The 41,336-nt window shown below is 70.9% G+C and carries 41 protein-coding genes, 1 tRNA gene and 1 pseudogene; 23 read left to right on the top strand and 20 right to left on the bottom strand.

Annotated features, from left to right (window positions below):
* Positions 1 to 505: 505 nt before the first annotated feature.
* From ABZ806_RS34675 to ABZ806_RS34665, 3 genes are all read left to right on the top strand, one after another.
* Entirely contained in the window at positions 506 to 1,843 is a 1,338-nt protein-coding gene (locus tag ABZ806_RS34675) for a hypothetical protein (RefSeq protein ID WP_500221700.1), read from the top strand.
* 205 nt (positions 1,844 to 2,048) lie between these two features.
* The gene (locus tag ABZ806_RS34670) at positions 2,049 to 2,807 is read left to right on the top strand and encodes a Fic family protein (RefSeq protein WP_500221699.1); all 759 of its coding nucleotides are present in this window, start codon (positions 2,049 to 2,051) and stop codon (positions 2,805 to 2,807) included.
* Positions 2,808 to 3,473: 666 nt separating this feature from the next.
* Positions 3,474 to 4,049: a GNAT family N-acetyltransferase gene (locus tag ABZ806_RS34665; protein ID WP_500221698.1), complete on the top strand. Its 576-nt coding sequence runs from the start codon at positions 3,474 to 3,476 to the stop codon at positions 4,047 to 4,049.
* A gap of 190 nt (positions 4,050 to 4,239) precedes the next feature.
* On the opposite strand, the gene ABZ806_RS34660 is transcribed toward ABZ806_RS34665, so the two are convergent.
* Entirely contained in the window at positions 4,240 to 4,431 is a 192-nt protein-coding gene (locus tag ABZ806_RS34660; RefSeq protein WP_500221697.1) for a DUF397 domain-containing protein, read from the bottom strand.
* Positions 4,428 to 5,312, bottom strand: a complete 885-nt coding sequence (locus tag ABZ806_RS34655; RefSeq protein WP_500221696.1) for a helix-turn-helix domain-containing protein — start codon at positions 5,310 to 5,312, stop codon at positions 4,428 to 4,430. Before ABZ806_RS34655 ends, ABZ806_RS34660 begins: the two co-directional genes overlap by 4 nt.
* Positions 5,313 to 5,483: 171 nt before the next feature.
* Here ABZ806_RS34655 and ABZ806_RS34650 point away from each other — a divergent pair, with 171 nt between their 5' ends.
* Positions 5,484 to 5,927: an ATP-binding protein gene (locus ABZ806_RS34650; RefSeq protein WP_500221695.1), complete on the top strand. Its 444-nt coding sequence runs from the start codon at positions 5,484 to 5,486 to the stop codon at positions 5,925 to 5,927.
* Here the strand turns inward: ABZ806_RS34650 and ABZ806_RS34645 are convergent.
* A complete protein-coding gene (locus tag ABZ806_RS34645; RefSeq protein ID WP_500221703.1) occupies positions 5,914 to 6,255 on the bottom strand; it encodes a winged helix-turn-helix transcriptional regulator in 342 nt (113 codons plus the stop codon). The genes ABZ806_RS34650 and ABZ806_RS34645 overlap by 14 nt on opposite strands.
* 97 nt (positions 6,256 to 6,352) lie before the next feature.
* Between ABZ806_RS34645 and ABZ806_RS34640 the strand changes: the two genes are divergently transcribed.
* Positions 6,353 to 7,219, top strand: coding sequence for an NAD(P)-dependent oxidoreductase (locus ABZ806_RS34640; RefSeq protein ID WP_500221694.1), 867 nt, complete (start codon positions 6,353 to 6,355; stop codon positions 7,217 to 7,219).
* A 19-nt stretch (positions 7,220 to 7,238) separates the two neighbouring features.
* On the opposite strand, the gene ABZ806_RS34635 is transcribed toward ABZ806_RS34640, so the two are convergent.
* On the bottom strand, positions 7,239 to 7,772 hold the full coding sequence (locus tag ABZ806_RS34635) for a GNAT family N-acetyltransferase (protein WP_500221693.1): 534 nt from the start codon (positions 7,770 to 7,772) through the stop codon (positions 7,239 to 7,241).
* A 197-nt stretch (positions 7,773 to 7,969) separates the two neighbouring features.
* On the opposite strand from ABZ806_RS34635, the gene ABZ806_RS34630 reads away from it, so the two are divergent.
* The gene (locus ABZ806_RS34630; RefSeq protein WP_500221692.1) at positions 7,970 to 8,452 is read left to right on the top strand and encodes a GNAT family N-acetyltransferase; all 483 of its coding nucleotides are present in this window, start codon (positions 7,970 to 7,972) and stop codon (positions 8,450 to 8,452) included.
* 90 nt (positions 8,453 to 8,542) lie between these two features.
* On the opposite strand, the gene ABZ806_RS34625 is transcribed toward ABZ806_RS34630, so the two are convergent.
* From ABZ806_RS34625 to ABZ806_RS34615, 3 genes are all read right to left on the bottom strand, one after another.
* Positions 8,543 to 9,349, bottom strand: coding sequence for an SDR family NAD(P)-dependent oxidoreductase (locus ABZ806_RS34625; protein ID WP_500221691.1), 807 nt, complete (start codon positions 9,347 to 9,349; stop codon positions 8,543 to 8,545).
* Between the two features lie 87 nt (positions 9,350 to 9,436).
* Positions 9,437 to 10,393, bottom strand: a complete 957-nt coding sequence (locus ABZ806_RS34620; RefSeq protein WP_500221690.1) for a hypothetical protein — start codon at positions 10,391 to 10,393, stop codon at positions 9,437 to 9,439.
* 368 nt (positions 10,394 to 10,761) lie between these two features.
* The gene (locus ABZ806_RS34615; RefSeq protein WP_500221689.1) at positions 10,762 to 11,211 is read right to left on the bottom strand and encodes a hypothetical protein; all 450 of its coding nucleotides are present in this window, start codon (positions 11,209 to 11,211) and stop codon (positions 10,762 to 10,764) included.
* A gap of 167 nt (positions 11,212 to 11,378) precedes the next feature.
* Between ABZ806_RS34615 and ABZ806_RS34610 the strand changes: the two genes are divergently transcribed.
* Positions 11,379 to 12,572 (top strand): site-2 protease family protein, encoded by a 1,194-nt coding sequence (locus ABZ806_RS34610; protein WP_500221688.1) that lies wholly within the window; start codon positions 11,379 to 11,381, stop codon positions 12,570 to 12,572.
* A 39-nt stretch (positions 12,573 to 12,611) separates the two neighbouring features.
* On the opposite strand, the gene ABZ806_RS34605 is transcribed toward ABZ806_RS34610, so the two are convergent.
* Positions 12,612 to 14,072, bottom strand: coding sequence for an MFS transporter (locus ABZ806_RS34605; RefSeq protein WP_500221687.1), 1,461 nt, complete (start codon positions 14,070 to 14,072; stop codon positions 12,612 to 12,614).
* Between the two features lie 202 nt (positions 14,073 to 14,274).
* Here ABZ806_RS34605 and ABZ806_RS34600 point away from each other — a divergent pair, with 202 nt between their 5' ends.
* Positions 14,275 to 14,790, top strand: a complete 516-nt coding sequence (locus tag ABZ806_RS34600) for a MarR family winged helix-turn-helix transcriptional regulator (RefSeq protein WP_500221686.1) — start codon at positions 14,275 to 14,277, stop codon at positions 14,788 to 14,790.
* A gap of 28 nt (positions 14,791 to 14,818) precedes the next feature.
* Here ABZ806_RS34600 and ABZ806_RS34595 read toward each other — a convergent pair whose 3' ends face one another.
* Positions 14,819 to 15,577 carry a helix-turn-helix domain-containing protein gene (locus ABZ806_RS34595; protein ID WP_500221685.1) on the bottom strand — a complete coding sequence of 253 codons (759 nt, stop codon included), beginning with the start codon at positions 15,575 to 15,577 and terminating at the stop codon, positions 14,819 to 14,821.
* Between the two features lie 227 nt (positions 15,578 to 15,804).
* On the opposite strand from ABZ806_RS34595, the gene ABZ806_RS34590 reads away from it, so the two are divergent.
* From ABZ806_RS34590 to ABZ806_RS34580, 3 genes are read left to right on the top strand one after another with little or no spacing between them, the layout of a single operon-like run.
* On the top strand, positions 15,805 to 16,467 hold the full coding sequence (locus ABZ806_RS34590; RefSeq protein WP_500221684.1) for a DUF4097 family beta strand repeat-containing protein: 663 nt from the start codon (positions 15,805 to 15,807) through the stop codon (positions 16,465 to 16,467).
* 40 nt (positions 16,468 to 16,507) lie between these two features.
* Positions 16,508 to 17,458 carry an ATP-binding cassette domain-containing protein gene (locus ABZ806_RS34585; RefSeq protein ID WP_500221683.1) on the top strand — a complete coding sequence of 317 codons (951 nt, stop codon included), beginning with the start codon at positions 16,508 to 16,510 and terminating at the stop codon, positions 17,456 to 17,458.
* On the top strand, positions 17,455 to 18,228 hold the full coding sequence (locus ABZ806_RS34580) for an ABC transporter permease (RefSeq protein ID WP_500221682.1): 774 nt from the start codon (positions 17,455 to 17,457) through the stop codon (positions 18,226 to 18,228). Before ABZ806_RS34585 ends, ABZ806_RS34580 begins: the two co-directional genes overlap by 4 nt.
* 70 nt (positions 18,229 to 18,298) lie before the next feature.
* Here ABZ806_RS34580 and ABZ806_RS34575 read toward each other — a convergent pair whose 3' ends face one another.
* The 3 genes from ABZ806_RS34575 to ABZ806_RS34565 all read right to left on the bottom strand — a co-directional run bounded on the left by ABZ806_RS34575 (position 18,299) and on the right by ABZ806_RS34565 (position 24,870).
* Positions 18,299 to 19,066 carry an SDR family NAD(P)-dependent oxidoreductase gene (locus ABZ806_RS34575; RefSeq protein ID WP_500221681.1) on the bottom strand — a complete coding sequence of 256 codons (768 nt, stop codon included), beginning with the start codon at positions 19,064 to 19,066 and terminating at the stop codon, positions 18,299 to 18,301.
* A 183-nt stretch (positions 19,067 to 19,249) separates the two neighbouring features.
* A complete protein-coding gene (locus ABZ806_RS34570; RefSeq protein ID WP_500221680.1) occupies positions 19,250 to 22,027 on the bottom strand; it encodes a helix-turn-helix transcriptional regulator in 2,778 nt (925 codons plus the stop codon).
* A 53-nt stretch (positions 22,028 to 22,080) separates the two neighbouring features.
* Positions 22,081 to 24,870: an AAA family ATPase gene (locus ABZ806_RS34565; RefSeq protein ID WP_500221679.1), complete on the bottom strand. Its 2,790-nt coding sequence runs from the start codon at positions 24,868 to 24,870 to the stop codon at positions 22,081 to 22,083.
* Positions 24,871 to 25,058: 188 nt separating this feature from the next.
* Between ABZ806_RS34565 and ABZ806_RS34560 the strand changes: the two genes are divergently transcribed.
* On the top strand, positions 25,059 to 25,205 hold the full coding sequence (locus tag ABZ806_RS34560; protein ID WP_500221678.1) for a hypothetical protein: 147 nt from the start codon (positions 25,059 to 25,061) through the stop codon (positions 25,203 to 25,205).
* On the opposite strand, the gene ABZ806_RS34555 is transcribed toward ABZ806_RS34560, so the two are convergent.
* The 3 genes and pseudogenes from ABZ806_RS34555 to ABZ806_RS34545 form a co-directional block, all read right to left on the bottom strand.
* Positions 25,190 to 25,543, bottom strand: coding sequence for a MazG C-terminal domain-containing protein (locus ABZ806_RS34555; protein WP_500221702.1), 354 nt, complete (start codon positions 25,541 to 25,543; stop codon positions 25,190 to 25,192). The genes ABZ806_RS34560 and ABZ806_RS34555 overlap by 16 nt on opposite strands.
* Positions 25,512 to 25,718, bottom strand: a pseudogene (locus ABZ806_RS34550) (MazG C-terminal domain-containing protein); the annotation flags it as partial. The gene ABZ806_RS34555 and the pseudogene ABZ806_RS34550, both read right to left, overlap by 32 nt.
* A gap of 8 nt (positions 25,719 to 25,726) precedes the next feature.
* Complete coding sequence (locus ABZ806_RS34545) at positions 25,727 to 26,725, bottom strand: helix-turn-helix transcriptional regulator (RefSeq protein ID WP_500221677.1); 999 nt, start codon at positions 26,723 to 26,725, stop codon at positions 25,727 to 25,729.
* A 94-nt stretch (positions 26,726 to 26,819) separates the two neighbouring features.
* On the opposite strand from ABZ806_RS34545, the gene ABZ806_RS34540 reads away from it, so the two are divergent.
* A complete protein-coding gene (locus ABZ806_RS34540; RefSeq protein ID WP_500221676.1) occupies positions 26,820 to 27,353 on the top strand; it encodes a VOC family protein in 534 nt (177 codons plus the stop codon).
* Positions 27,354 to 27,614: 261 nt separating this feature from the next.
* Here the strand turns inward: ABZ806_RS34540 and ABZ806_RS34535 are convergent, their stop codons facing one another.
* On the bottom strand, positions 27,615 to 28,247 hold the full coding sequence (locus ABZ806_RS34535; protein ID WP_500221701.1) for a CGNR zinc finger domain-containing protein: 633 nt from the start codon (positions 28,245 to 28,247) through the stop codon (positions 27,615 to 27,617).
* An 87-nt stretch (positions 28,248 to 28,334) separates the two neighbouring features.
* Between ABZ806_RS34535 and ABZ806_RS34530 the strand changes: the two genes are divergently transcribed.
* Complete coding sequence (locus tag ABZ806_RS34530; protein ID WP_500221675.1) at positions 28,335 to 28,670, top strand: VOC family protein; 336 nt, start codon at positions 28,335 to 28,337, stop codon at positions 28,668 to 28,670.
* A gap of 52 nt (positions 28,671 to 28,722) precedes the next feature.
* Complete coding sequence (locus ABZ806_RS34525) at positions 28,723 to 29,139, top strand: SRPBCC family protein (RefSeq protein WP_500221674.1); 417 nt, start codon at positions 28,723 to 28,725, stop codon at positions 29,137 to 29,139.
* Positions 29,140 to 29,430: 291 nt separating this feature from the next.
* Here ABZ806_RS34525 and ABZ806_RS34520 read toward each other — a convergent pair.
* Positions 29,431 to 29,513, bottom strand: a tRNA-Leu gene (locus ABZ806_RS34520).
* A gap of 128 nt (positions 29,514 to 29,641) precedes the next feature.
* Between ABZ806_RS34520 and ABZ806_RS34515 the strand changes: the two genes are divergently transcribed.
* From ABZ806_RS34515 to pknB, 7 genes are read left to right on the top strand one after another with little or no spacing between them, the layout of a single operon-like run.
* On the top strand, positions 29,642 to 30,397 hold the full coding sequence (locus ABZ806_RS34515) for an FHA domain-containing protein (RefSeq protein ID WP_067627928.1): 756 nt from the start codon (positions 29,642 to 29,644) through the stop codon (positions 30,395 to 30,397).
* A gap of 11 nt (positions 30,398 to 30,408) precedes the next feature.
* Positions 30,409 to 30,903 carry an FHA domain-containing protein FhaB/FipA gene (locus ABZ806_RS34510; RefSeq protein WP_500221673.1) on the top strand — a complete coding sequence of 165 codons (495 nt, stop codon included), beginning with the start codon at positions 30,409 to 30,411 and terminating at the stop codon, positions 30,901 to 30,903.
* Positions 30,900 to 32,468, top strand: coding sequence for a PP2C family protein-serine/threonine phosphatase (locus tag ABZ806_RS34505; protein ID WP_500221672.1), 1,569 nt, complete (start codon positions 30,900 to 30,902; stop codon positions 32,466 to 32,468). Before ABZ806_RS34510 ends, ABZ806_RS34505 begins: the two co-directional genes overlap by 4 nt.
* Positions 32,469 to 34,055 (top strand): FtsW/RodA/SpoVE family cell cycle protein, encoded by a 1,587-nt coding sequence (locus ABZ806_RS34500; RefSeq protein ID WP_500221671.1) that lies wholly within the window; start codon positions 32,469 to 32,471, stop codon positions 34,053 to 34,055.
* A 16-nt stretch (positions 34,056 to 34,071) separates the two neighbouring features.
* Positions 34,072 to 35,547 (top strand): peptidoglycan D,D-transpeptidase FtsI family protein, encoded by a 1,476-nt coding sequence (locus tag ABZ806_RS34495; protein WP_500221670.1) that lies wholly within the window; start codon positions 34,072 to 34,074, stop codon positions 35,545 to 35,547.
* Positions 35,544 to 37,049: a serine/threonine-protein kinase gene (locus ABZ806_RS34490; RefSeq protein ID WP_500221669.1), complete on the top strand. Its 1,506-nt coding sequence runs from the start codon at positions 35,544 to 35,546 to the stop codon at positions 37,047 to 37,049. The genes ABZ806_RS34495 and ABZ806_RS34490 overlap by 4 nt, the downstream gene beginning before the upstream one ends.
* A gap of 22 nt (positions 37,050 to 37,071) precedes the next feature.
* On the top strand, positions 37,072 to 38,892 hold the full coding sequence (gene pknB / locus ABZ806_RS34485; protein ID WP_500221668.1) for a Stk1 family PASTA domain-containing Ser/Thr kinase: 1,821 nt from the start codon (positions 37,072 to 37,074) through the stop codon (positions 38,890 to 38,892).
* A 264-nt stretch (positions 38,893 to 39,156) separates the two neighbouring features.
* Here the strand turns inward: pknB and ABZ806_RS34480 are convergent, their stop codons facing one another.
* The 3 genes from ABZ806_RS34480 to ABZ806_RS34470 are packed head-to-tail and all read right to left on the bottom strand — an operon-like array spanning position 39,157 to position 40,796.
* Positions 39,157 to 39,345, bottom strand: a complete 189-nt coding sequence (locus ABZ806_RS34480; RefSeq protein ID WP_500221667.1) for a hypothetical protein — start codon at positions 39,343 to 39,345, stop codon at positions 39,157 to 39,159.
* 8 nt (positions 39,346 to 39,353) lie between these two features.
* Entirely contained in the window at positions 39,354 to 40,019 is a 666-nt protein-coding gene (locus ABZ806_RS34475; protein ID WP_500221666.1) for a class E sortase, read from the bottom strand.
* A gap of 30 nt (positions 40,020 to 40,049) precedes the next feature.
* Positions 40,050 to 40,796 (bottom strand): DUF881 domain-containing protein, encoded by a 747-nt coding sequence (locus ABZ806_RS34470; RefSeq protein ID WP_500221665.1) that lies wholly within the window; start codon positions 40,794 to 40,796, stop codon positions 40,050 to 40,052.
* A 95-nt stretch (positions 40,797 to 40,891) separates the two neighbouring features.
* Here ABZ806_RS34470 and ABZ806_RS34465 point away from each other — a divergent pair, with 95 nt between their 5' ends.
* Positions 40,892 to 41,149, top strand: a complete 258-nt coding sequence (locus tag ABZ806_RS34465; RefSeq protein ID WP_500221664.1) for a cell division protein CrgA — start codon at positions 40,892 to 40,894, stop codon at positions 41,147 to 41,149.
* The last annotated feature ends 187 nt before the right edge of the window (positions 41,150 to 41,336 follow it).

The raw sequence follows: 41,336 nt of genomic DNA, 5'->3' as shown, positions 1-41,336 counted from the left end.
CAGGGCGCTCCGCCGGCCCCGGCGCGGCCGCCCCCCCCAGCCCCCCTCCCCCCCACCTTTACTCCCGCCGTGTGTTCAAATACGCCCCCCACAAAAACAACAACACGCCGCAGATCAACGCACCCGGTGAACCCTGGTGGACAGCCGCACTCGCCCACCCGATCGGCCGCTCCCCAGCCGACGCCTGGACCTCTTCATAGGGCACCGCGAAATCCGCGGCTACTCCCACTGGGTGTGATCGAGCGGGCGACGAGCCACTTCGTCGGACGTGCCGGCCCGTGCTTCACCGTCTTGGAGGCCAACGAGGTCATCTCAGCAATCCGTGGAAACACCCGCTCCATCGCAGTAGCCGAACGAATCGGCCACCGCCCCAGCCCTCATCTACGGCCAACAAAAACCCACCTCTTGACGCCGTCCCACGGCCCAAGGCGACAGCCGCCGCTCCAAAACACAGCTCGAACGAGCTATATCCAGCGAGGCTTTCCATCTCGTACGCTGGCCGACCATGGCAATCTTTCTCCTCGGCGACCCCACACCCCCGCCCAAAGGGTGGGTCAAGGGGCTCTCCGACAATCCTGCCGCCCCCGATGACGTTGTTCTGCGGCTGTTGTCCATCGGTGCCATCGCCTTCTACACCAGGAAGGAATGGAGCGGAAAAGTCAGCGAAGCGGCGTTACATCACGCCGACCCCACGGTCCGGCGCAACTTTGCGGCTCACGGCGGGGACCAGCGGTTCCAGCTCGTCAGGGATCCGGATATGACGGTTCGCCGGTCGCTCGTAAGCTGCTGGATATACGGGAGACGACTGCCGGAGGAGGTCTTGGAGATCCTTGCGGACGACCCGGACGATGGCGTCCGATGTGAGGTCGTGTTCCACGCGAACGTGCCGCGGCAGACCCTGATCAAGCTCCTGTCAGATCCCATGGACGATATCCGAGGTGAGGCCCAAGAACGCCTGGCGAAAGCGCTTGGGGGCCCACCCGGCGGCTGGGTACCGATGACCGGTGAGGAAGCTGACGTGCTGGTCACATCCGAGGACGCCGCAGAGCGAAAAGAAGTGGCCCAGAATCCGCTGCTGCCCGCCGACGCGGTGCGGAAGTTGGCGCGCGATCCGGAGCCCGGGGTGCGGCTGGCGGCGTCGTCCCATCCGGCGCTCACGGAGGACGAACGCGCAGCGATCGACATAGAGATCGACCCGGCGATCAGGCACCGTCTGCCCGCGTGGACGCTGCTGCTCCCGCTCGATCCCGCCGAGTTGCGCCGCCATGCGACGTCCGCGCACGTGTTGATCCGGCGCGGGCTGGCCAGACGCAAGGACCTGCCGGAGGACGTGAAGGCGCGGCTCGCCGCCGACGAGGACTTCGCGGTGCGTTTGCTCTTCGCCGAGAACAACGACGACGCGCCCGTCGAACTGCTCTTGGAGATCTGGCGCGAGTGGGAAGGGCTGTCGCAGTGGGACATCAGGGCCCGCATCCCGCACGCAGGACTGCGTCGGTTCGCCGACGATCCGCACCCCCGGATGCGGGCGCTGGCCTTGGACGATCCGCAGACACCGGCGGAACTCGTCGACAAGCTGAGCCGCGACGAAGAGCCGTGGGTGCGGTGGTGTGCCTTGCACGATGCTCGGCTCACACCCGAACGGGTCGTCGAGCTGCTCGAAGACGACAATCCGAATCTGCACCGAGATGCGGCGGCCGACCCCAGACTGCCGCTGTCGCTTCTGCTGAAGTCGTTGGAGGAGACACGACTGGCACCTGCAGCCGCGCGCAATCCGTCACTTCCCGCGCACGTCATGCACGAGTTGCTAGACCGAGCAGGGGTAATCGGTCGGCCCGACAGCTGAACCAACTCCTCCCCGACCAGCCTCCAGTTCTGTGAATCAGCATGGGTGACAGGCCCGAGGTACCGCTCAGGGCGCTCCAGGAGACACCTCGTGGGCGGACGACATCCGGGCTCCTAGCTGCGGCGATACCCCGCGTCGATATGAGGCGCCCCACGTGCTGTGCTAGTACAGTGTACTAGCGTGCTGATCATGTGAGGGAGTCGCTGTGAAGGGTCCGCTGGGCTTCACTTGGGATCACGAGGTCATCTCCGATTCGCTCGACGCGATCCCGGCGCACTCGATCGAGCGAGCCGTGTGGCGGTACCGCAGGGCACTGCCCGAGTTCGTGTGGGACGCCGCACAACTCGAGGGCAACCCGTTCACCTATCCAGAAGTACAGACGCTCATGGAAGGCGTGACGGTCGGAGGACGCAAGGTCAGCGACGAACAACAGGTCCTGGCTCTGGCGGACTCCTCCCGAGAACTCCTGGATCTCGTCACCACCGGCGACTTCGTCCTGAACAAGGCAACCTCAGACCGTCTACACGCGATCATCGCTCGCGGCGAGGCACTGGAGTCCGGCACGTTCCGGGGGGAGGGAACGGTCATGCTGACTCCGGGCGTCAGTCTTGGCGAACACGGCCGGTATCTGCCCCCGGAGACCGAGCCTGGTGGAGGCAACCTGCGCACGCTCCACGCCGAGGGGGTGGCCTGGCTTACGGAAGAACTCACAGATGTGACCGAACAGGCCCTGGCCTACTTCCTCTTCGCTGCTCTCCAGCAGTTCTACTTCGATGGGAACAAGCGGACCGGGCGAGCGATGATGAACGGTCGTCTGATGATGCACGGCATCGATGCGATCAGTGTTCCGGCGGCGCGGCGGCAGGAATTCAACTCGGAGATGGTCCACTTCTATCTGGAACGTGACGCGACTCGGATGCTCGCCTTCCTCCTGTCGTGCCATCCCGAGAACGCCGGATACTGAGATGCCGCCCGGCGGGCGCCGCAGGGACGTCGACGGCCGACCCGTCGACAGTCTCGGCCGACACAGGTATCCCATCGCCGTCGACAGTGAGCGGGAGTATCTCCCGGCGATGGAACGCGCCCAGCGGGAGCGGGTGACGATGCAGTGGGTAGTGCAGTCCCTCGCCCGCGCGTATGGAGCGGGGCTGGTGGACTTGGGACCACCTGCGTCAGGGCCGCCCGGTCGAGCAGGCCGGCCGTTCGCCCAGACCCGCCAGTTCTGGCTGCACCGAGAGACCGAGTACGCCGCTGCGAAGCGCCGCGCGTCCGACCACGATGGCGTGGGGTTCAGCACAGCTGTACGGCAACTGATGCGGGCCTACGGCGAGGGTCTTATCGACCTGCACGTCCTCGTAGTGGACAAACGCCCTGAGCGGTCCGCTTGAGGATGTTGGCTCTATTTCGCAGGTAGCGTTGTTCTACTTGGTTTGCGGTCAGGTCGGCCGCCTGGCGGTAGAGGGCGGCTGGGTGTGTGGTGTCGCCGGTCAGCTGGAGCAGGTGGGCGCCGACGGTGTGCTTGCGTTGCTTGGTGAGCGGGGGTGCTGGTCCGGGCGATGACGCTGGTTGAGGGACGTCGCCCGCAGTAATCCGTTTTGTGTGGCATCACGGCCCTGTCAGCATGAAGCCCATGCGTAACCCTCTTGACACGCTGGACTGGCCGATTTCCACCGACCGACTGCTGCTGCGCCGTGCTACCCCCGACGACCTGGACGCGACCTGGACCTTCCGGCGACTGCCGGAGACTCACGAATGGGTCCTGGCCGCACCGGCGACGTACGACGACTACCGCGAGCGTTTTCTCCGCGAGGACCGGCTCGCGGACCTGCTCCTCGTCGAGCTGAACGGCCGGGTGATCGGCGATCTGATGCTGCAGGTCCAGGACGCTTGGGCTCAGGAGGAGGTCGCCGACCAGGCGAAGGGCGTCCAAGGAGAGCTCGGGTGGACGTTGGACCCCGCCTACGGCGGCAAGGGCTACGCCACCGAAGCGGTACGCGCCCTCATCGACATCTCCTTCGGGAGTCTCGGCCTGCGCCGTCTGCACGCGGACTGTTTCTACGACAACGAACCTTCGTGGCGGCTGATGGAGCGGGTTGGGATGCGCCGCGAACAGCACACGGTGCGAGACTCTCTCCACCGCACCAAGGGATGGCTCGACGGTCTCACCTACGCGCTCCTGGCCGAGGAATGGCCTGCTCCCAAGTGACGGACCTCCCGCTGTCCGGTCTCAGCAGAGTCGGCACAGTCTCACCGGCCTGACGCACCGCGGGCCGGGCGGCAACGCCCGGCCCTTGCCGCGGTTCTCTTGCGGCGCCAGCGGACGACGCCAGTGGCGTAGGTCAGGTTCTGGCGCGGCAACGGCGGCACCGAGTCATCTACTGCTCCTCTCGGCCACCTCAGACTGGGCACTCCTTGAGCCGGTCAAGCAGTGCACTCCATCCCGCCCGGCTCAGGACGAGGCGCGGCCCATCTGGGTCGGTCGAATCACGAACACCGACCACACCATCCCGCCCCAATGGCAGAGGCGCGCACTCCACGCACGTCTCGGGGTAGCTGCCACTGTGACTGCTCTTCCGCCAGTGAGTCACCTGCTGGTCCTCTCAGCCGTGCCGGGTTGCAGGTCCCGGACGGCCTGTTCAATCCGTTCGCGAGTCTCAGTCGGGGGGAGAGCGACCCTGCTCAGTTCCGCTTGGATCGCTCGGTAGGCCGAGACACCTTCATCCTCATCGAGGAAGATCCGTCGCATGAAGCCGTCCACGACCACGATCGGGAAGTTCCCTGATTCAACGTGCAGGATGGTGAAGGATCCGTCAACACCAGGGTTCGTGGTGGCGGTGAACGGGAGAATCCGAACATCGATGTTCGGCCACTCGGTGAGTTCGAGCAGGTACCGGAGCTGCGCAAGCATCACCCCTCTGCCGCCCATCCATTGACGGACCGACGCCTCGCCGATCACGGCATTGATCGCCAGCGGATCAGCCCTCGTCAGCGCCTCCTTGCGCGCCATGCGGTACGCCACGAGTTGGTCGATGTTGCCAGAACTGCCACTGGGAACGGACGTCATGACGGCGTGTGCGTACGCCGGGGTCTGGAGGAGGCCGGGGATGAGGTCGGTGTGGTACGTGAAGAGCTCCGAGGAGTCCTGTTCAAGCATCACGTATTCGCCGTAGTTCGGACCTTTACCTGGGAGTTTGTGTCGGCGGATCCAGTCGCGGGAGGGGCCGCCGGTGGCGAGGCCGATCAGTGCGGTTCTGAGGTCGTCGTCCTCCTCGAAGCCGTACATCATCAGGATGTAGTTGATCTCGTGGACGCGGGCCACGATCTGGGCGTTCTCCATCCGGCTGAGGGCGGATTTGGAGATCTTGAGGAAGGCCGCGGCCTCGTCGAGGGTGAGGCCGCGGTCTTCGCGGATCTTGCGTAGCTGGACGCCGAGTCGCCTGCGGCGAACGGTTGGGGGTCGTGTCGCCATGGCACTGATTGTCACTGAAGAAACACAGTCTGTCATGCATCTTTTCAAAAACGGGAAATCCCGCTTTCCGCATGTCCCGCTGGGCCGCCCTCCCCCTCTCCATGAAGCGGTTGTGGCGCTCTCACCTGGGCATTCATGCTTGCGGGCGTCGTTTACCGAAGGGAGTGAGGCATGACGCCGTGTGAGGCGGAAGAGCCCGGAGACATGCGGTTGCTCGGGACGATCACGATGCCCGGCGTGCCGAGGTCCGCGCAGGTCGCGCGGGCCTTCGTGAGCGTGGTCGCGACGCATGTGGACGACGAGGCGCTGTCCGACGTCGTCCTCTGCGTGGACGAGCTGGTCGCCAACGCGTGCGAGCACACCGTGTCCGGCACAGGCGGGCAGGTCACCGTCGTGGTGAGCGCCCGCGAGGACGTGCTGCGCGTGACCGTCCTCGACCAGGGCGGTGCTCAGAAGCAGCCGCGCGTCCGCACCGATCCGTTCGCGGAGGACGGCCGTGGGCTGTTCCTCGTCGATGCGCTCTCCAAAAGCTGGGGATCGCATCCATCGTTGAACGGCACCGCCGTATGGGCGGAGTTCCTCGCGGTGCCGGCCGAGAACGTCAGCGGTGGGTGATGTCGGCGAGGACGTTCTTCCGTCCCCAAGCGCCGAGCGGGGCCAGGGCCTCGTTGAGCGAGACGCCGCGCGGTGTCAGCGAGTACTCGACGCGGGGCGGAACCTCGTCGTACGCCTCGCGGTGGACGATCCCGTCCTGCTCAAGCTCGCGCAGTTGGGCGGCGAGCACCTTCTCGGTCACACCGGGCAGTTCCCTGCGCAGCTCGCCGAAGCGGTGGGGCCGCTCGTCCAGCGCCCAGAGGATCAGCCCCTTCCACTTGCCGCTGATCACGTCCATCGCGGCGTCGATCCCGCAGATGTACGACCCCGGTCGCTGTGCCGTCCGCATCGTTCCGCCCCCTGACCTCGTCACTGAGGCCAGGGTAACCACGCACTTCGAAGTGCGTACTTGATCATCCGCGTGGCCGGGGCCGAGCCTGGACGGCATGGGACATGACTCTGAGCAGATCAGCGTGCTCGGCCTCGGCGCGATGGGCAGTGCGATCGTTCGCGCGTGGCTGGCCGCCGGATACGAGACCACCGTGTGGAACCGGACGGCGAGCCGCGCCGAGCCGCTCGTCGCCAAGGGCGCGAACGCGGCGGCGACGGCCGCCGAGGCGGTCGCCGCGAGCGGGCTTGTGATCGTCTGCCTGCTCGATGACGCGTCGGTCGGGGAAGCTCTCGCGGACGCCGATCTGGTGGGCAAGGACCTGGTCAACATCACCACCGGGACGCCTGGCGAGGCCCGTGATCGCGCAGGATGGGCGGTCGAACGCGGGGCCCGGTACCTGGACGGCGGGATCATGGCCGTGCCGCCGGTGATCGGCGTCCCCGACTCGGGCGCCTACGTCTTCTACAGCGGGTCGGCGGAGCTGTTCGCTGACCGGCGCGAGGCGCTGGGCGTCCCGGCGGGCGCCAGGTATGTCGGGGAGGACGCCGGTTCGGCGGCCCTGCACGACGTGGCGCTGCTGAGCGCGATGACCGGCATGTTCGCCGGGATGGCGCACGCGTTCGCCCTGACGCGCGGGACGTCCCCGAAGGAGTTCGCGCCGCTGCTCATCGAATGGCTCACCGCCATGGCCGGCGCGGCCAGCGGGATGGCGGCGCACCTGGAGACGGGCGACTACACCTTGGGCGTGACGTCCAACCTCGCGATGATGGTGCAGGGCAACAGGACACTGCTGCGCACGGCGGAGGAGGTAAGCGTCAGCCCCGAACTCCTCGCTCCGTTCATGGCCCTGATGGAACGCCGCCTCACAGACGGCCACGGCGACGAGGGCACCACCGGCGTAGTCGACCTGCTCATCGAATAGGGGCGAGGGGCAGGGGTGTCTATGCGGTGGGCGTCCAAAAGCGGAGTTTGCCGCCGCGCTCGTCCTCAAGCACACCGCCGTTGGCCTCGATCACCTTGCGGGACGCGACATTGTCCACGTCGCAGGTGATCAGCGCTTGCTCGATGCCGAGCGAGCGCGCGACGGGGAGTGCCTCCTTGAGCATGTAGGTGGCATGACCGCGGCGGCGGGCGGACTTGCGGACGTCGTAGCCGATGTGACCGCCGATTTCACGGAGGAAGTCATTGAGCCGATGGCGGATCGCGATGCGGCCAAGGTATTCCTCGCCTTCGACCAGCCAAAGGGTCGTGGCCATCACGAAGCCCTCGCGGCGAGGGGTCCACTGCTCATCGAGCAGCATTTTCACGTAGCGGGCGAAGACTTCGGGGGCGCGCCAAGTGCCGCCGAATTCGCGGAGTTCCCGCGCGACCAGGCTGTTGTCACCGGCGTCCGCTCGGCCTTCAGCACGGAACTCCTCCATCGCGTCCAGGAAGGACCCATGGACGGCGATGGTCGGTAGCACGAGCGCGGGCATGCCCCAATCTGTAGCGCGAAGGGCGCCCGAGCAGCAACGCAATATCCGCAGGCACAGCGACCTGGGGGCTGCGTCAAAGCTCGGGCGTCGGTTAGCCTGCGTGGCTGTAATTCAGGTGGCCGGGTGGGATGGGTGTCACCGGCGTGGTCGACCTGCTGCTCCGCGAAAGGTATGGGCGCCTCAGGAAAGGGACGACGATGATCGTGAGACCGGCCGAACCCACCGATCTGCCGACGCTCGCGCCGCTGTGGCGGGCGGCCTGGCTCGACGGCCACGACGGTCACGTCCCCGCCGAACTGATGGACGCTCGCGGCCCCGACCACTTCGCCGTCCACGCCCAGAAGTACATCGGCTCCACTCTCGTCGCCACCGAGGAGGACGGCCGGATCCTCGGACTGATCATCCTCGGTGACGACGACGGCGAGGTGATCCAGCTGGCCGTCGACGGCTCCGCCCGGGGGAAAGGCGTCGGCGGCACGCTGCTGCGCAGCGCGGAGGAACGGTTCCGGGGACGGCATCGCGAAGCATGGCTCGCGGTCGTCCCCGGCAACACCCGGGCCCGGCGCATGTACGAGTTCCACGGCTGGCGCGACACCGGCCCGATCACCTACCGGGCTCCTACCGCGACCGGCACGGTCGACGTCCCCGTCCACCGCTACGTCAAGGACCTGGCCGCATGATGGCTCCCGGGGGACCGGGCGATCGCTCGAGTCGAGAATGCGATCGCCCGGCCGCCCGTGGCGGGACGCGCCGGGGCGCGGCGGTCAGAGTCAGAGTTCCTTGAGGAAGCCGGAGTCGACCGCGTAGTCGGCGCCGGTGGTGCTCGCCGCGCGGGGGGACGCCAGGTGGACGATCACGTCCGCGACCTCCTGCGGGTCGGCGAGGCGGCCGGTCGTGAGGGCCATCATCTCGGCAGCGCCGCCGTCCAGCACCGCGGCGCGGTCGGAGCCGGTCGCGCCGGCGATGACGTCGGCGGCGCCGCCCTCGTCCGTCCACCACGGGGTCAGGACCGGGCCCGGCGAGACCGCGTTGACCCGGATGCCCTGCGGCGCGTACTCCTCCGACAGCCCCAGCGTCAGGTTGGCCAGCGACGCCTTCGCCGCGTTGTAGTCGTAGTTCATCGGCCCGGGGCGCCGCCCGTTCCCCGACGAGACGTTCACGATCGACGCCGCGTCACTGCGCAGCAGGTGCGGGATCGCCGCCCGCACTGCCCGCACCACCGCGAACAGGTTGAACTCGAACATGTCGCGCCAGTCGTCGTCCGACGGGGTGAGGAAGCCGAACCGGGGCAGCGTTGCCCCGGGCGGCGGGCCGCCCGCGTTGTTGACCAGGACGTCGAGGCCGCCGAACGCCTCCACCGCCCGCTCCACGGCCATCGCCGGGGCGGACGGGTCCATGAGGTCGGCCGCCACGTGCAGCAGGTTCGGCCCGGCGAGCGCGTCCAGTTCCGGCCCCGCCTTGCGCGACACCGCCGCGACGCGGGCGCCCTCGTCCAGCAGCGTCCGCGTGACCGCCAGCCCGATGCCCTTCGACGCCCCGGTGACCACCGCAACGCCTCCGGCAAGCCGCAGATCCATGGGTTTCCTTCCAGAGAGCGAGCACGCCCGTTCGGACATGCGCCCCCTGAACCCCGAGACGGTCAGGCGCGTTGCAGTGCGCGAAGCTCAGGACGGTTCGTTCTCCGCGGCGAGCTCGAGCCCCGCATCCTTCGCCTCCGCGACGGCACGCTGGAGCCCGGCCAGCGGAGTGTCCGCGGAGAGCCGGTCGATCTCGGCGACGGCCAGGTCGTCCTGCGCGGTGCGCGCGAGCAGTTCCCGGACGTCGGCCTCGATCTCCTCGATCTCCTTGAACGCCTCCCACTCGAGGTACTGGGCGTCCGCGGCCTTCGCCCGGTCTGCGTAGCGCTCCAGCGCGGCGACGCGCCGCTGGATCGCCTCGGCCGGCATCTCCAGTGCGCGGCGCTGCGGCTCAAGCACCTCGGTCAGCCCCGCGTGCTTGGACCGCACCTTCTCGATCTGCCGCTTGACGCGGGTCAGCTCCGCGCACGTCCGCGCGATCTCCCACTCCTGCCGGGGCAACGTCACCGCGTTGGCGACGTCGTCCAGGAGGCCCGCCCGGCCGATGTCGGAATCCGAGATCGTCGCGATGGCGGCCCGCGTGCGCTCGATGTATCCCAGCGACTCCTCGTCGAAGTCGTCCGCCAGGTAGTACCTGCCGTGGTACCTGCGTGCCAGGCGGTACGGGTTCTCCCTCCTGAGCTGCACGAACCCGGTCACCCCGGCCAGGATCCCAAGAGTGCCCGCCACGGCCAGGAACACCTCGTGGCCGGCGAACCACGCGGCGACCAGCCCGGCCTGGAGTACCGCCCCTACCGCGAATCCGGCCCACTTCCCCGCAATCGTCAGGAGGGGCAGCGGAACCAACCCGAATGCCGCGCCGGCGAAAACCGCCAAGGCCGCGTTGGCCGTCACGCCGTGTTCCAAGGGCGGCTTGGCCGGTGCCGCCGCAGAGGCCGCGGTCAATACCTCCGGGGAGGACGCCAGGATCTCTCGTTCCTTCTCCGGCAACTCGGGATCCAGCACGGGACGAAACTCGCGGTGCCCGTCATCGTGGTCGTCCACGTCCCACCCCGCCCGGCCGCCCGTATCTCGAAGCGCGAGAAATGTCCCGATAGTACTCGAATACCGGTCGCCCGGACCGCCGCTGACCGATTCCGGGCCGGCCACCCTCCAAGCCGAAGCCACGGCCCACACCCGGCTGACCGCGCTGTTGGAGGAGCAGCGACGCGCGCTCGGCCTGTCGGCTGAGGCGGTCGAGCGGCGGGTGGCCGCGCTGGAGCAGGACGCGGACCGGACGAAGGCCGCCAGTACCGCCTACCGCGAGTGGGCTCGCTCTGACCGTCAAGGTTCGCCAAGTGCGTTGATCTGCGGCGTGTTGTTGTTATGAGCGCGTTGAAAACAACAACACGCCGCAGGTCAACGGGGTGGGGCTAGTGGAGGGCGTTGTAGACGGCTGCGGCTACGGCGCCGTAGGCGAGGTGGGGGACGGCGTCCATCGCCCAGTCGGAGGCCGACCACTCGCGGGGGTCGGTCAGGCCCAGCGCGGTCATCGGGGCGCCCGATCCGAGCATCGCGAGGCCGGTCAGCAGGGCGGTCCCGACCGGCTTCGGGATGCGGCGGCTCCCGGCGATCAGGCCGTACACGGCTCCGGCGCCGAGGCCGGTGCCGAGGCCGAGCATCGGGCCGAGACCCGCCTTCCGGTTCTCCGCCGCGTCCCCCTCGCCGAGATCGACGCCGGCGGCGTCCGTCATCATGTCCACGCTCTGCTCGGGCGTGCTGCTCGCCGGACGTCCCCGAACCGCCATGTCGAGGTAGGTCACCACATTGAGGGCTGTGGTCCCGGCGGCGCCGGCCACCATTCCGCGCGTCACTCTGTCCATGCCTTCGCCGTTACCCGCCCAATCCGCGAAACCACCCGAACGCGCCCGTCGGCGCGGATCCGCCGCGGTGGAAGCCCGCAGGGGCCGGACGGCGCCGCGCGGCATAGACGGCCGGGCAGCGGGTAGCCCCTGCGCTGGCCGGGCAGCGCGGCGGACGAGGGAGACCGATGAGGGAGTCGATCCGGCTCGGTCGTATCGCCGGGATCAACGTCGGCCTCAACTACAGCGTGATCGTCATCGTGGTGATCCTGGTGTTCGGGCTGGCCTTCGGCCGGTTCCCCGAGGTGAATCCGGGGTTCCCCACGTGGGCCTACGTCGTGGCGGGCATCGTGAGCGCGCTCCTGCTGCTGGTGTCGCTGCTCGCCCACGAGCTGGCGCACGCGGTCGTCGCGCGGCGCAACGGCATCGAGGTCAGCGGCATCACGCTGTGGCTGCTCGGCGGCGTCGCCGAACTCCGCGGCGAACCGCGCAGCGCGGGCGCGGACCTGCGCATCGCCGCCGTCGGCCCGCTCGCCAGCCTCGTCGTCGGCGGCGTCTTCGCGATCGCGGCCGTCGTGGCCTCGGCCGTCACCGGTCCCGGCCTCGGCGTGGAGACGCTCGCCTACCTGGCCGGCATCAACGGGATCCTCGCCGTGTTCAACCTGGTCCCCGCCGCCCCGCTGGACGGCGGCCGGGTCCTGCGGGCCTTCCTGTGGTGGCGGCGCGGCGACCGGACCGCCGCCGCCGTCATCGCCGCCCGCGCCGGCCGCGTCTTCGGGTTCGTCCTCATCGCGCTCGGCTTCGTCCAGTTCGTCGCCGGGGTCGGTTTCGGCGGGCTGTGGCTGATCCTGATCGGACTCTTCCTCGTCGGTGCCGCGAGCTCCGAGGAGCAGCAGACGCGGGTCAACGCGGCGCTGCACGGCGTCCGCGTGCGGGACGTCATGACGCCCGACCCCGTCGTGGCGGACGCCGCGCGATCGGTGCAGAACCTGATCGACGAGGTCGTCCTCACGCACCGGTTCTCGACATATCCGCTGGTCGAGGACGGGCGGCTGGCGGGCCTGGTGACGCTGAACCGCATCCGGTCCACGGAGCCGCAGGAGCGCTCGACGCTCCGCCTCGCCGACATCGCCTGCCCGCCGGACGAGGTCCCGACCGCGCACCCGGACGACCCGCTGACCGATCTGCTGCCCCGCATGGCCGGCTGCACCGACGGCCGCGCCGTCGTCCTCGGCGCCGGGGGCCAGGTCGTGGGCCTGGTCAGCCCGAGCGACATCAGCCGTGCGATGCAGACCAGCGACTTCCGCGGCAGCCGCCCCTACCCGCCGCCGCGCGGCGCCGACCTGACCATCCCGCACGGGAAGCGGCCCTGGTCGTCCTGACCCCGTCCGGCGGCGGGACGTACGCGGCGCGGGCACCGGTCATGTGTCGCTGGTGACCTGCTCGGAGACCGCCACGGGCTCCAGCGTCGCACGGTGCGCGCCGGCGGCGCGGCGGCCGGCCGGGATCGCGGCGGAGATGGCCGCGGCCAGCAGCGCGACACCGCAGCCGATCAGCAGGCCGACGCGGAAGCCGTTCTCGGACGCGATCTGGTGCCCGCCGACGTCGATGGTCATCTGGGCCAGGACGACGCCGACGACGGCCGCGCCGACCGAGGTGCCGAGCGAGCGCATCAGGGTGTTGAAGCCGTTGGCGGCGGCGGTCTCGCTGAGCGGCACCGAGCTGATGATCAGCGCGGGCATCGCGCCGTAGGCGAGGCCGACCCCGGCGTTGATGATCATCAGGCCGACCATGAGGCCCCACGCCGCGCCCATCAGCGCCAGGGACGCGCCGTATCCGGCGGCCACCACCAGGATGCCGAGGATGAGCGTGAACTTCGGTCCCTGGATGTCGGTGAGCTTCCCGCCGATCGGCGAGACGAGCATCATCACGATGCCGGCGGGCGCCATCCACAGGCCCGCGGCGAGCATCGACTGGCCGAGGCCGTAGCCGGTCGCCTCGGGGTACTGCAGCAGTTGCGGCACGATCAGCATCGAGGCGTACATGCCGACCCCGACGAAGATCGAGGCGAGGTTGGTGAGCAGGACCCGTGGACGGGCCGTGGTGCGCAGGTCGACGATCGGCTGCCGGATGCGGATCTCCCAGAACCCCCAGCCGAGCAGTGCCACGACGGCGGCGGCGAACAGCCCGATCGTCGTGCCGGACGCCCAGCCCCAGTCGGCGCCCTTCGACACCGCGAGCAGCAGGCAGACCAGGCCGATGCCGAGCCCGACCGCGCCGGGCAGGTCGAAGCGCTCGCCCTTGGCCCGCGCCGGGACGTCCGGGATCAGCCGCCAGATCAGCACCGCGACGGCCGCGGCCAGCACGGTGGACGCCCAGAACAGCACCCGCCAGCTCGTGTACTCGGCGACGGCCGCGGCGATCGGCAGGCCGAGGCCGCCGCCGATGCCCATGGACGCGCTGACCACCGCGATCGAGGAGCTGAGCTTCTCCGCGGGCACCACGTCGCGCAGCAGGGCGATGCCGAGCGGCACCATGCCCATCCCCATGCCCTGCAGGCCGCGTCCGACGATCATCGGGACGACCGTGGACGACAGCGCGCACACCACCGACCCCGCGATCAGCGGGACCGCGCAGACCAGCAGCATGGGCCGCTTGCCCACCAGGTCCCCGAGCCGGCCGAAGACCGGCACGCAGACGGCGCCCACCAGCAGCGTCACCGTGATGACCCAAGCCGCGTTGGAGGGCGAGGTGTCCAGGATCTTGGGCAGATCCTGGATGAGCGGCGTGACCAGCGTCTGCATGATCGCCGCCGTGATGCCGGCGAGCGCCAGCGTCACGACCACGCCGCTCGAGCGGGCTGCGGGCTGGGCTGCGTCCATACGCGGACTCCTCGAAGCTTCTCGTCGTCTCCGTCCGGCCGACGACCGGAACCAGATGTGCACGATACACGTAATATGTATCAAGCACATGATGTGCGCAATGCATTCCGCGCGGCAGTGGCGGAGACCACTCTGCGAGGATGGAGGAGGCGGGCCGTCCCCGAAGGAGCGGGCGGCCCCGGCGGGAGGAGGCGCACCGGCGATGGTCAGGCCCACGCACGAGGTCGAGTACGAGCAGATGCTGCTCAGCCGGCACGAGGTCATGCGCCACCGGGCCGGACGCCTGGAGCGCAGCGCCTACGTCCTGCTGAGCCGCATCCGCCTCCAGGGGCCGATGTCCATCGGCGAGTTGAGCGAGGCGTTCGGGCTCGACGCCTCGACCCTCAACCGGCAGACCGCCGCGGCGATGCGCGCCGGGCTGCTGGAGCGCATCCCCGACCCGGCGGGCGGCATCGCCCGCAAGTTCCGCATCACCGGCAAGGGCGCCGACCTGCTGGACGAGGAGCGCGCGACCCTCACCGGCGGCCTCGACCGGGTCATGGCCGACTGGTCGGACGAGGACATCGCCATCTTCGCCGCCTACCTGCGGCGCTTCAACACCGACATCGAACGCCTCAGCGGCCGCCGCTGGCCGCGCCCCGCCACCACGGAACCGGCGGAGGACGCGGCGGAGTACGCGGCCACCGAACCGGCGGACGGCACCAGCCTGAACGTCTGACCGCCCGCCCCGCCGCCGGGGCGGCCGTCTACTCGGCCTGCGGGACGGGCTCGGTGGTGCCGTCCGGCCGCGCTTCGGGCTTCGCGTAGAGGACGTCGCGGGCCTGTTCGGCGGCGCGCGCGAAGTTCTCACCGACGAAGGCGAGGTAGCGGGCGATGTTCTCCAGGCGGACCGCGGCCGGGGTGCCGGCGCCGAGCACGTCGACCCCCTGCCGGATGACCTCGACCTGGTTGGTGATGTCCCGGGCGCTGGCCATCATCGACTGGTAGTAGAGGTCGTTGTCGACGACGTAGCGCTCGCGGCGGTTCTCGTCGCGCTCCCGCCGGACGAGCGTGAACTGCTCCAGTGAGGCGATCGCCTTGGAGATGGACGCCGGGCTGACCTGGAGGCGTTCGACGAGTTCGGACGCGGTGAGGCTGCCGGAGTCGGTGGTGTGCAGGCAGACCAGCACCCGCGCGAGCATCTTGGGCAGGCCCGAGGCCATCAGGACGGTGGTGAAGTTCTCCTCGTACTCGCGGAGGGCCTCGGCGTCGCGACCGTGCGGCAGGCGTCCGCCCGCCGCCCTTCCCCGGGTCGCGGCCGACGGGCGCCGGCGGGCGCGCCGTTCCGTGGCGCGGTGGGCCAGGTCGGCGCGGTACCCGGTGGGGCCGCCGTTGCGCAACACCTCGCGCGTGATCGTCGAGGTCGGACGGCCGAGGCGCCGGGCCATCTCCGCGTAGGCGATCCCGTCGGCCAGCCCCGCGGCGATCTGCCGGCGTTCCTGCTGGGTGAGCCTGCTCCCTGGCATCGCGTCCTCCTTCACGCTCACTGACGCCCTCACCCTAGCGTTCACCCTAACTCATTGCAACACAACGAGGCTCAGTCATTGCGTTAGATCGTTCTCCATTGCAACACTTTCAACGTTCTAGCCTGCAAATACACCATCATCATGCAACAAGATTGTTGAAGAATCCTTGAACGCAACGTAGCTTTTCCAATGTTGGAAACAACGAGCGAGCAGCCAGGAGAGACACGATGCAGACCTTCGCCACCCCCGCCCCGATCGCCGCCGTCGTCAACGTCCCCGCCGGGCGCGTGCGGTTCATCGCCGCCGACCGCGCCGACACCACCGTCGAGGTCCTGCCCGCGAACGCCGCCAAGGGCCGCGACGTCAAGGCGGCGGAGCAGACCACGGTCGCGTACGCCGACGGCGTCCTGCGGATCGAGACCGCGGCGGCGAACGGGCTGCGCGGCCCCTCGGGAGCCGTCGAGGTGACGGTCAAGCTGCCCGCCGGCTCCCGGATCGAGGGCACGGCGGCCGCCACCGAACTCCGGACCGTCGGCCGCCTCGGCGACGTCGCCTTCGAAGGCGCCTACCACCAGATCAAGCTGGACGAGGCCGCGAGCGTGCGCCTCACCGCGGTGGACGGCGACGTCGAGATCGGCCGCCTGACCGGCCCCGCGGAGATCAGCACGGCACGCGGCGACATCCAGATCACCGAGGCCGTCCGCGGCAGGGTCGTGCTCAGCACCACCTCGGGCGACATCTCCGTCGGCGCCGCCCCCGGCGTCTCCGCCTCCCTGGACGCCGGCACCGGCCACGGCCGCGTCAGCAACTCCCTCAAGAACGACGGCACCGCCGGACTCGACGTCCACGCCACCACCGCCCACGGCGACATCGCCGCCCACAGCCTCTGACAAGCCCCGCTGACGAACCATCCCGCCGAAGGAGCCCCCCATGACGAACCTGGCGATCGCGGCCCGGGGACTGCGCAAGTCCTACCGCGACAAGAGCGGCGAGAAGGTCGTGCTCGACGGCGTCGACCTCTCCGTCCCCGAAGGGACGATCTTCTCCCTGCTCGGCCCGAACGGCGCAGGGAAGACGACGACCGTCCAGATCCTGTCCACCCTGATCCGGGCCGACGGCGGCACCGTCCAGGTCGCCGGCCACGACCTGGCCCGCGAACCGGACGACGTGCGCGGCGCGATCGGCGTCACCGGCCAGTACTCGGCGGTCGACAAGCTGCTCACCGGCGAGGAGAACCTGCTCCTCATGGCCGACCTCAAGCACCTGTCCCGCCGGGACGGCAGGCGCAGGGCCGCCGAGCTGCTCGACCAGTTCGACCTGGCCGACGCCGGACGCAAGCCGGCCGGCAGCTACTCCGGCGGCATGCAGCGCCGCCTCGACCTGGCGATGACGCTGGTCGGCGACCCCCGGCTGATCTTCCTGGACGAGCCCACCACCGGCCTCGACCCGCGCAGCCGCCGCGCCATGTGGGGCATCGTCCGCGACCTCGTCGAGAACGGCGTGACGATCTTCCTGACCACCCAGTACCTGGAGGAGGCCGACGAACTCGCCGACCGGATCGCCCTGCTGGACCACGGGCGGCTGATCGCCGAGGGCACCGCCGAGGAGCTCAAGCGGCTCATCCCCGGCGGCCACATCGAGCTCACCTTCGCCGACGCGAAGCTGCTCGACGCGGCCCGCACCGTCGTCGGCGCCGGCATCGCCGACCCCGAGGCGCTCACCCTGCAGGTGCCGGGCGACGGCGGCGTCCGCGCGGTCCGCGAACTGCTCACCCTGCTGGACGAGCGCTCGATCGACATCGCCGAGATGAGCGTCCACACCCCCGACCTCGACGACGTGTTCCTCACCCTCACCGGCCGCCAGAAGGAGACCACCCGATGAGCACCCTCACCCTCGCCGCGCGCGACTCGTCCACGATGGTCCGGCGCCAGCTCAAGCGGATGCTCCGCTACCCGTCCATGACGGTGCAGCTGATCATCACGCCGGCCATCCTGCTGCTCCTGTTCGTCTACGTCTTCGGCGGCACCCTGGGCGGCGGGCTGGGCGGCGACCGGCAGACCTATGTCGACTACATCGTCCCCGGCATCCTGCTGATGGCGGCCGCGACCGCCGCGACCGGAACCGCCGTGATGGTCGCCACCGACATGACCGAGGGCATCATCGCCCGCTTCCGCACCATGCGGATCTCCCGGGCCTCCGTCCTCACCGGCCACGTCGTCGCCAGCGTCGTCCAGCAGCTGCTCGGCATGGCCGTCATCATCGGCATCGCCCTCGCGATCGGCTTCCGCCCGGACGCCACCGCCATCGAATGGCTGGCCGCCGCCGCCCTGCTGACCCTGTTCGCCGTGGCCATCACCTGGCTGTCGGTCGCCCTCGGCCTGAAGTCGCCGACCCCCGAGGCCGCGAGCAACGCCCCGATGCCCCTGATCCTGCTGCCGTTCCTCGGCAGCGGCTTCGTCCCCACCGACTCGATGCCCACCGCGCTGCGCTGGTTCGCCGAGTACCAGCCCTTCACGCCGATCATGGAGACCGTCCGCGGCCTGCTCCTCGGCACCCCGATCGGCAACAGCGCGGGCATCGCCACCGCCTGGTGCGCCGGGATAGCGGCCCTCTCCTACCTCTGGGCCAAGAGCACCTACAACAAGTCCTGACCGAATGCCCACCGAACCAGGGCCGCCGGACCGCACGGGTCCGGCGGCCCTGAACCGTATCCGGACGCGGTCACCAGGTCTCGTCGGCGGCGCGGACCAGCATCTGGTTCACCGCCACCCGCCGCTCCCGCGTGACGATGTAGCCGATGGCGTCCGCGACGTCCTCCGGCCGCAGCGCCTCGATGGCGGCGACCTGCCGGCGCGCCGCGTCCCGGGTGGTCTCGTTCAGGTGGTCCACCAGCTCCGTGTCGACGGTGCCGGGCTCCACGACGCCGACCCGGACCCGTTCCCCGAGCAGCTCCTGGCGCAGCGACTCGGTGAACGCGCCCAGGCCGGACTTGGTCAGGCTGTAGACGCTGCCGCCGGGACGGGCCACCCGCCCGGCCGTCGAGCCGACGTTCACCAGGTCGGCGACCTGCCGCGGCGACGTCGACGCCGCGTAGATCAGATGCGGGACGGCGGCGTGCGTGACGTGCAGCAGCGCCGCCACGTTCAGCGAGACCATCCGGTCCCACTCCTCGACGCGGGTGTGCAGCGCCGAGCTGAGCAGCATGATGCCGGCGTTGTTGACCAGGATGTCCAGGCGCCCGAGCCTGTCCAGGGTCTCCTGCACCGCGTTCTCGGCGCGTTCGGGCTCGGTGATGTCGGCCTCGACCGCGACGGCGTGCCGGCCCGAGCCCGCGATGTCGCTCGCGACCCGGTGCAGGCGGTCGCGGCGGCGGGCGACCAGGGCGACCGCCGCGCCCTCGCGGGCCAGCCGGCGCGCGGTCGCGGCGCCGATTCCGCTGCTGGCGCCGGTGACGAGCGCGACCGCTCCGTCCAGCGGCTGATCGGGCATGGCCGTCTCCTGTCCTTCCGGGATCGAGCGGGGGGCGCGGTGACCGGGGGTCCCGGCGCCGGGGCCGCGGCCGGCGGGATGCCGACCCGGCAAGCGTCCCGGGAGCGGCCACCGCGGCACACCAGGGTGTCTCCCTGGTCGCCTCCGGCCAGGGGATGCCGAGCGCCCCGCCGCGGCCGGCCGTCAGCCCGGCGCCGGACGGGACTCCGCACGGGGCAGCACGTCGGGAAGCTGCCTGCGGGAGCTGATCCCGAGCTTCGCGAAGACCTTGCGGAGGTGCCACTCGACGGTGCGGGGGCTCAGGAAGAGGCGGGCGCCGACCTCCGGGTTGGACAGGCCGTCCCGGACGAGCAGCGCGATCTGCCGCTCCTGCGCCGTCAGCACCGCACCGGCCGGGGTCTCGCCCCTGCGCTTGCGGACGGTCTCGCCCGTGGCCTGGAGTTCGCGGCGCGCCCGCTCGGCGAACGCCTCCATCCCGATCGACGTGAACATCTCGTAGGCGGTGCGCAGATGGGTGCGTGCCTCGTCCCGCCGGCCGCCCCGGCGCAGCCATTCGCCGTACAGGAGGTGCGCGCGCGCCAGTTCGGGGCGCAGGAGCGTCCGGCCCAGCCGCTCGACCGCCTCGCGGTAGAGGTCGTCCGCGGCGGCGTCGTCGCTCAGCAGTGCCCGGCAGCGGGTCAGGACGCCCTGCGCCCAGTCGGTGTCGCACGGTCCCGCCGCGTCCGCGAGACCTTCGAGCGCCCCGCGAGCGGCCGGGCCGTCCCCGGTGCGGGCCGCCGCCTCGACGAGTTCGGGCAGCGCCCACTGCGCGACGAGCACGTTGGCGCTCTCGATGGTGGCCTGGGCCGCCGACAGCGCCCGCCCATGGTCGGCGAGGCCGTTGTGCAGGATGGACGCCGCCCACTGCGCGGACGCGACGCCGTTCAGCTGGCCGCCGGCGCCGGCCTCCTCGATCGTGGCGGCGATCAGTGCCCCGGCCTCGGCCGCCCTGCCGCGCAGCGCCGCCAGCAGGAGCCCGGTGTGCTGCGTCATGGGCACGCCCGTCGCGACGGCGGCGGACGCGGACTCGGACTCGATCGCCGCCGCGGTCACGAAGTCGCCGGTCAGCGAGACCGGTACGCCCCACGCGTGGAGATAGATCGGAAGCTCCGCCAGGGCACCGGCCGCGCGCACCTCCTCGACCGCCCTCGCGGGCAGCTCCGGCATGATCCGGTCCTCCCAGAGGAGCGCGGTGAGGCCGCAGGCCGCCCAGCCCCACTTCAGGAGATCCCGCGCGGGCTGGTCCCTGAAGGCCGCCAGCGCCTTCCGCAACGTGGGGAGCGCGGCGGCCCGGCCGTCGGTGATGAGCAGCGCGTACCCCTGGAGGACGAGGTCGAGCGCGCTCGGGCCGCCGTCGGACGCGGGCAGGTTCCGCACCGCCCGGGAGACGGCCATGAGGCTGTCCCGGTTCCCGGCCCCGAACGACGCGCTGCCCCAGGCGACGAGGTAGGTCTCCCGCGCCAGGTCCGGGTCGAGGGGTTCGAGCCGCCGCGCGGCCGCGAGCAGCATCGGCGGCGCCTCGTTGTCGAACCCGGCCGCGAAGGCGACATGGCCGCGGACGAGGTGCGCCCGCACCCGCTGGAACTCGCTCTGCGCGTCGTGGCCGGCGATGTCGGCGAGTTCCCGGGCGGTGTCGAGGTCGCCCGCGAGGAACCCGGCCTCGGCGGCCGCCAGCGTGCGGTCGACGCGCAGCGGGACGTCGGCGGTCAGCGCCGCGGACCGCCGCAGGAACGCCGCCGCGGTCGCCGGCCCGCCGCGCGCCCGCGCCCGTCCGGCGGAGCGCTCCAGTTCGGCGGCGACGGACTCGTCCGGCGCGGACGCCGCGGACGCCAGGTGCCAGGCACGGCGGTCCGGATCGGCTCCGGCGTCGGTGACCTCCGCCAGCGCCAGATGCACCGCCCGGCGATCCCGCTGCGCCGCCGCCCCGTAGACGGCCGACCGGACGAGCGGGTGGCGGAAGACGACCTGGCCGTCGAACGCCAGCAGCCCGTCCGTGCCCGCCGCGAGCGCCGTCGCGGGGGAGATCCCGAGCCGTTCGGCGGCACGCCACACGAGGTCGGGGTCGCCGGTCGGCTCGGCGGCGGCGACCAGCAGCAGCAGCCGGGTCCGCTCGGGCAGCTCGCCGATCCGGGCCAGGAAACTCTGCTCGATCCGGCCCGGCAGCGTGCCCGCGCGCAGGAGGCCGAACCCGCCCGCCAGCTGCGTCATGCTCAGCCCGCGCGGCAGTTCCAGCAGGGCGAGCGGATTGCCCTGGGCCTCGGCCACGAACCGCTCGCGGATGCGCCGGTCGAGCCGGGCGCGCGTCACCGAGTCCAGCAGGGCGCGGGCGTCGGCGTCGCTCAGCCCGGTGACCTCCAGTTCCGGGAGTCCGCGCAGGTCCCGGGGCCGCTGCCGGGAACCGAAGACGAGGGCGACCGACTCGGCCAGCAGCCGGCGGGCCACGAACCCCAGGACCTGCACCGAGACGCGGTCCATCCACTGCGCGTCGTCGACCACGCACAGCAGGGGGCTCTCCTCGGAGGCCGCCGACAGCAGACCAAGCACGGCCAGCCCGACCAGGAACCGTTCCGGCGGCGGCCCGGCCCGCAACCCGAACACCGTCTCAAGGGCGGCGAGCTGCGGCTCCGGAAGGTCCTCCAGCCGATCCAGCAGCGGCGCGCACAGCTGATGCAGCGTGGCGAACGGTAACTCCATCTCCGACTCGACACCGCCCGCACCGAGCACGCGCATTCCCGCCGCCGACTCCCGCGCGTACTCAAGCAGCGCCGACTTCCCCATGCCCGGCTCACCGTGCAGCACGAGAACACGGCTTTCACCGGCACGCACGGCCGTGAGCATCTGATCGACGACGGCGCACTCCGGCCCCCGCCCGAGCAATGCGGCCTTCTCCTGGTCCCCGGCCCCGCGCGCACGTTGGTCCACCCCACCCACCCCTGCTGTGGACAATGCCGTTGTGCAGTGAATTATGCGGGCCCTCAGCCGACGGGGGAAGCGTGGCCGCCGGCGGGCAGGACGTCCCGCAGCTGCCTGCGCGACGTGATCGACAGCTTCGTGAAGACCTTGCGCAGGTGCCACTCGACCGTCCGCGGGCTGAGGAAGAGCCGGGTGCCGATCTCCGGATTGGTCAGGCCCTCCAGCACCAGCAGCGCGATCTGCCGCTCCTGCGGGGTCAGCTCCGCGCTGGACGACGCCTCGACCGTGCGCTTGCGGACGCTCTCCCCCGTGGCGAGCAGTTCCCGGTGCGCCCGCTCGGCGTACGCCTCCATCCCGATCGACGCGAACATCTCGTAGCCGGTCCGCAGCTGCTCCCGCGCCTCGCGCTGCCGCCGGTTCCGGCGCAGCCATTCGCCGTACAGCAGATGGGCGCGCGCGAGTTCGGGGCGCAGCTCGGTACGGCCGAGCCGCTCGATCGCCTCGCGATGGAGCTCCTCCGCGTCCGCCCCGTCGCTCAACAGCGCCCGGGAGCGGGCGAGCACGCCGAGCGCCCAGTCCGTACCGGCCGGCCGGGCCGCGTCCACCAGGTCTTCGAGTGCCGCGCGCGCGGCATCGTCCGCACCGGCGTGGACCGCCGCCTCGACCAGTTCGGGCAACGCCCAGACCGACACCCACAGCTCCGCCATCCGGGTGCAGACCTGGGCCGCCGCCAGCGCCTCCCGGTAGCGGCCGAGACCGTTGTAGAGGACCGCGGCCGCCCACTGGGCGACCGTGACGCCCATCAGCTGACCGGCGGCGCCGGCCTCCTCGACCGTCGCGGCGATCAGCGCCGCGGCCTCGGCCTCCCGGCCGCGCAGGGCGCTCAGCCGGAGCTCGACGTGCGGCGCGATCGGCACGCCGGTCGCCGCGGACACGTCCTCGATCTCCGCCACGATCGACGAGGCGGCGGCGAGGTCGCCCGTCCAGGCGACGGCGATCCCCAGCGAGGTCAGGCAGAACGGGAGTTCGGTCAGCGCGCCGGCCGCGCGCACCCCCTCGACGACCCGGCCGACGAGGACGCGCATGGCCCGGTCGTCCCAGACGGCCGCGCTGACGCCGTTGGCCACCCACCCCCACGTCAGGACGTCGCGGACCGGGAGGTCCACGAGCGCGTCGAGCGCCCGCCGCAGCACGGGGACGGCGGCGGCCCGGCTCTCGGTGACCAGCAGCGCGTAGCCCTCGAGGACGAGATCGAGGGCATGCGGGGGCCCCGCCGGTGCAGGCAGCGCCCTGATCGCCTCGGAGATCGCCAGCAGGCTGTCGGAGTGCGCGGCGACCAGCGCCGTGGTGCCCCACGCGATCAGGTACGTCTCCCGCGCGAGCTCGGCGTCGAAGGGCTCGATCCGCTGCGCGGCCGCCAGCAGCAGCGGCGGCGCCTCGTGGTTGAGCCCGAGCGCGAACGTGATCCGGCTCTGCACCAGCCGCGCCCGAGCCCGCTGGAAGTCGCTCTGCGCGTTGCGGTCGGCGATGTCGGCGAACCGGCGCGCGGTGTCGAGGTCGCCGGCCTGCAGGGTGGCGTCGGCGGCCGCCACCGCGCGCTCGGCGCGCCGCGAGGAGTCGACGGTCAGCGCCACGCACCGCTGCAGGAACGCCGCGGCGGCGGCCAGCCCGCCGCGCGCCTGCGCCCGTCCTGCGGAGCGCTCCAGTTCGGCGGCGACGGACTCGTCCGGCGCGGCCGCCGCGGCCGCCAGGTGCCAGGCACGGCGATCCGGATCGGTTCCGGCGTCGGTGACCTCCGCCAGCGCCAGATGCACCGCCCGCCGGTCCTCCTTCGACGCCTGCCGGTACACGGCCGACCGGACGAGCGGATGGCGGAACGTCACGCGCGCGTCCAGCGACAGCCATTCCCGCGTGCGGTCGGCGAGCGCCTCCGCCGCCGTCGCACCGAGCCGGGCGGCGGCGCCCCACACCAGGTTGGGGTCGCCGACCGGCTCGGCGGCGGCGATCAGCAGCAGCAGCCGGGCCTGCTCGGGCAGCTCGCCGATCCGGGCCAGGAAGCTCTGCTCGATCCGGCCCGGCAGGGCGTCCGCGCGCAGGAGCCCGAACCCGCCCGCCATGCTCAGCCCGCGCGGCAGCTCCAGCAGGGCGAGCGGATTGCCCCTGGTCTCGGTGACGATCCGCTCGCGGACGTGCTGGTCGAGACGGCCGTAGGTGACCGAGTCCAGCAGGGCGTGCGCATCGGCGTGCCGCAGGCCGGTGATCTCCAGTTCGCTGAGCCCGAGCAGGTCCCGTGACCGCTCACGGGCACCGAAGAGAAGGACGACCGACTCCGCCAGCAGCCGCCGGGCGACGAACCCGAGGACCTGCAACGAGGCGTGGTCGACCCACTGCGCGTCATCGACGACGCACAGCAGCGGTTGGTGCTCCGAGGCGTCCGACAGCAGGCTGAGCACGGCCAGCCCGACCAGGAACCGCTCCGGCGGCGCCCCCGCCCGCAGCCCGAACACCGTCTCAAGAGCAGCACGCTGAGGCTCGGGAAGATGTTCCACCCGCCCCAGCAACGGTGCGCACAGCTGATGCAGCGTGGCGAACGCCAGTTCCATCTCCGACTCGACACCGGCCGCACCGAGCACGCGCATGCCCGCCGCCGAGCCCTCCGCATACTCCAGCAGCGCCGACTTCCCCACCCCGGGCACCCCGTGCATCACGAGAACACGGCTCTCACCACCACGCGCAGCCGCGAGCAGCCGATCGACGACGGCGCACTCCGCCCCCCGCCCCAGCAACGCGACCTTCGCATCCCGCCCCGCACCCCGCCTGCGCTGCTGCACCCGATACCGCCTTCGTCGCATACGCCCTGCGCCCGGCCGCCTAATCGTCACCCACAATGATCCCCCCCGCCAAGCCGCCGCCCCCGATCCGTGGTGCGCAGCCGGCCCCCCGCTGCCGTCAGCAACATCCGCACCGCGATGACGCGCGTGTGCGGGTCGGACCTGTAGCCCTACCGCCGCGCGGAGTCGACCGAGGCGCCGCACCCGAAATGAGCACCTGCCAGGCCGAGTACGTCCGCACCCCCAACGCCCAGGGCACGCTCGTCGCCACCGGCGTCCCCCACGACGGCCCTACTGTGGCTGTGCACCCAGGGCCGGATCGCACTCCCATCGACGGCGGCTACACCGCCCAATAACCCAGCCCACACCAAGCAGGGGGAAGGGGCGAAGCCCCAAACCGGCCGAGCGCACAGAACAGGGAGGCGAGGGGCGAGGCCCCAGAAGCGAAGCGAGCGCCCGGGGGTGCAGGGGCGGAGCCCCTGCATCGGGGGTCCGGGGGTCGCCCCGGGTCAACATGACGAAGGGTCTGGGCGGTCATGTCGAAGTCCAGGAAGCCGCCGTCGGTTTCGCGGAGGCGCCGCCAAGCGCGGTAGCCGGTGAGGCTGGCCTTCTCCCAGTCGGCGGCGCGGCGAGTGGACACCTCGAAGCTGGGCGGTGATGGAGCGGATGGTCTCCAGCAGGGCGTTGTCGACATGGGTCTTGCCTTCGAGGTAGTTGTGCTCGCTCGCGTAGGCGAACACCAGCGCGGACATGGCCTCCTCGATGGCGATCGCCCTGCCGCCGTCCTCGGCGAGGTCGATGTCGGGCCGGGAGCGCCCCGTGCAATCGGTAGTGGTCGTCGATGTGAGAGGCGTCGGTAAGCGGATCACCGACCTGCTCACGGTGCCTCCTTGTTGGGCTCTCGGGCTGTGATGGCTTCATCTCTGGGCGCGGTGTTACGGGTGTGGTCGTGGATGCGGGCGAGGTGGTCCAGGAGGGCCGGCGGGCTGTGGACCTCGAAGGGGCAGTCGAGGGACAGGAGGCGGAGCGCGAGCCATTCGACAGTGTCGGCGGCGCTGCGCCATCGCGTCCGGTCGCCTTCGGGGGTGAGGGTTCCGTCGCCGAGGTGGTCCTGCAGCCGGATCATCGCTGTGGCGAGGGCGAGGTGGAGGGTCACGTCTGCGCGGTAGACCGGCGCCATGGTCAGGGCGGCCCGCGCGAGGTGGGTCTGCAGGTCCTCCTCGGGCAGGTGCCGGGAGGTGCGGGCGCCCGTGCCGCGCGGAGTCTGGATGCGATCTGCTCGGAAGGTGCGCCAGGCGTCGCGGTCGATGTCGAAGGCGAACAGGTACCAGTGGTGGTGCGCGCTGACCAGCCGCTGCGGTTCGACGTGCCGGGTGGTGATCGCGCCCTCCCGGTCCCGGTAGCGCATCCGCAGCCGTTCCCCGCCCGCGATGGCGGTGGCGAGAGCGGTGAGGACGTCGGGGTCGGCGGTGCGGCCGGGGGGCATCCAGCCCGAGATCGAGTTGCCCAGGGCGCGGACGCGGTGGCGCAGGCGGGTGGGCAGCGAATTGCTCAGCTTCGCCAGGGCCCGGATCCCCGCCTCCTCCAGTTCGGGCAGACCTTGCGCCGCGACGGTGCGCAGCCCCAGCGCGACGGCGACCGCCTCGTCGTCCTCCAGCAGCAGGGGCGGCAGTGCCGAGCCCGCGACGAGCCGGTAGCCGCCGTGCGCGCCGAGGTCGGCCTCGACCGGATAGCCCATCTCGCGGAGCCGCTCGACGTCCCGCCGGACCGTGCGATGGGTGATGCCGAGCCGCTCGGCCAGTTCGCTCCCGGGCCAGGTGCGCGGCGTCTGCAGAAGCGAGAGCAGCGACAGCAGCCGCGAAGTGGGTCCGGACATAAGGCAGAGGATGCACGCCATCTAGGACTGAAACAATCCTAATTCCTGCCTACGTTCGTCTTCGACAGCCGAGCGACCAGGGAATGGGATCGTGATGTCCGAGCAGATCAGCGCCGCCCCCGAGGGCTACACCAGCGTCGCACCGTGGGTCGTCACCGACGACACCGGAGCCTTCCTCGACTACGTCTCCCAGGCATTCGACGGTGCCGAACTCGGGCGGGTGGCGACCGAGGACGGGCTGATCGGCCACGGCGAGATCCGCGTGGGCGACACCGTCGTCCTCGCCTTCGACCGACGTCCCGACTGGCCCGCCATGCCGAGCCTCCTGCGCGTGTTCGTCCACGACGCCGACGCGGCGTTCGCCCGCGCCGTCCAGGCGGGCGGCACCGTCGTCACCCCCGTCGCCTCCGACGCCTTCGGGCAGCGGGGCGGCCGGATCAAGGACCCCTTCGGCAACATCTGGTGGGTGGTCGCCCACGTCGAGGACGTCCCCGAGCAGGAGATGTGGAAGCGCCTGCAGGAACCCGTCTACGCGGCGGGCATGCGCGTCGCCCAGGAGACATTGGACGCCGAACTCAGCGGCCGCGTCCGAGGCCGCAGCAGCGCACCGGTCCGGCTGCCGCACTGACGGGAATCGCGGGGCCGCTCGCCCCTTCGCGGGCCGGCGGCCACGCAGCCCGCTTGCGCTCACGCGCCCCGAGCTCTCGACGTGACCGGCTGTTCGGGAGCAGCTTCAGCCCTGCTTCCGAACGGGGTGCCGTCGGGTGGTGACCTCTCGCCCCGGCCGCGCGAGAGCCGACAGACGCACGATCGCGCAGATTCGTGGTCGGCGTGGCCACTGATCAGATGTTCGGTGAGGCGATGCTCCGCCCGGCACGGCGGCGCGGCGTCATCGGTTCGCCGGCCGGTCCCCGGTCGAGGGCGCGGCGGATTTGCGGTGGTGGGAGGCGCGGGCCTTGGCGCGGTTGCCGCAGATGTCCATGGAGCACCAGGTTCGGCGCCGGTTGCGGGAGTGGTCGTAGTAGGCCCATCGGCAGCTCGGTTCCCGGCAGGCCTTGAGCCGCGTCCAGGTGCCGTCCGCCACGGCCTCGGCCACGACGGCGAGCAGGCTCGCCAGCGCCGCATCCACCGGCGCCCGGGTGCGGGCGACCAGCCGGGGCGGGGAGACGGTCACGTCGAGCATCAGCGGGAACTCGCGGGTGAGGTCGGCGAGCTCGGCGCGAGCGGCGGGGTTCAGGCCGTCCGGGCGCGGGCTGGAGACCGGCTGGGCGTTGTTCTCGGCGATCAGCGCGCGCAGCCCTTCGCGGATCCGTTCGCCGCGGTCGCGCTGCTCGGCGTTCACCACCGTGCCTGCCGGCATGAGGCCGCGGGCGTGCAACCACGTCGCCAACTGGTCCGGGGTCGCGATCTCGTCGCCGTCCCGGCGGCGGGTGTTGACGAACTCCTCGATCACACGCAGCGGCATCGGCGCGGTCCCGGTGGTGATGTTGTCCGGCACGGGCCCGGCGGCATGCTCGTTCATCACGCCTCGCAGCCTACCCGGCTATCGAAGATGGTAGGTTACCTAACCGACGCAACCGTTACGTCAGTTAGATACGGAGGCTCGCTGGTGAGCATCAGCATCGGCAACATCGGCATCGACACCAATGACCTGGCCGGTAGCACCGCCTTCTGGCAGGCGGTCACCGGCTACCAGGTCGCGTCCTCGGACGAGGGCACCACCTACCTGGAGGACGCGAACAAGAGCGGCGTCGGCCTGTCCCTGCAGGCCGTCCCCGAACGCCGGGACGGCAAGAACCGGCTGCACCTGGACCTGTTCACCGACGACCTGGCAGGCGAGGTCGACCGCATCCGGGCCGTTGGCGCGAGCGAAGTGCGGCGCTTCGACGGCTGGGTCGTGCTGGCCGACCCCGAAGGCAACCAGTTCTGCGTCGTCGCCGCGTAGACGCGCTCACCACCGCGCGAGACCGGTTCCCACCACTACGGAAGAGACAGACATGGCCTCCGTGCAGAAAGAGATCATCATCGATGCCGACCCCGCGGCCGTGTGGGCGATCATCAGCGACTTCACCGACGGGCCCGTCCGGATGGCCCCGGGCTTCGTCACCGACAGCCGGCTCGACGAACCGGACGTCAGGGTCGTCACGTTCGCCGACGGAACAGTGCTGCGGGAGCGGCTCATCGCGCTCGACGATGAGCTGCGCCGGCTCGTCTACTCGGCCATCGGCGACACCATGCAGCCGGCACACGACAACGCGTCGATGCAAGTCGTCCCGCACGGGGACGGCCGCAGCCGGTTCGTCTGGATCCACGACGTGCGACCGGACGAGCTCACCATCCCGATGGCGGCCGGAATGGACCACGGCCTGAACATCTTCAAGCAGGCGCTGGAGTCCACCAAACACCCCGGCTAGGTCAGTCGCGCGATCCCAAGAACCCCGACGGCCCCGCCCTGGTGCTCCACCACCCACCAGAACAGCAGCCTGCTCCGCCAGGTCAAGACCGGCCGGCACGACCTGTAACCCAGGCCGCGCACCAGACTGGCCCCGACCGACCCGAGGGCCGGGGTGCTCTGCTGCGCGTCCGCCCCTTCGGTCCCTGCGGTCACAGGAGACTGGCCTCCGTAACGACGAAGACCCCGGAGCTTGCCCGCTCCGGGGTCGTTTCGTCACTGTGGGGCTACGACTTTCGTCTGTACCCCCGAGTGGGCGAGGAGGGATTTGAACCCTCACATCCTTTCGGACACACGGACCTGAACCGTGCGCGTCTGCCGTTCCGCCACCCGCCCATGGGTGCCGCCCCGTTTCCGGGTGCCTGAAAAGGCTAGCACGGTCGGGGTAGTGGTTAGGTACTCGGATACTCCTAGCGAACCTTCGCACCGATACGATCGTCTACCAGTGGGGAAGGGAGGTGCCCGTGGGCGTCATTCAGCGCTTCGAGCGACGGCTGGAGGGCATGGTCGAAGGGGCCTTCGCCCGTGCGTTCAAGTCGGAGCTGCAGCCGGTCGAGGTGGCCAGTGCTGTGCAGCGCGAGATGGACGACAGGGCTGCGATCGTGGCGCAGGGCCGCACCCTCGTGCCGAACGACTTCGTCGTGGAGATCTCTCAGCAGGACGGGCAGCGGCTGCAGGTGTACGCCGACAGCCTGAGCCAGGAGTTGGCGAACCTCGCGCGCGAGTACGCGAAGGAGCAGGGGTACTCCTTTGTAGGGCCGGTGCGGGTGCGGTTCGAGAACGCCGGGGATCTCGCCACGGGCATGTTCCGTATCCGGTCGGGGGTGATCCGGGGCTCGACGGTGGAGGGCGGGGAGATCCGCCGGCCGGTGAGCGATGTTCCGCAGGGCGGCCGCGGCGGTGTGTTCGGGGGGCATCCGCGGCTGCTGGTGACGACGGCTGTGGAGGGTTCGGACACGACACAGCGCACTTATGAGATCAACACCCCTGTGACTCTGCTGGGTCGTGGCACGGACTGCGACCTGCGCCTCGTCGATCCGGGCGTTTCCCGGCATCATGCCGAGATCCGCGTAGAAGGTCCCGAAATCGCTCTCGTGGATCTAGGGTCGACCAACGGCTCGTTCGTGAACGGGCAGCCGATCCGGCGGGTCACGCTGGTGGACGGCTCCCGGGTCACGATGGGCCGGACAACCCTTGTGTTCCGCCGCGATAGGGAGTAACCCCGACTCCGATGTCCCCATTCACCCTCACGCTGATCAAGCTGGCGTTCCTCGCGGTGCTGTGGCTGTTCGTCATCGCGGCCGTCGGTGTGATCCGGGCCGACCTGTTCGGCTCGAAGGCCGCCACGAAGGCGGCGGCGCGCCCGTCCCCGTCCCGGCCCCCCAGGCAGCCGAAGCCGCCGCGCCAGCAGCAGCAGCGCAGCGCCCAGCACGGCGCCCCGAGCAAGCTGGTGGTGGTGCAGGGCGAACGGGCCGGCACCGTCATCGACCTCACGGGGGTGCCCATCACCATCGGCCGGGCGAATGACGCCACTCTGGTCGTGACCGACGACTACGCTTCCAGCCGGCATGCCCGAATTTTCGCGCAGGACGGTCAGTGGATCGTGGAAGACCTCGGCTCGACCAATGGGACATACCTCGGACGCACGAAGGTGAGCCGGCCGATGCCGGTGCCGCCCGGCGTCCCGGTCCGTATCGGCAAGACCGTGATCGAGCTGCGCAAATGACACTGGGAATCCGCTACGCCGCGCGCTCCGACGTCGGCATGCTGCGCGAGGGCAACGAGGACTCGGCGTACGCGGGCGCGCATCTGCTCGCGGTGGCCGACGGCATGGGCGGCCACGTCGGCGGGGAGATCGCCAGCGCCGCCGCCATCGAGGCGCTGCGCGGGCTGGACAAGGACCTGCCCGCGACGGAGCTGCTGGCCGCGCTGGAGCACACGGTCAAGACGGCCAACGACAACCTGCACCGCATCGTCGAGTCGGACCCGGCCCTGCAGGGCATGGGGACGACGCTGACGGCGATGCTGTGGGCGGGCAACCAGATCGCGCTGGTCCACATCGGCGACTCCCGCGCGTACCTGCTGCGCGACGGCAGCCTGTTCCAGATCACGCACGACCACACGCTCGTCCAGTCGCTGGTGGACGAGGGGCGCATCAGCCCGGACGAGGCGGCGTCGCATCCGCAGCGGTCGCTGCTGCTGCGCGCGCTGGACGGCCGCGGCGAGGTCGACCCGGACCTGTCGCTGCGCGAGGCGCAGGTCGGCGACCGGTACCTGCTGTGCTCGGACGGACTGTCCGGCGTCGTCACGGCGGAGACGATCTTCCAGGTGCTCACCGACGTGGACGAGCCGGACCAGGCCGTCCGGCAGCTGATCGACCTGGCGAACCGGGGCGGCGGCCCCGACAACATCACCTGCGTGGTCGCCGACGTGATCGACCTGGAGCGGCAGCCGCCGACGGGCGGTCCCGGCCATGCGGTGGGCGCGGCGGCGAACGCGGCGCCGCCGGAGCCGCCGGGCGGCGGTCCCGGCGCGAACACGACGGTGGCCGACACCCCGGCGGGCCGGGCGGCGCAGCTGCGCGACACGCGCCCGCAGCCGCCCGTGGCGGTGGACGAGCGTCCGCCGCCGCCGGCCCCGGCGCCGATGGCGGACCCGATGGGCGGCCCGCCGCCGGTCCAGCAGATGCAGATGGAGCGGCCGCGGCGCGGCGGCGCCCGCCGCTGGACGTGGCTGGTCGTGGTGGCCGGCGTGGTCGTGGTGGGCGTGGTGGCGGGCGGTTTCGTGCTGCTGCAGAACGTCCGGAACGGCTACTACGTCGGCGCCGAGAACGGCAACGTCGTCCTGTTCCGGGGGACGCCGCAGAAGGTGCCGGGCCTCGACCTGTCCCGCAAGGCGGACGCGTCGAAGCTGCAGCCGATCAAGGTGGCGGACCTGCCGCAGGATCTGCAGCAGCAGGTCAAGGACACCTACACGGTGGACGGCCCGGCCGCGTGGAACACGCTGGTGGAGCGCGTCTGCAAGTACTCCCTCGTCGACCAGGCAGGCAAGGTCGGCATCGTGCGGGGCCTCAAGCAGCAGAACTGCGAGGAGACCCAGGTTCAGCCGGGTGCCATCCCGGTCGCCCAGCTGCCGACGTCCGACGCGACGAAGGTCAGGAAGGGCGAGTTCGCGTTCATCGGGCGGGACGCGGCGACGGCCGCGCTGGACGAGCTGGCGGCCCGCCGCGACAAGTGCAAGACCAATGACCCGGGCATACCGGACTGCCCCTCGGGCGGGGGGAGCTCGTAGATGCACTCGCTCGGGGAGCAGATCAGGGCACGCCTGCCGTACCAGCAGCGCAACGCGGCCTCGCTGGCCCTGCTGGCCTTCGCGATGGTGCTCACGCTGTCGGCGTTCGCGGAGGTCGGGCTGGCCCGTGACGGCAGCCTCCCCGCCGGGCTGTTCGTTTACGGCGGCGGTCTCGCGGTGCTGGCGTTCATCGCCTACGTCATCCAGGCGAAGTTCACCCCGTTCGCCGACCCGCTGCTGCTGCCGCTCGCGGTGGCGCTGAACGGCCTCGGCCTGACGATGATCTACCGGCTCGACCTGGACACCAGCGCCGACCGCAAGGCCGCGGCCGCGGCGGGCAAGAAGCTGCTGCCGGACGCCGCGAACGCGCCCAGCCAGCTGATGTGGACGTTCGTCGGCATCGTGCTGTTCGTCGCCGCCGTCCTGATCATGCGGGACACCGACAAGACGGACGCCCGGCTGTCGTTCACCCCGAAGACGGCGCAGCGCTACACCTACCTGATCGGCCTGTCCGCGATCATCCTGCTGCTGCTGCCGATCGTCCCCGGCATCGGCGCGGAGATCAACGGCGCCCGCGTGTGGATCAACGTCGCGGGCTTCTCGGTGCAGCCGGGCGAGTTCGCGAAGCTGCTGCTGGTCGTGTTCTTCGCCGGGTACCTGGTGAACAAGCGGCAGGCGATGTCGCTGATCGGCAAGAAGGTGGGCCCGGTCAGCCTGCCCCGGGGCCGCGACCTCGGCCCGATCATGGTGATCTGGTTCTTCTGCCTGGGCGTGCTGTTCCTGCAGAAGGACCTCGGTACCGCACTGCTGTTCTTCGGCCTGTTCATCTCGATGCTGTACATCGCGACGCAGCGGGTCTCCTGGGTCGTGATCGGCGTCGGGCTGCTCGCGGTGGGCGTGTTCATCGCGACGCTGCTGCCGTTCATGGGGCACGTGAACCAGCGCATCGACATCTGGCAGAACCCGAAGCCGTACTTCGACGGCGGCTGCCTGCTGGAGAACGGCAAGGTCGTCCCCGTCAACCCCGACACCGAGATCTACAAGAAGTTCGACAAGCCGGGCATCATCTCGCCCGGGTTCACCGCCTGCGCCAACCTGGGCGGCGAGTACTCCGACAGCGCGCAGCTGATGAAGGGCCTGTACGCGCTCGGCCAGGGCGGCGTGCTCGGCACCGGGCTCGGCCAGGGCGAGCCGTGGCGGACGCCACTGTCGTTCAGCGACTTCATCTTCGACTCGCTGGGCGAGGAACTCGGGCTCACCGGGCTGATGGCGATCCTGCTGATCTATGCGTTGATCGTGCAACGCGGGATGAAGACGGCCGTGGCGGCGCGGGACCCGTTCCTGAAGCTGTTCGCGGGCGGTGTGTCGTTCGTGCTGGCCCTCCAGGTCTTCGTGATCGTCGGCGGCGTCACCCGGCTCATCCCGCTCACCGGTCTCACGACGCCGTTCCTGTCGCAGGGCGGTTCGTCGCTGATGGCCAACTGGATCCTGATCGCGATCCTGGTCCGGATGAGCCATGACGCGCGCAAGCCCGCCCCCCAGGCGATCCAGGACGAGGGCATGACCCAGATCGTGAGCACGAGGTGACTTCCCCCCTATGAACATGGACAAGCCGGTTCGGCGGGTGGCGATCTTCGCGCTGCTGCTGTTCTTCGGGCTGATGGCGCAGGTGAACTACGTCCAGGGCAGCCAGGCGGAGGACCTGCGCACCGACTCGAGCAACAGCCGGCAGTACGCGGACGTGTTCAACTCGCCGCGGGGGCAGATCTCCGCGAGCGGCGAGGTCCTGGTGACGTCCAAGGAGACCGGCAAGGACAACCCGAAGTACGGCCGCTCCTACAAGGACGGGCCGATCTTCGCCCCGGTCACGGGCTACTTCAACGGCGGCGCCACGCAGGTCGAGCGCGCCTACAACTCGCTGCTCGGCGGCAAGGACAAGCGGATCACCCAGCAGCACTGGTTCGACGTGTTCATCGGCAAGAAGGCCGACGGCGCGAACGTCGAGCTGACGATCGACCCGGACGCGCAGCGCACCGCGTACGCGCAGCTGAAGGCGAAGACGCAGCAGGGCCGCCGCGGCGGCGCCGTGGTGATCGACGTGAAGACCGGCGCGGTGAAGGTGGCGGCGTCGTGGCCGTCCTTCGACCCGAACGAGGTCGCGCCGCAGACCGGCACCAAGGGCGGGAAGCGGCTGGAGCAGCTCAACGAGGGCAACGGCGTGGTGAAGCCGCTGATCGACAACGCGCTGAGCCAGACGTTCCCGCCCGGCTCGTCGTTCAAGACGGTGGTGTCGGCGCTGGCGATGAAGAACCTGGGCGCGACCAGCTCGACGACCGTCGACACCGGCCAGCTGCTGCTGCCGGAGTCGGGGCGTCCGCTGCCGAACTCGCACGACAGCGGCAGCTGCGGCGGGTCGGCCTCGCTGCGGGGCGCGTTCGCCGAGTCCTGCAACACGACGTTCGCGAAGATGGCCCTGAACATGGGCATCCAGAAGCTGCACGACGGCTCCGGGGAGTTCGGGTTCGGCAAGCGGATCCAGCTCGAGCCGGACTTCTACACGGCCGAGAGCGACGTCCCGGTGGCCTACACCGACGCCAGCGGCAAGACCACCCCGACCGGCCAGGACGGGACGGCCCGGTCCGGCATCGGCCAGGAGAACGTGCGCGCCACGCCGCTGCAGATGGCGATGGTCGCGTGCGCGGTCGCCAACGGCGGCAAGATCATGAAGCCGTACACGGTGCAGACGGTGCGGGCCAAGGACCAGAGCCAGCTGTACGGCGCCTCGCCGGAGGAGTTCGCCAAGCCGATCAGCGGCGACCAGGCCGGGCAGCTGGAGGACATGATGCGCGCGGTGGTCACCGAGGGCACCGCGAAGAACCTGGGCGGCATGCGGATCGCCGGTAAGACCGGTACCGCCGAGCAGGGCCCCGGCAACCCGAACGCCAACTGGTTCGTGGGGTTCAGCCCGACCGACAAGCCGCGGTACGCGTTCGCGGTGATGACCGAGGCGCCGGGCTCCGGCGCCGGCAACGCGGGCCCGATCGCCGGGGCGATCATGGCGAAGGTCCTGCAGAAGTGAGCACGGGCCTCGTCCTGAACGACCGGTACCGGCTGCTGGAGCGGCTGGCCGTCGGCGGGATGGGCGAGGTCTGGCGGGCGGCGGACGAGCGGTCCGGCCGGCAGGTCGCGGTGAAGCTGCTGCGGCTGGAGCTCGGCTCGGACATGCGGGCGCGGGGCCGGTTCGAGTCCGAGGCGCGGTTCGCGATGGAGCTGCGGCATCCGGGGATCGCGCGGGCGTTCGACTTCGGCGAGCACGGCGGCCGGACGTTCCTGGTGATGGAGCTGGTGACGGGCGAGCCGCTCGACGAGGTCCTGGCGCGCGACGGCGGGCTGCCGCTGGAGGCCGTCCTCGATCTGGTGGTGCAGGCGGGACGGGCGCTCACGGTCGCGCACGACGCGGGGATCGTGCACCGGGACGTGAAACCGGCGAACCTGATGGTGTCCCCGGACGGCATCCTGAAGATCACCGACTTCGGGATCGCGCGGCGGCTGGCCGCGGCGTCGCAGACCCAGACCGGGATGGTCATGGGGACGGCGCACTACATCTCGCCCGAGCAGGCCCAGGGCAAGGACCTGTCGCCGAAGGCGGACCTGTACTCGCTGGGCGTGGTGGCCTACGAGTGCCTGACGGGCGCGCCGCCGTTCGACGGGTCGACGCCGGTGGAGGTGGCGCTCAAGCACGTCCGGGACGCGCCGGCGGAGCTGCCGGCCCGGGTGCCGGAGGCCGCCCGCGAGCTGATCATGGAGATGCTGGCGAAGGACCCGGCGGCCCGCCCCCGGGACGCCGGGGCGGTCGCGGCCCGGGCGCTGGCGATCCGCGCGTCGCTGCTCGGCGCGCCGTTCGGCACACAGTCCGACAGGCCGCCGGCCGCGCGGGCCGACAGGCCGCCGGGTGGCCCGGCCGGCAGGCCGTCGGGTGCGCGATCCGGTCGGTCGTCCGGGGCGCGAACCGGCAGGGTTGGGTCGCCCGGTGGTGACCCCATCGTTACTAAATCGGCTGCTTCGTCGGGATTTGACGGTGACCGACCGGCAGATAGCCTCACGAACGGGACAGTGCAACGACGCACCGCGGTGACGTACGCGTCGGTCGCGGCCGTCCTCGTGGTCTGCGTGATCGTCATCGGTTCCCTCTGGAAGGGGCTGGCGTTCGCGGGGTCCGGCGGGGACGAGCGGGATCCGCCAGCCTCCCCGGCCACCAGCCCGGTCGGCGGCGACGTCCCCGGCGGCCCGGAGCACGATCCAGCGGCCCGTCCCAGCTCCCCGCCGGAGCACCGGGCGAGCCGCACTCCCCGGCGCCCGGCTGTCACACCACGGCACCGGACGCATAGGATCCGTCCGTCAACGCGGGTGAGGCCTGAGACGTCTCCTTCACAGAAGCCATCCACGAAATCGCCCCGGGCGACGCCCACCGCCCCAGAGCCAACACCCACAGCGACGGGGAGCACCACGACTCCGTCAACTCCGAGCCCGGTTGCCTCGCCGACCCAGACCAGGCAGCTAGGTTCTGAGGACAAGGTGTAGACGTACGAGGGAAAGTGCACATATGAGTCAACCTCGGCTGCTCGGCGGCCGCTACGAGCTCGATTCGGTGATCGGGCGGGGCGGCATGGCCGAGGTCTACCGTGCCCGAGACCTGCGGCTGGATCGCGTCGTCGCGGTCAAGACGCTGCGGTCGGACCTGGCCCGTGATCCCACGTTCCAGGCACGGTTCCGGCGCGAGGCCCAGTCGGCCGCGTCGCTGAACCACCCCTCGGTCATCGCCGTGTACGACACCGGCGAGGACATGATCGGCGACACCTCCATCCCGTACATCGTGATGGAGTACGTGGACGGCAGCACGCTGCGCGACCTGCTGCGGGAGAACCGCGCGCTGCTGCCCGACAAGGCCCTGGAGATCACCGACGGGATCCTGCGCGCGCTGGACTACAGCCACCGCGGCGGGATCGTGCACCGCGACATCAAGCCGGCCAACGTGATGCTCACCCGGCAGCACGAGGTCAAGGTCATGGACTTCGGCATCGCCCGCGCCATGGCCGACTCGGCGGCGACGATGACGCAGACCGCGCAGGTGATCGGCACCGCGCAGTACCTGTCCCCCGAGCAGGCGCGCGGCGAGCGGGTGGACGCCCGCAGCGACATCTACTCGACGGGCTGCGTGCTGTACGAGCTGCTCACCGGCCAGCCGCCGTTCACCGGCGACTCCCCGGTGGCGATCGCCTACCAGCACGTCCGGGAGGAGCCGGTGCCGCCGTCGCAGGTGGACCCGCAGATCCCGCAGTGGGCCGACGCGATCGTGCTGAAGGCGATGGCGAAGGAGGCGGACCACCGCTACCAGAACGCGAACGAGTTCCGGCAGGAGATCCAGCGCGTCCTGCAGGGCCATCCGGTGGCCTCGACGGCGGCGTCGACGATGCTGATGGGCGGCGCGCAGCCGCAGGGCACCCAGGTCATGGGCGCCTACCCGCCGGGCCCGGCGCGCACGCAGATGCACCGCCCGCAGGACGACGGATACGGCCTGCCGCCCGTCCACTACGACGACGACATGCCCGAGCGCGGCGGCAACGGCAAGAAGGCCGCGCTGTGGGTGGGCCTCGCCGTGCTGTTCATCGGCGGCGCGGCCCTCATCGGGTGGATGCTGAGCGGCGGCGGCGGTGAGAAGAACGCGCAGGTCGCGATCCCGCGGAGCATCGTCAACGTGTCGCAGAGCGACGCGACGGCGGAGCTCACCAAGCTCGGCTTCCAGGTCGGCGAGCCGAAGACCGACTTCAGCGACGACGTCCGCAAGGGCTACGTCATCAGCTCCGACCCGGAGCCCGGCACGGAGGCGGCCAAGGGCGCCACGGTGACGCTGCTGATCTCCAAGGGCGAGAAGCCGCCCACGGAGATCGAGGTCCCGACGGTCACCGGCCAGCAGTACGCGACGGCCAAGAAGGCGCTGGAGGACAGGGGCTTCGACGTCCAGAAGAGAGCCGAGTCGAGCGACACCGTGCCGCGCGGCACCGTGATCAGCACGAATCCGGCCGGCGGGTCGAAGGCCCCGAAGGGCGCGAACATCACGGTGGTCGTCTCCAACGGCCCGGCGAACCTGCAGATGCCGAACCTGTTCAACAACAGCCAGCGGGCCGCCTGCGGGAAGCTGGAGCGGTCTGGGCTCAAGTGCCATGTGCAGAAGGGCCAGCCGCCGGCGGACCGGCAGGTCGCGCCGGGCTTCGTCTACGACCAGCAGCCGACCGAGGGTGCCACGGTCGCCCCGGGCGACACGGTGACGATCTTCGTGGCGGACAAGCCGCAGCAGACCCCGACCCAGCCGGGCGGGACGCCGACGACGCCGGGCTTCCCCGGCTTCCCGGGCGGCAACGACTGACCCGGGCCGCTCGGCAACGCGCAAGGGCCCCGGCTCTCCATGAGGGAGGCCGGGGCCCTTCGCGGTCGGCCCGCAGGGGCCGGACATGAAAATGGGGCTTCCGCCACTCGGGGGCAATGGCGGAAGCCCTCGTTATGGTCTTCGTCACGCGGCCGTAGGACGTTACGCATTTCAACCGAAATTTTCCCGACCTGTCGGCCATGCCCCGGTTCGCACGATGGTTCCTGCGCGTCCCCGACGTCGTCCGCGCACTGTTCTCGCAGCTCAGCCAGGGGTCGCGGCACCGGACGGCACCGGCGTCTGGACGACCCCGTGGTCGAACTGGATCTTGGATTCGATGCGGGGGAACGCCACGTACCAGAGGACGGCGGCGACGGCGAGCACGATGCCGAGCACGGTCACCGCCCGCACGGGCCACGCGCCCGGGAGACGGTGCCAGATCCAGGCGTACACGGGACCTCCTACTTTCCGGTGGGGTTTCCGGCGGGCTGTGCGGCGGGGGTGGCGGGCCGCACGCGGGGCAGCGCCTCGGCCAGCTCACCGAAGACGATCATTCGTTCGGCGGCGGAGTACTTGGGGTGGCAGGTGGTGAGCGTGATCAGCCGCTCGGTCGGCTTCGCCTTCGGGTGGAACGGGACGGGCGCCGCCACCTCCACCGCCGACGGCTTCACGATCTTGCGGTCGGTGACCTTGTAGACGTACTGCTCGTCCCGGGTGTCGATGAGGATCCTGTCGCCCCGGTCGAGTTCGCCGAGCCGGTTGAAGGGGGCGGAGTAGGTCGTCCGGTGCCCGGAGACGACGAAGTTGCCGAGCTCGCCGGGCAGCGCCGTGCCGGGATAGTGGCCGGGCCCCTTGCGCAGGTCGTCGCGGCCGACGCCCTCGATGACGACGAAGTGGTAGTCCTTGCCGAACCGGGGGATGCGGATCATCGCGAGCCCCTTGCCGAGCTTCACCTTCTCGGTGGTGACCTTGCTGCTGCGCCAGCTGTTCAGCATCTCGTCGTGGAGCCGGTTCTGCTGGCCCTCGGTGTACCGGCCGGTGCCCCACAGCTCGTAGGTGACGAAGAGCATGACGATCAGGCCCGCGGTGATGCACAACTCGCCCATGCCACGGATCACCGTCCGCACGCGTCCTCCTTCGTCGGGGCAGCCCGCGGGTCAGCCGCCGGGTTCCGGCGGAACCGTGGCGTGCTTCATCGTCACGTTGCCGGTGTAGGGCGGCAGCGTGGCCCGTTCCACCGTCCGCACCGAGTAGCCGAGCCCGTACGCGCGGACGTACTTGCGGTAGACGGCGATCTCGGGGGACGCGCCGAGCGCCGCGCGGAGCCGGTCCGGATCGCCCACGGCGGTGATCCGGAACGGCGGCGAGTACACGACGCCCTGCAGGATCAGGGTATTGCCCACGCAGCGGACCGCGCTGGTCGCGATGACCCGCTGGTCCATGATCTGCATCGCCGCGGCGCCGCCCGCCCACAGCGCGTTGACGACGGCCTGCACATCGGCCTGGTGGACGACGAGGTCATCGGGGTGGACGCCGTGCGGCGGGCCGCCCGATTCCGGTGGCGCGTCGTCCAGCGAGACCCGGACGGCGCGGCCGGTCACCGGGGTGAACCCGGCGCCGGCGGCGAGCCGGTCGGCCTCCTCCCGCGCACTTTTCACGCGCGCGTCGTGACGTCCGGCCTCCCGGGAGATACGGTCGATCTGGTCGCGGAGCCGCCGGTACTCGGCGCGCTCGCGGTGGCCGCGCCGCTGCTCGGCGGTGATGAGTTCGGTGATCTGGGTGCGGCCCTGCTCGCGCAGGCTCGTGCCGCGGGCCGTGCTCGCGCTCGCCGCGAACAGGGTCCCCGCGAGGAGCGTGAGAACTGGGATGATGCTTCCCCACCCAGGACGCCGTACATTGCTCATCAGTCAGTGCTCACCAGCGACTACGCTAACCGACAAAACACCCATGCGCGGTCCGGCGCTCCGGCCGCCGGACGCCCGAGGAGATCGATCCCACCGTGGCCAAGTCGAAAGTGCGCAAGAAGGCCGTCTACACGCCCCCGCAGAAGTCCAAGGCGCCCGAGGTCAGCCCCCGCTGGCTGGTGCCGACGATGGTCGGGCTGTGGCTCGTCGGCCTCGTCTGGATCGCCGTCTTCTACGTGACGGCCAGCACCGGCACGAAGGTGCCGGTCATGACCGACCTGCACAACTGGAACCTGGGCATCGGCTTCGCCGCGATCATTCTCGGCGTGATCCTGTCGACCCGCTGGCGCTGACCGCAGGTTATCCACAGGCCGAGGATCTCCCACCCCGGCTTTCCCCAGGTTTTCCACAGGCATTTTCCACAGGCTGACGCCGTTGCGTGGGGGCGCCCAGGGGCGGGGAGGGCCGGCCCCCCCGAAAAAGTCCGGTTTAGGAAGGCCGGTGTTGTCACCCACCACGCCCCCAGCCGCCCCCGCGAGA

The sequence above is a fragment of the Spirillospora sp. NPDC047418 genome (assembly GCF_040643275.1).
Classification (GTDB): Bacteria; Actinomycetota; Actinomycetes; order Streptosporangiales; family Streptosporangiaceae; genus Spirillospora.
This window is presented reverse-complemented; position numbering and strand designations above follow the sequence as displayed.

What these genes read in the sequence shown, in the direction of transcription:
- ABZ806_RS34505 (WP_500221672.1), top strand. Translation starts at nt 30,900, where the DNA reads ATGACACTGGGAATCCGCTACGCCGCGCGCTCCGACGTCGGCATGCTG.
- ABZ806_RS34470 (WP_500221665.1), bottom strand. Translation starts at nt 40,796, where the DNA reads ATGAGCAATGTACGGCGTCCTGGGTGGGGAAGCATCATCCCAGTTCTC.
- ABZ806_RS34635 (WP_500221693.1), bottom strand. Translation starts at nt 7,772, where the DNA reads ATGCCCGCGCTCGTGCTACCGACCATCGCCGTCCATGGGTCCTTCCTG.
- ABZ806_RS34590 (WP_500221684.1), top strand. Translation starts at nt 15,805, where the DNA reads ATGCAGACCTTCGCCACCCCCGCCCCGATCGCCGCCGTCGTCAACGTC.
- ABZ806_RS34535 (WP_500221701.1), bottom strand. Translation starts at nt 28,247, where the DNA reads ATGAACGAGCATGCCGCCGGGCCCGTGCCGGACAACATCACCACCGGG.
- ABZ806_RS34540 (WP_500221676.1), top strand. Translation starts at nt 26,820, where the DNA reads ATGTCCGAGCAGATCAGCGCCGCCCCCGAGGGCTACACCAGCGTCGCA.
- ABZ806_RS34565 (WP_500221679.1), bottom strand. Translation starts at nt 24,870, where the DNA reads ATGCGACGAAGGCGGTATCGGGTGCAGCAGCGCAGGCGGGGTGCGGGG.
- ABZ806_RS34555 (WP_500221702.1), bottom strand. Translation starts at nt 25,543, where the DNA reads ATGTCGACAACGCCCTGCTGGAGACCATCCGCTCCATCACCGCCCAGC.
- ABZ806_RS34625 (WP_500221691.1), bottom strand. Translation starts at nt 9,349, where the DNA reads ATGGATCTGCGGCTTGCCGGAGGCGTTGCGGTGGTCACCGGGGCGTCG.
- ABZ806_RS34495 (WP_500221670.1), top strand. Translation starts at nt 34,072, where the DNA reads ATGGACAAGCCGGTTCGGCGGGTGGCGATCTTCGCGCTGCTGCTGTTC.
- ABZ806_RS34545 (WP_500221677.1), bottom strand. Translation starts at nt 26,725, where the DNA reads ATGTCCGGACCCACTTCGCGGCTGCTGTCGCTGCTCTCGCTTCTGCAG.
- ABZ806_RS34615 (WP_500221689.1), bottom strand. Translation starts at nt 11,211, where the DNA reads ATGGACAGAGTGACGCGCGGAATGGTGGCCGGCGCCGCCGGGACCACA.
- ABZ806_RS34605 (WP_500221687.1), bottom strand. Translation starts at nt 14,072, where the DNA reads ATGGACGCAGCCCAGCCCGCAGCCCGCTCGAGCGGCGTGGTCGTGACG.
- ABZ806_RS34560 (WP_500221678.1), top strand. Translation starts at nt 25,059, where the DNA reads ATGAGCACCTGCCAGGCCGAGTACGTCCGCACCCCCAACGCCCAGGGC.
- ABZ806_RS34610 (WP_500221688.1), top strand. Translation starts at nt 11,379, where the DNA reads ATGAGGGAGTCGATCCGGCTCGGTCGTATCGCCGGGATCAACGTCGGC.
- ABZ806_RS34580 (WP_500221682.1), top strand. Translation starts at nt 17,455, where the DNA reads ATGAGCACCCTCACCCTCGCCGCGCGCGACTCGTCCACGATGGTCCGG.
- ABZ806_RS34595 (WP_500221685.1), bottom strand. Translation starts at nt 15,577, where the DNA reads ATGCCAGGGAGCAGGCTCACCCAGCAGGAACGCCGGCAGATCGCCGCG.
- ABZ806_RS34630 (WP_500221692.1), top strand. Translation starts at nt 7,970, where the DNA reads ATGATCGTGAGACCGGCCGAACCCACCGATCTGCCGACGCTCGCGCCG.
- ABZ806_RS34510 (WP_500221673.1), top strand. Translation starts at nt 30,409, where the DNA reads ATGTCCCCATTCACCCTCACGCTGATCAAGCTGGCGTTCCTCGCGGTG.
- ABZ806_RS34585 (WP_500221683.1), top strand. Translation starts at nt 16,508, where the DNA reads ATGACGAACCTGGCGATCGCGGCCCGGGGACTGCGCAAGTCCTACCGC.
- pknB (WP_500221668.1), top strand. Translation starts at nt 37,072, where the DNA reads ATGAGTCAACCTCGGCTGCTCGGCGGCCGCTACGAGCTCGATTCGGTG.
- ABZ806_RS34655 (WP_500221696.1), bottom strand. Translation starts at nt 5,312, where the DNA reads ATGGCGACACGACCCCCAACCGTTCGCCGCAGGCGACTCGGCGTCCAG.
- ABZ806_RS34600 (WP_500221686.1), top strand. Translation starts at nt 14,275, where the DNA reads ATGGTCAGGCCCACGCACGAGGTCGAGTACGAGCAGATGCTGCTCAGC.
- ABZ806_RS34640 (WP_500221694.1), top strand. Translation starts at nt 6,353, where the DNA reads ATGGGACATGACTCTGAGCAGATCAGCGTGCTCGGCCTCGGCGCGATG.
- ABZ806_RS34575 (WP_500221681.1), bottom strand. Translation starts at nt 19,066, where the DNA reads ATGCCCGATCAGCCGCTGGACGGAGCGGTCGCGCTCGTCACCGGCGCC.
- ABZ806_RS34665 (WP_500221698.1), top strand. Translation starts at nt 3,474, where the DNA reads ATGCGTAACCCTCTTGACACGCTGGACTGGCCGATTTCCACCGACCGA.
- ABZ806_RS34500 (WP_500221671.1), top strand. Translation starts at nt 32,469, where the DNA reads ATGCACTCGCTCGGGGAGCAGATCAGGGCACGCCTGCCGTACCAGCAG.
- ABZ806_RS34525 (WP_500221674.1), top strand. Translation starts at nt 28,723, where the DNA reads ATGGCCTCCGTGCAGAAAGAGATCATCATCGATGCCGACCCCGCGGCC.
- ABZ806_RS34645 (WP_500221703.1), bottom strand. Translation starts at nt 6,255, where the DNA reads ATGCGGACGGCACAGCGACCGGGGTCGTACATCTGCGGGATCGACGCC.
- ABZ806_RS34650 (WP_500221695.1), top strand. Translation starts at nt 5,484, where the DNA reads ATGACGCCGTGTGAGGCGGAAGAGCCCGGAGACATGCGGTTGCTCGGG.
- ABZ806_RS34675 (WP_500221700.1), top strand. Translation starts at nt 506, where the DNA reads ATGGCAATCTTTCTCCTCGGCGACCCCACACCCCCGCCCAAAGGGTGG.